We start from the raw sequence: 56,797 nt of genomic DNA on the forward strand, positions 1-56,797 counted from the left end.
TCCGTCGGCCGCGCTGCGCGCGGGGTCGTGGATCGCGGCTGATCGGTTCGTGTGGTCGCGGCTCGCGACCGCGCGGCTCGTGTGGTGGCGGTGCCGGTGCGCTTGGCTCGTGTGGTCATGGCTCCACGGTCCCGTGAGGACGGACGCGGCGCCTCCCCCGTGAAGGTGAACCGTCTCCCCCGCGCGGGGGAGACCCCCCGCCTCACATCCGGCGCGTCACGACCGTCAGCCGGTCGCGGGCCTCGAACAGGGCCGCCTTGATGGCCTGTTCGCGCCCCGGCGTCAGCCGTGCCACCGGAACCGAGCAGCTCACCGCGTCCCGCGCCGGGGTCCGGTACGGTACCGCCACCCCGAAGCAGCGCAGCCCGAGGGTGTTCTCCTCCCGGTCCACCGCGTACCCCTGCTCGCGCACCAGCGCCAGCTCCTCGATCAGCCGCTCGCGGTCGGTGATCGTGTGCTGGGTGACCGGCTCCAGCCGCGCCGGCAGCAGTCGCCGCACCTCCCCGTCGGTGTGCGTGGCCAGCAGCGCCTTGCCGAGCGCGGTCGAGTGCACCGGGAGCCGCCGCCCGACCCGGGTGAAGGGGCGGAGGTAGTGCTGGGACTGGCGCGTGGCGAGGTACACCACGCTCGTGCCGTCCAGCCGGGCCAGGTGGATGGTCTCGGTCGTCCCCTCGGAGAGCCGGTCCAGGGTGGGCCTGGCGGCCGCGACCACCTCGTCCCCGTCGATGTACGAACTCCCGACGAGCAGCGCCCGTACGCCGATCCCGTACCGCGTCCCCGAGGCGTCCGTCTCCACCCAGCCCAGGCCCACCAGCGTGCGCAGCAGCATGTACAGGCTGGATTTGGGCAGTCCGAGGTCGTGCTGGATGTCCGCCAGGCTGTGCGGACCGGGGCGCGCCGCGAAATGCTCCAGCAACCGCACCGTCCGCTCCGCGGACTTCACCGGCGCACCGGCCGCCGCCCCCGCCGGACCACCCGCCGCACTCTCCGTACTCTCCGCGCCCGTCGGACCCGTCGGACCCGTCGGACCCGCCAACGCCGTACCCCCCGATTCGGCTGTCGCCATGCGCGTTCTCGCCCCTTTGTCTTGTCAACCCCGAAGACACGGAAATAGAGTCCACAGCGGATGTGATCATTCATCCACCGGAACGGCGTTCAGAGTACTGAACGACTGGACGATCCACAGCCAGACCTCAGGAGGCAGTGCGCCATGGCAGGAACCCCAGTCTGGAGTGTGGACCCCCGTACCGGGAAGGAACGCGAACAGGTCGCGGTCGAGGCCACGCCCCACGAGGTGGACCAGGCCGTACGGGCCGCCCACGCCGCCCGCGGCGCGCTCGCCGACCGCGCCGCCCGGATCGGATTCCTGCGCGCCGCGGCCGATCTGCTCGACGCCTCGGCCGCCCACGTCGTCGAGGCGGCCGACGCCGAGACGGCGCTCGGCCCCGGCCGCCTCACCGGCGAGCTGGCCCGCACCACCTACCAGTTGCGCGCGGTCGCCGACGCCGTCGAGGACGGCTCGTACCTCGACGTCCGGATCGACCGCGCCGACCCCTCGCTGAGCCCGCCCCGCCCGGAGCTGCGCCGCTTCAAGGTGCCGCTCGGCGTGGTCGCGGTCTATGCCGCCTCCAACTTCCCGCTCGCCTTCTCGGTTCCCGGCGGCGACACCGCCAGCGCGCTCGGCGCGGGCTGCCCGGTCGTCGTCAAGGCGCACCCCGACCACCCCGCCACGTCCGAACTGTGCGCCTCGCTGCTGCGCCGCGCCGCCGAGTCCGTCGGGCTGCCGCCGGAACTCGTCGCCGTCGTGCACGGGTTCGACGCGGGCCTGGAGCTGATCCGTCACCCGCTCGTCACCGCCGCCGGGTTCACCGGGTCCATCCGGGGCGGCCGGGCCCTGTTCGACGCGGCCGCCGCCCGGCCGGTCCCCATTCCCTTCCACGGCGAACTCGGCTCCCTGAACCCCGTCGTGGTCACCCCCGCGGCCGCCGCCGAGCGCGCCGAGGAGATCGGGGCCGGGCTGGCGGGCTCGGTCACGCTCGGCGTCGGCCAGTTCTGCGTCAAGCCCGGGCTGGCCCTCGTACCCGCGGGAGCGGACGGCGACCGGCTCACGGACGCGCTCACCAAGGCGCTCGGCGAGACCGAGCCGGGGGTGCTGCTCGACCACCGGATGCGGGAGAACTTCGTCGCCGGGGTCCAGGAGCGGGCCGCGCTGCCCGGGGTCGACGCCCCGGTCACACCCGGCTCCGGCGGCGCGCACACGGTCGGCGCGGGCTACCTGGCCGTCGCGGCGCACCGGCTGCTGGCCGACCCGGCCGCGTACGAGCCGCTGTTCGAGGAGTGCTTCGGGCCCGTCACGGTCGTCGTGCGGTACGACGGCCAGCGCGAGGCGGCCTCGGTCCTGGACCGGCTCCCCGGCAACCTCACCGCCACCCTCCAGCTGTCGGCGGCCGAGACCGAGGGCGCTCCGGGCCCCGCGACGGAACTGATCGGGCAGGTCACGGGCCTGGCCGGGCGGGTCGTGGTGAACGGCTGGCCGACCGGTGTCGCGGTCGCTCCGGCCCAGCACCACGGCGGCCCGTACCCGGCGGCGACCTCGCATTCGACCTCGGTGGGCGGGACCGCGATCGAGCGGTGGCTGCGGCCGGTCGCGTACCAGTCGGTGCCGGACCCGCTGCTGCCGCCGGAGCTGCGCGAGGCCAACCCGCTGGGGCTGCCGCGCCTGGTGACGGGCGGCCCGGCGGGCGCGTAGGGCGCGTAGGGCGCGTCGCAGTCCCGTCCGGCCGGACCCCGCCGCGGCGCCCCGCCGCCCACCGGCGCCTCCGGCCGCGCGCCAAACCCCATTGCCCGCCCTGCCCCGCGCGGGGCAGGCTGCGGGCATGCCGAGACCTCATGGATTCACGTACGAACAGCGCGGCGACGGCAGTGTCGTCATCACCCATCAGGGCCGCGGGGCGAGCACCCTGCGCGGCGCCCGGGCGGTGAAGTTCCTGGGCGAGGCCGGGTCGGGTGACGCGCAGTTGGTCATGGCCCGCTGGACGGGCGCGTACAAGTTCGGCAACGAGCGGACGGCGCGCAGCCACCCGCGCAACCAGCGGTAGCGGGGGGGCTCGGGTGCCCGGCGGGGCCGCGCCGCCGAAGCCCGGGCCGCCGCGGGACGCGCCGCCACGGGTCGCACCACCAAAGGACGCGGGTAAGGGAACGGCAAAGGGCCTTCGGTCGTTGTCGGGGCATGACCGCTATGACCCCTGGTTCGAACCTGCCGCTCAATGCCGTCCGCGTGACGGTGGACGTGGCTGCTCCGGTACGGCTGGATGTATCCGGGCTGCTGCTCGCCGCGGACGGCAAAGTGCGCTCGGACGCCGACTTCATCTTCTACAACCAGCCCTCCGGCCCCGGCGTCAGCTACCGCTCGGGCGGCGGCACGGCGCCGGACTCGATCACCGTGGACACCTCCGCGGTGCCGCCCGGCATCGAGCGGATCGTGGTCACGGCCAGCCCCGACGCCGCCGGGCAGAGCTTCCAGGGCGTGGAGCCCACCGCCACCGTGCGCGACGCCGACGGCGGCGCCGTGATCGCCAGCTTCACCCCGCCGCGCCTGGGCACCGAGACCGCGCTCGTCGTGGTCGAGGTGTACGTGCGCGGCGGCGTGTGGAAGGTCCGCGCCGTGGGCCAGGGGTACGCCAACGGCCTCGCCGGGATCGCGACCGACTTCGGGGTCTCCGTGGACGAGGAGCCCGCCGCCCAGGCCCCGGTCGCCGCCCCGACGCCGGCCGCCCCGGCCCCGGTGACCGCCCCGGCCCCGGTGGCCTCGCCCGTCGCGGCCGCCCTGTTCCCGTCCTCCACCCCGCCCGCACCGCCCGCCCCGCCGGTGGCCGCCGCCCCCGCTCCCGGCTCCGGCAAGGTCAACCTCGACAAGGGCCGGGTCAGCCTCCAGAAGAACCAGACCGTGTCCCTCGTCAAGGGCGGCCGCCCGCTGCTGTCCCAGGTCAAGATGGGGCTCGGCTGGGAGCCCGCGTACGGCGGCCGGGACATCGACCTCGACGCCTCGGTGATCGCGTACGGCCCGCAGCGCAACCACATCGACAGCTGCTACTTCGGCAAGCTCTCGATCCTCGGCGGTGCCATCAAGCACTCCGGTGACAACCTGACCGGCGAGGGTGCCGGGGACGACGAGGTCATCGTCGTGGACCTGGGCCGGATCCCCGCCGAGGCCACCGGCCTGCTCTTCACGGTCAACTCCTTCTCCGGCCAGAAGTTCAGCGAGGTGGCCAAGGCCTACTGCAGGCTCATCGACGCGGCCAGCGGCGAGGAGCTGGTGCGCTTCGACCTCACCGGCGCCGAACCGCAGACCGGCGTGATGATGGCCAAGCTGGTCAAGCAGTTCTCCGGCGAATGGGAGATGACGGCGATCGGGGACTTTGTGAAGTCCCGCACAGTGCGGGGCATGGTCAAACCCGGCGCACAGGCACTCTGACGCAGGTGGGCGGGGGCTGAGCGCCTCCTGCCGGGATCCCGGGGTGATCGATGCCACCCTTTAACCGGAGGAGGCTGTCAGTGCCCGCCCGTAGCCTTGACCTCATGTACGAGAGACTCCCGACTTCGGGTCCCGCCCGCCCGTCCGCCTCCGAGGCGAACGAGGCGATTCGGCACCTCGTCGAGATCGGTGTGGCCGACGACTGGCCCTCCGAGGCGTACGAGTTCCTGCTCGGCGAATGGGCCGCGGGCAGCCGCGAGGAAGTCGGCTCCGCGGTCCCGTAGCCCGCCGCCGTCGTCACCACCCCGCCACCACCACCCGGGCCCGCGCCGCGCCGACCCGGCCCGGCCCGGCCCGCGGCAACCGTCCCCGGTCACCGCATCCACCGCATCCCGGACCCCCGTACGAGCGCGTGCGGGCCAGGGCTCCCGGCCCGTACGCCTCCTCGCCGGGAGCCGGACCGCGTCAGTGCTTGCGCCGCCACGGACCGGTGATCGCCAGCATGATCCCCGGCTCCTGGATGTTGGCGAAGAGGGTCCGCCCGTCGGGCGAGAAGCACACCCCGGTGAACTCCGAGTACTCGGGCTCCGCAGCCGTCCCGATGTTCAGCTCGTTGCGCGCCAGCGGGTAGGTGCGCCCCTCCTCCGTGGCTCCGAAGAGGTGCTGGAGACCGGAGCCGTCCTCCGCGATGATCAGGCCGCCGTACGGCGAGACCGTGATGTTGTCGGGGCCGTCGAGGGCTCCGTCCGCCGAGGGCGTGGCGTTCACCCCGAGGATCACCATCAGCCGCATCGTGCGCCGCTTGGCGTCGTAGAACCACACCTGGCCGTCGTGCGCCACGCCCGGGCTCTCCGCACGGGCGTACGAGGAGACGAAGTACGTGCCCCCGTCCGCCCACCACATGCCCTCCAGCTTGCGGGCCCGGGTCACCGCGCCCGTCCCGAACTGCTTGCGGACCGACATCGTCCGCGCGTCGCGGTCGGTGACCTCCACCCAGTCCACCCCGTACACGGTGCCCACCTTGGTGGCGCGCGAGAGGTCGTCCACGAACTGCCCGGCCTTGTCGAAGCACTTCGCGGCGGCCAGCACGCCCGCGTCGGGGGCGAGGGTGCGCAGCTTGCCCCGGCCGTGCCGGAAGCCCTGCGGCGGGGTCCAGCGGTAGAGCAGCCCGTTGGGGCCGGACGCGTCCTCGGTCAGGTAGGCGTGGCCGCTCCGCGGGTCGATCACCACGGCCTCGTGGGCGTACCGCCCGAAGGCCTTGACGGGCTTCGGGTCTCGGTTGGCGCGCCGGTCGTGGGGGTCGACCTCGAAGACGTAGCCGTGGTCCTTGGTCATCCCGTTCTTGCCCGCGAGGTCCTCGGTCTCCTCGCAGGTCAGCCAGGTGTCCCAGGGGGTGGCCCCGCCCGCGCAGTTGGTCGACGTACCGGCGACGCCGACCCATTCGGCGACCTCGCCGCCGCGCCGCACCTCGACGACCGTGCAGCCGCCCGCCGCGGCCGGGTCGTAGACGAGGCCCTCGGTCAGCGGGACGGGGTGGGCCCAGTCGGCGCGCTTGCCCTTGAGTTCGTGGTTGTTGACCAGGAGGGTGACCCCCCGGTGGCCCTCGAAGGCGGCCGTGCCGTCGTGGTTGGAGGGGGTGCTCTCGCCCGAGTCCAGCCGGGTGACCCCGCTGTGGGTGACGACGCGGTACGAGAACCCCGCGGGCAGGGCCAGCATCCCGGCCGGGTCCGGGACGAGCGGGCCGTACCCGGGCTGCCCGGGGCGGCCCTGCGGGTCGTGGCGGGCGGTGTCGTCGGCGGCGAGGGCTCCCGGGGCGGTGGCCAGCGCCCCGACCGTACCGGTGAGGGCGACGCCCGCTCCGGCGAGGACGGTACGGGCGGTGAAGTCTCTGCGGCTGAGCGGCATCAATGCTCCTGAGCGGGGAGGGGTGCGGATCGTACGGTCGGCGGGGCCAGACTCCCGCCCGCACGTGAACGGCGGCTGACTTCCCCGCCAAGAGGAATGGTCCCCTTGTCCCCGGCCGTTTGGCCGACTCACGCCCAGGAACGGCGCGTTACGCCGCCCTTTACGCCGTACGGCGCACCCTCTCCCTCCACCGCCCTCCCGCCCTGCGCCCCCGCGCCCCCGCCCCGGGGCCTACCTACGCGCCCGAGGACTGCCGTGAGCGCGCCTTGAACGCGGCCTTGCGGGCCTCCTTCGCGGACTTGCGGTCCGGGTGCAGGCGCCCCATCGCCTCCAGCACCTGGGCCGTCGCCGGGTGCTCCACCCGCCACGCCGTGGCGAAGAAACCGGTGTGATGAGCGGTCAGGCTCTCCATCAGCGCGGGCAGTTCGTCGGACTCGCCGTCGTCGGCGAGCTGCGCGGCGATGGTGTCCACGGTCAGCCAGAACACCATGGCCTCGGAGGGCGCGGGGACGTCGCCCGTGCCGCGTTCGGCGAGCCAGACGCGGGCGAGTCCGCCGAGTTCGGGGTCGTCCAGGACCGCGCGGACCACCGGTTCCGCGGCCGGTCCGGCGGTGGCGAGCGCCTGCTGGCAGCGCAGTCGGCGCAGCGGGCCGCCCGCGTCCGCGCCGCGCGCGGCGGCGAGGAGGTCGGCGACGGCGGCGGGGAGTTCGCGGCCTTCGAACCACTGCTCGATCTCGGCCTGGGCGGCGTCCTCGGGGTAGCCCGCGACCGTGTCGAGCAGGGCGTCGGCGCCCTTGTCGGCGAGGTCACCGATGGCGGGGGCCTCGACCCCGGCCTCCAGCATGCGCGCGCGGATGCCGTAGAGGCCGAGGGGGGTCAGGCGGACCATTCCGTACCGGGAGACGTCCTCGTCGTCGGGCTCCGGGAGGAGCTCCTCGTCGTCGGCCTCGGCCATCAGCTCCTCGTCGACGGGCTTGAACTCGACCAGTCCGATGGGCTCCAGCTGCCGGAACTGGTCGTCCAGGCGCATCATCGCGTCCGAGACCTGCTCCAGGACCTCGTTGCTGGGCTCGGCCATGCCGTCGGGTACGACCATCGACGCGGCCAGCACGGGCAGCGGCACCGGACCCGCTCCGGCGCCGCCCTCGGCGACGGTGAGCAGGTACAGGTTGGCGAGGACCCCGTCGAGGAAGTCCGCCTCGCGCTGCGGGTTCCAGTCGAGCCGGGTGAAGTCGATCTCGCCGCCCGCGTCCAGGGCTTCGACGAGGTCGTCCAGGTCGGGTACGGCGGCGTCCGCGAGGACCGCGTCCAGGGCGGCGAGCCACAGGTCCAGTACGTCGCCGGGCGCGCCGCCGGTCACCAGGGCGAGGTCGTCGCCCGGTCCGGCGACCCCGAAGGCCTCCGGCAGGCCGTCGTCCGCGACGACTTCCGCTCCCGGGTCCCCCGCTTCGATGTCCTCGGCGTCGGTGACCTCGATGAGGCCGGTGTCGACGGCCACCCGCCAGGCCTCGCCCGCGTACGCCGTCCCGTCCGCGTCGTCGGCGAGTCCGAGCAGCCGCGCCGCCTCGGGCAGCCGGTCGGCCAGGAGTTCCCCGCCGGGGCCGACCGGGGTTCCGGGGGTGGCCCAGCGGGCCAGCCGTACGGCGCGGGCGAACAGCGGTGCGACGAGGGCGTCGCGCGCCAGTTCCGCCTCGGAGTGCAGCCGGACCGGCGGCAACGTGGGATGCGCGTCAGCGGACATGGGGGTGGTTCTCCTCGCGTGAACTGTGTGAGAGCGCCCACCAGCGTAGACGTATCGGGGCGGCTCCCCCGGCTCCTCCGGGGTTCACCGGGGCCCGGCGCCTTTGGTTCATCCCACAGTCAGCCGCCGTATCCCCTGGAGGCCTTGACAACTTCGCTGGCCACCAACGAAATTGACGCGCGTAGATCTGTTCGGAATCCCACCCGGATCCCGAACGGATCGCGCTGCCACTCCGCTTCGCCCACCCACACACCGGAGTTCCCGCCCATGCGCTCTACGCATCCCCGTTCCGCCGCCGTCGCGGCCCTCGTGGCCACCGCTCTGGCCACCGGCCTGCTCGCCGGCTCAGCCGATGCCGCCGAAGGCGCCGCGGCCGCCGACCCGGTACGCATCCACGACATCCAGGGCACCACCCGCATATCCCCTCTGAACGGCAAGCCGGTCGCCGATGTCGCGGGCATCGTGACGGGCGTGCGCACCTACGGTTCGCGCGGCTTCTGGATCCAGGACCCCGACGCGGACGACGACGCCGCCACCAGCGAGGGCGTCTTCGTCTTCACCAGCTCGGCGCCGACCGTCGCCGTCGGCGACGCGGTGAAGGTCTCGGGCACGGTCGGCGAGTACGTCCCCGGCGGCGCGGCCTCCGGCAACCAGTCGGTGACGCAGATCGCCAAGCCGGTCGTGACCGTGGTCTCCTCGGGCAACTCGCTGCCCGAGGCGGCCGTCCTCAACGAGTACTCGGTCCCGGCGGAGTACGCCCCGGCGGGCGACCCGGCCGCGGCGGGCAGCGTCAACGGCCTGACCCTGGACCCCTCGCGCTACGCCCTGGACTTCTACGAGTCGCTCGAGGGCATGAACGTGAAGATCGGCACCTCGCGCGTGGTCGGCGCCACCGACCCGCACTCGGAGCTGTGGGTCACCGTGAAGGGCTGGGAGAACACCCTCAAGCGCGGTGGCACGCTCTACGGTTCGTACGAGTCCCAGAACACCGGCCGGATCCAGGTCCAGCAGCTCGCCCCGGTCGCCACGCAGCCCTTCCCCGTGGCGAACGTCGGCGACAAGCTGACCGGGACCACCGAAGGTCCGCTGGACTTCAACCAGTTCGGCGGCTACACGCTGGCGGCCCGCACCCTCGGCACGGTCAAGGCGGGCACCCTCGCCCCCGAGAAGACCAAGGCCCAGGCCGCCGACGAGCTGGCGGTGGCGACGTACAACGTCGAGAACCTCGACCCGACCGACCCGCAGACGAAGTTCGACAACCTGGCGAAGGCCGTCGTCGAGAACCTCGCCTCCCCCGACGTCGTGGCCCTGGAAGAGATCCAGGACAACAACGGGGCGAAGAACGACGGCACGGTCGACGCCGACCAGACGATCGCGAAGTTCACGGCGGCCATCTCCGCCGCGGGCGGCCCGGCCTACCAATGGCGCTCGATCAGCCCGGAGAACAACAAGGACGGCGGCGAGCCCGGCGGCAACATCCGCCAGGTCTTCCTCTTCAACCCGCTGCGCGTCTCCTTCACCGACCGCGCCGCGGGCGACGCGTTCACCGCGACCGGCGTGACCGCGGGCGAGAACGGCCAGGCGGCCCTGACCCACTCCCCCGGCCGGATCGACCCGGCGAACCCGGCCTGGGTGGACAGCCGCAAGCCGCTGGCCGGGGAGTTCGTCTTCCACGGCAAGACGGTCTTCGTGATCGCCAACCATTTCGCCTCGAAGGGCGGCGACGAGGGCCTGACCTCGTCGCACCAGCCCCCGGTGCGCTCCTCGGAGGCCAAGCGGCTGCTCCAGGCGCAGTCCGTGAACGCCTTCGTCAAGAGCCTGCTGGCCACGCAGAAGGACGCGAAGGTGCTGGCCGTCGGTGACATCAACGACTTCGACTTCTCGGCGACCACGACCGCGCTGACGGACGGCGGGGCGCTGTACCCGGCGATCCAGTCGCTGCCGAAGGCGGAGCGCTACTCGTACGTGTACCAGGGCAACGCCCAGGTGCTGGACCAGATCCTGACCAGCCCGGCGATCAAGGCCTTCACCTACGACAGCGTGCACATCAACGCCGAGTTCGCCGCGCAGAACAGCGACCACGACCCGCAGGTGCTGCGCTTCCGCCCGTAATCCGGCGCGCGGCCCGTGCGCGGGCGGTGCGGGGGGGCACGGGGGGCACGGGGGGGGCCTTCCTCCCCGAGATCGGGACTTTCGGCCCTGGCGTGATCCTGGACACACCTCTACTCAATCCGCGATGTGTGGTGTTGAGTATCTCCACGCCCGATCTTGTACCCCCCTTCGCTGGAGGACCGCGTGTTCCCCTCCATTTCCGTCGCCCAGGAAATCGGCGTCGCCGTCCTGCTCGTGGCCGCCTTCGTCTGGATGCTCGGTCTGGGCCACATGCTGTGGGACAGCCGCTTCCACGACGCCCAGCCAGGGGCCTTCGAAGGCCTGTCGGTCATCCCGGCCCAGCGGGGCTCCAGCGCGCACCCGCTGGAGAGCGTCGAACTGACCGAGGCGGAGCAGCAGGCCTTCGCGGGTCTGGTCCGCACGATCCCGCTGCACTGACACCGCTGACGCCGCGGACTCACGCCGGCACACGCTGATACGACGAAGCCCGTCGGCCGCATTCCGGCCGACGGGCTTCGTCGTCCGCGGGTCTCGCTCGAAGCCGCTCCACCGCCAAGAGCTACTGTGCCTGTGCCCGAGAGGGATCGATCGACGCAGGGGTGGGCATGGCCAGTCGCAGGAATCAGCGATCACGAGCGCTCGGCACGCGGACTGCCCTGACATGCTCAGCCCTTTTCCTCGCGGCGGCTTGCGGTGTCCCCGAAGTCGACATCTCGACTGACGCGCTCGCGGGGAACTGGTCCAGCTCGGGCGGGGCTTCTGTTCAGTTCGAACCGGACGGGACCTTCACGGCCAGCGGACTCGACAGGACCGACATCACGTCGCATTGCACTCAGCTCGGCGAGAGCGCCCGCGGCACCTGGGCCTTCGCCGACGACAGCAGCTCGACATCTGAGGTCAGGGCAGACCACGGCTGGCACGCCGACGCCACCTTCGAGGGCGTCCCCTGCGCACTGGACGTCGTCGTCTACGGCGATCCGGCAAGCCCCGTCGTCTGCTTCACCATGGACGTCTTTTCCGAATGCGATGTCCAGGACCATTTCCGTCACGCCCCTGAATGAGAAGCGGGACGCGTCCCCGAGGGCTGCTCCTGACCGATCCGGCGGGAGCTGCGGACCAGGTGTCGGGGCGGCAGGACGGGCGGTGGACCTCACGATCGCGCCACCACGAAGCGAGCGCCCTCCCGGGCCGTGGTGGGGCCGTGGGAGAGCGCTCGATGGTGACCAGCGTTGACAACTGGCGCCCGCTCAGCCGCAGGTCAGGACTGCTGGGCTTCAGTTGTGGCTGTGCAGGACCTCGTTGAGGCCGCCCCAGACCGCGTTGTTCGGGCGGGCCTCGACGGCGCCGGTCACCGAGTTGCGGCGGAAGAGGATGTTGCTGGCGCCGGAAAGCTCCAGGGCCTTGACGATCTGGCCGTCCGGGAGGGTGACGCGGGTGCCCGCGGTCACGTAGAGGCCCGCCTCGACGACGCACTCGTCGCCCAACGCGATGCCGACGCCCGCCTCGGCGCCGACCAGGGAGCGCTCGCCGATCGAGATGATCTGCTTGCCGCCACCGGACAGGGTGCCCATGGTGGAGGCACCGCCGCCGATGTCGGAGCCGTCGCCGACGACGACGCCCGCGGAGATCCGGCCCTCGACCATGGAGGTGCCGAGGGTGCCCGCGTTGAAGTTGACGAAGCCCTCGTGCATGACGGTGGTGCCCTCGGCGAGGTGCGCGCCGAGGCGGACGCGGTCGGCGTCGGCGATGCGTACGCCCTTGGGGGCGACGTAGTCGGTCATGCGCGGGAACTTGTCGATCGAGGTGACCTGGAGGTGCAGGCCCTCGGCGCGCGCGTTGAGGCGGACGGTCTCGACCTGGTCGACGGCGACCGGGCCGAGCGAGGTCCAGGCGACGTTGGCGAGGAGGCCGAAGACGCCGTCCAGGTTCTGGCCGTGCGGCTTGACCAGACGGTGGCTGAGCAGGTGCAGGCGCAGGTACGCGTCGTGCGCGTCCAGCGGCTTGTCGTCCAGGGACGAGATCACGGTGCGGACCGCTACGACCTCGACACCGCGGACCGCGTCCTTGCGGATCGCCTTCGGCGCGGCGGCGCCGAGCAGCTCGACGGCCTGCTCGGCGGTCAGGCGCTCGGTCCCGGCCGGGCCGGGGTCGGCGACCAGCTGGGGGGCGGGGAACCAGGTGTCGAGGACGGTGCCGTCGGCGGTGAGAGTGGCAAGTCCGGCGGCGACGGCGCCGGTGGTACGCGTAGCAGTCATGCCCGAAACCTAACCGGCGACCGCCCGCGGGAGCGAACCGGTCTCATGTGCCGGTCGCGGCGCGCGCCACGGAGCCGGCCGGGCACGGCGGCGTGCCGAGGCCAGCCCCGCCGACGCCCGACGCCCCCACCGGGGCCCGCCCCCGCCCTCGCCGGCGCCCGACGCCCCCACCGGGGGCTCTCAGCCTCGCCGGCGTTTGAGGCGCCCCCGGAGGGCATGCGGGCCGCACCCGCCCGGCCTGAGGAGCACACCCCGCGCGCCGCCGCGGGCCTCCGGCGGGCCCTCAAACGCCCGGGCAGGCTGAAATTGCCCCAGCCTGGGCAGGCGGAAGGCGCCCCCGGGTGGAGCCCGGGCGGGCGGGCTACGGCGCCCCGCTGAGGATTCGCGTCAGGACGGTCCGGGCGTAGGCCTCGTCGTAGGCGGCGCCCGTCAGCAGGACCTGGAGGCCGATCCCGTCCAGCACCGCCACCAGCGCCCGCGCGGTCACCGCGTCGGTGCGTTCCGTCAGGGCCGCCGCCAGCGCCTCGCACCACTGCGCGGCCACCGGCCGCAGCGCGGGCCGGCGCACGGCGGCCAGGTACAGCTCGTACTCCAGCTCCACCCGCCCCCGGTCCCCCGCCAGCGCCTCCCCCAGCACCCGGGCCAGCCCGGCCGCCAGGTCGCCCTCGGGGTCCGCCAGGGCGGGGCTGTCCGCGATGGCCCGGGCGAAGCCCTCGTTGGTCTGGCGCAGGGCCGCCACCAGCAGCTCGTCCAGGGTCTTGAAGTGGTAGGTGGTCGAGCCGAGCGGTACGTCCGCCGCCGCGGCCACGCTGCGGTGCGTCAGCCCCGCGATGCCCTTCTCGCCCACCACCCGGATCGCCGCGTCGATGATCCGCTGCCGCCGCTCGGGATCGTAACGGCGTACGCCCCCCGCGCCCGCGGGCATCAGTGCGCCCCGCCCATGTTCAGCAGGACCACCCCGCCGATGACCAGCGCGATCCCGGCGGTCTTGGCCGCGGTGGCGGGTTCGCCCAGAAAGACCATGCCGATCGCGGCGATGGCCGCGGTGCCCACCCCGGCCCAGATCGCGTACGCCGTGCCGACCGACATCGACTTGAGCGTCTGCGCGAGCAGGGTGAAGGCGATGGCGTACCCGAGGAGGGTCCCCAGCGAGGGCCACAGTGTGGTGAACCCGTCGCTGTACTTCATGGCGGTGGTGCCGGCCACCTCGGCGGCGATGGCGGCGGCGAGCAGCACGCAGGGCATGGGGACCGGCATGTGTACGAGGGTACACATCGTTGCGTACCCGCGTACACATCACCGGAACTCGATCGCTAGCCGACCGTGAACCAGCCCGAGCGCGACTTCTTCCACTCCGCGTGGGTCAGGTCCTTGGCCTCGGTCCCGTCCCCGTACAGGTCCGCCGAACCGCAGTCGGTGATCAGCTGCACCCGTGCCCCGGGCACGTTCAGCTCGGGGACGTCGACGATGGCCTCCCAGCCGCCCGCGTCGCTGGTCGGCAGGTCGGTCCGCTTGACCGGGGCGTGCCCGGCCACCCCGTCCCAGGAGTAGAGGGCGTAGGGGTCGGTGTTGTCGTCGGCGGCCCAGGAACCGGCCAGGATCAGGTACTGGTTCGCCGCGTTCTTGCGGATGTCGCGGATCGCGAGCCCGCCGAGGTCCAGCTCGATGCCCGCGCCGAAGGTGGCCTTGGAGCCACTGGAGAGGACCTTGTCGAAGTTGGTCACCGGCACGATCAGCGCCTTGCCGCCGGGCACCGCGGGCGCCAGCGGCGCACGGAAGCCCACATAGGCCGTCGTCGTGGAGCCGGGCGCGAACTCCAGCCCCTCCACGTTGAACCCGTCGATCTGCTTGGGCGCCTCGCCGGCCGCGGTGCCCGCCGCGAAGCCGTAGCGGTTGCCGTTGGCCTTGTCCCAGGCCACCAGGTCGTCGCGGAGCTTCTTGTACGAACGCCCGTAGCCGAGCTGGGTCGTGGCGCCGGACCCGCTCACCGTCGTGGTGAAGACCGTGTTCCGGGGAGCCTTGTACTCGCCGTCCTTGTTGTTGCCGAGCGAGCCGGTCCAGTAGATGGTGTCGCCGACGCGGGTGGCGCCTTCGATGTCCACCTCCTTGGTGACCCCGAGCTGCGAGCTGAAGTCCCACGTCCTGACGGGGGCCCCGGACACGGAACGGTCGTACAGACGAAGCACGTTGGACTCGTCGTCGGCGACGACGGTGTAGCCGCCGCCGACGTCCACGGCGGCCGAGGAGTCGGAGGAGCCGGTGAGGTAGCGGGCGTCGGCCGGGTTCCGTACGGCCGCGGAGGCGGCGTAGGACAGGGTCTTGGTGGCGCTCTTGCCGCCCAGCCCGGCCACCTTGAGGGTGAGGGTGGTGTAGCCGCGGCCACGGGCGGTCACGGCGAGCTCGCGGACCGCTCCGGCCCCGGTGACGGTCACGTCCCCGGTTCCGGCGACCGAGGACTTGCTGGACGCCGTCGCGCTGACGGTGAGCGCCGACACGTCGGCCCCGCTCTGCGCGACCGTCACGTCGACCAGCGGGTCGCCGACCCCGCCGACGGCTCCGGACAGGTATCCGGCGGACAGGCTGATGGTCGGCGTACCGTAACTCACGGCCTGCGCGGGCAGGTTCGTCAGGCCGGCCAGCATCAGGGCGGCGATCGCGGCGGTGCTGAGCTGCTTCTTCATCGGTGTCCCCCACGGACGGAGTCGAGCGTGAACCAAGCGGACCGGGACTTCTTCCACTCGGGATGGCCGAGGTCCTTGGCCTCGGCGCCGTCGCCGTACAGGTCGGCGGAGCCGCTGTCGGTGATCAGCTGGACGCGGGCGCCGGGCACCCGCAGGTCGGGTACGGCGACCACCGCTTCCCAGCCGCCGGGGTCGGCGGTGGGCAGGTCCGCGCGCTTCTTCGGCGCGTGGCCGGGGACCCCGTCCCAGGAGTAGAGGGCGTAAGGGTCGCTCTTGTCGTCGGCGGCCCAGGAACCCGCCAGGATCAGGTACTGGTCCGCCGCGTTCCCGTCGATCCGCTTGGGGACCTGTCCGGCGGCGGTGCCCGCGGCGAAACCGTAGCGGTGCGCGTGGGCGGTGTCCCAGGCGATCAGGTCCTCGCGCAGGCCCTTGTAGGCGGCGGTGAAGGTGACCTCGGTGGCGGCGCCGGAGCCGGTGATCTTCGTGGTGAAGACGGTGTTCCGCTCGGCCTTGTACGTGCCGTCCTTCTTGTTGCCGAGCGAGCCCGTCCAGTAGACGGTGTCGCCGACCCGGGCGGCGGCCTCGATGTCGACTTCCTTCTTCACGCCGAGGGCGGGGCCGAGGTCCCAGGTCCTGACCGGCGCGCCGGACCGGGAACGGTCGTACAGGCGCAGCACGTTGGACTCGTCGTCGGCCACCAGCGCGTACCCGCCGCCCGCGTCCACGGCCGCCGAGGCGTCCGAGGAGCCGGTGAGGTAGCGCGTGCCCGCGGCGCCGGTGCTCACGCGCGCCGAAGCGGCGTAGCCGAGGGTGGCGGCGGCGCTCTTCCCGCCGCGCCCGGTGACCGTGACCGTCAGCTCGGTGTGGCCCCGCCCGCGCGGGTGCACGGTCAGCCGGCGCCCGTCCCGGGTCCGGTCGACCCGTACGTCGCCGACGCGGGCGACCGCCGGGTCGCTGGAGGCGGTGACGGTGACCTTGAGGGAGGCCGCCGGGGCCCCGGCCTGCGCGACGTCCACGCCGACGCCCGGGTCGCCGATCGCGCCGACGGCGCCCGAGAGGTACCCGGCGGAGAGCGCGATGGCCGGTGCGGGCGGCTGCGCCGCGAAGGCGGGCCCGGTGAGCCCCGCGACGAGCAGGGCCGCGGCCCCGGCAGCCCCCACGGCACCCATGCGGCGTACCGGTGAAGGACGAACGGTCACGGATGGTCCTCTCGACTGCTGCGCCACGATGTGACGGCCGTCGAGAAGATTCGGCCACCCTGGCCAACTCCCGGTGCACGGAACTCATCCGTACGGAGAACTCGGAGAACAGAGAGGGCCCCCGGCACGATGTGCCGGGGGCCTGCCCGTACGTCTTGCGGCCGAACCGGATCAGAATCCGGATCAGCCTCGTCCCAACAGCGGATCAGACGTTGAAGCCGAGCGCGCGCAGCTGCTCGCGGCCGTCGTCCGTGATCTTGTCCGGGCCCCACGGCGGCATCCACACCCAGTTGATGCGCAGCTCGTTGACGATGCCCTCCGTCGCGGACTTCGCCTGGTCCTCGATGACGTCGGTCAACGGGCAGGCCGCGGACGTCAGCGTCATGTCGAGGGTGGCGATGTTCGCGTCGTCGACATGGATCCCGTAGATCAGGCCCAGGTTGACGACGTCGATGCCCAGCTCGGGGTCGACCACGTCGTAGAGGGCCTCGCGGACCTCTTCCTCGCTGGCCGGCTTGATCGACGCCTCGGGCGTCGCGTTCTCGGTCATGCCGTCTTCCTCTCCGCGTCGCCCAGAGCTTGGGCGGTCGCGTCCTTCCACGCCATCCAGCTCAGCAGAGCACACTTGACCCGGGCGGGAAACTTGGCGACACCGGCGAACGCCACGGCGTCCTCCAGTACCTCTTCCATGGCCTCGTCGGGCTCGACCTTGCCCTTCGACTGCATCAGCTCCAGGAAGGCCTCCTGGATCCGGCGCGCGTCGGCGAGGTCCTTGCCGACCAGCAGCTCGTTCAGTACGGACGCGCTGGCCTGGCTGATGGAGCAGCCCTGGCCCTCGTACGAGACATCGGTCAGCGTCTCGCCGTCGTACTTCACGCGCAGCGTGATCTCGTCACCGCACGTCGGATTGACGTGGTGCACCTCGGCGTCGCCGTCGCGCAGGCCACGCCCGTGCGGGTGCTTGTAGTGGTCCAGGATCAATTCCTGGTACATCGAATCCAGCTTCACTGCGTCCTCGTCGCCTTCGTCGCTATCCGAAGAAGTTCCGTACGTGCTCCAGCCCGTCGATCAGTGCGTCGACCTCCGCCGGAGAGGAGTACAGGTAGAACGACGCTCGCGTCGTCGCGGGAATTCCGTAACGCAGGCAGACGGGGCGCGCGCAGTGGTGTCCCACGCGGACCGCGATGCCCTGCTCGTCCAGGACCTGGCCGACGTCGTGCGGGTGGATGTCTCCCAGGGTGAAGGAGATGGCCGCGCCGCGGTCCTCGGCCGTGGTGGGGCCGATGATCCGCAGGTCGGGGACTTCGAGCAGGCGCTTGACCGCGTACTCGGTGATCACGTGCTCGTGCGCGGCGATCTTGTCCATGCCGATCGCGGTCAGGTAGTCCACGGCCGCGCCGAGGCCGACGGCCTGGGCGATCGGGGGGGTACCCGCCTCGAACTTGTGCGGGGCCGGGGCGTAGGTCGAGGCGTGCATCGACACGGTCTCGATCATCTCGCCGCCGCCGAGGAACGGGGGCAGGTCCTCCAGCAGCTCCTGGCGTCCCCACAGGACGCCGATGCCGGTCGGGCCGCACATCTTGTGGCCGGTGAAGGCCACGAAGTCGGCGCCGAGCGCCTGTACGTCGAGCGGCATGTGCGGAGCGGCCTGCGAGGCGTCGATCAGCACCAGCGCGCCGACCTCCTGCGCGCGCCGGACGATCTGGTCGACGGGGTTGACCGTGCCCATGATGTTGGAGACCAGCGTGAAGGAGACGATCTTCGTCTTCTCCGTGATGACCTCTTCGATGTTGGACAGGTCGAGGCGGCCGTCGTCGGTGAGGCCGAACCACTTCAGCTTCGCGCCGGTGCGCTGCGAGAGCAGCTGCCACGGCACGATGTTGGAGTGGTGCTCCATCTCCGTGATGGCGATCTCGGTCTCGCGGTCGACCCGGTAGGGCTCGTCCGCCCAGCCGAGCATGTTCGCGACCAGGTTGAGCGACTCCGAGGCGTTCTTGGTGAAGATCACCTCGTTGCGGCTCGGCGCGTTGATGAAGGCGGCGACCTTGTCACGGGCGCCCTCATACAGCGCCGTGGCCTCCTCGGCGAGCACGTGCACGCCGCGGTGGACGTTGGCGTTGTGCTGCTCGTAGTACTCGTTCAGCGCGTCGAGCACCTGGCGCGGCTTCTGCGAAGTCGCCGCGTTGTCCAGATAAACGATCTTCTTCCCGTCGTGGACCACACGATCCAGCAGGGGGAAGTCCTTGCGGATCGCCTCGGTGTCGAGGAGGCCAGGCAACTGCGTCACGCGGTAGCGCCACCCTTCACGTACTTGTCGTAACCCTCGGCCTCCAGCTGGTCGGCCAGCTCGGCGCCACCGGACTCGGCGATGCGGCCGTTGGCGAACACGTGCACGAAATCGGGCTTGATGTAGCGCAGGATGCGCGTGTAGTGCGTGATCAGCAGGGTGCCGACCTCGCCGCCCTCGCGGACGCGGTTGACGCCCTCCGAGACGACACGCAGGGCGTCGACGTCGAGGCCGGAGTCGGTCTCGTCGAGGATCGCGATCTTCGGCTTGAGGAGCTCCAGCTGGAGGATCTCGTGGCGCTTCTTCTCGCCGCCGGAGAAGCCCTCGTTGACGTTGCGCTCGGCGAAGGCGGTGTCCATCTGGAGCTGCTCCATCGCGGACTTGACCTCCTTCACCCAGGTGCGCAGCTTGGGGGCCTCGCCGCGGATCGCCGTGGCCGACGTACGCAGGAAGTTGGACACCGAGACGCCGGGGACCTCGACCGGGTACTGCATGGCGAGGAAGACACCGGCGCGGGCGCGCTCGTCGACGGACATCTCCAGGACGTCTTCGCCGTCGAGGGTGACGGTGCCACCGGTGATGGTGTACTTCGGGTGCCCGGCGAGCGAGTACGCGAGGGTGGACTTGCCGGAGCCGTTCGGACCCATGATGGCGTGCGTCTCACCCTGCTTGACGGTGAGGTCGACGCCCTTGAGGATCTCGCGGGCGCCGTTTTCGGCCTCGACGGAGACGTGCAGGTCGTGGATTTCAAGCGTTGCCATGGATACCTCAGGACTCCTGGGTGAGGGAGACGAGCACGTCGTCCCCTTCGATCTTTACGGGGTATACGGGTACGGGGCGCGTCGCCGGAAGGCCGGACGGCTTGCCGGTCCGCAGGTCGAACGACGAGCCGTGCAGCCAGCATTCGATCATGCAGTCTTCGACCTCGCCCTCCGAGAGGGAGACGTTCGCGTGCGAGCAGATGTCGTTGATCGCGAACACCTCCCCCTCGGTGAGGACGAGGGACACCGGCGTGCCGTCGAGTTCCACCCGCTTGGGGGTGTCCTTCTCCAGCTCGCTCAGCGCACAGGCCTTGACGTAAGACATCAGACCGAGCCCTGCAGCTCGGTGTCGATCTTCGCCAGCAGGCGCTCCTCGATGTCGTCGACACCGATCTGCTGGACGAGTTCGGCGAAGAAGCCGCGCACCACCAGGCGGCGGGCCTCGTCGGCCGGGATGCCGCGCGACTGGAGGTAGAAGAGCTGCTCGTCGTCGAAGCGGCCGGTCGCGGAGGCGTGACCGGCGCCGACGATCTCGCCGGTCTCGATCTCCAGGTTCGGCACCGAGTCGACCCGCGCGCCGTCCGTGAGGACGAGGTTGCGGTTCATCTCGTAGGTGTCGGTGCCCTCGGCGGTCTTCTCGATGAGGACGTCGCCGATCCAGACCGCGTGCGCGTCCTGGCCCTGCAGCGCGCCCTTGTAGACCACGTGGGACTTGCAGTGCGGGGCGCCGTGGTCGACCAGGAGGCGGTGCTCCTGGTGCTGGCCCTTGTCGGTGAAGTACAGGCCGAGCAGCTCGGCGTCGCCGCCGGGGCCCGCGTAGGTCACCCGGGGGTGCAGCCGGACCAGGTCGCCGCCGAAGGTGATCACGATCGACTTGTAGGTCGCGTCACGGCCGACCAGCGTGTTGTGCTGGGAGCAGTGGACGGCGGTGTCGTCCCAGTCCTGCACGGACACGACGGTGAGCTTGGCGCCGTCGCCGACGAGGAAGTCGACGTTGGCGGCGCGCACGCCGTCACCGGTGTGGTCGATGACGATGACCGCCTCGGCGAAGGCCTGGACGTCGAAGACCGTGTGACCGAAGGTGGTGCCGCCCTCGCCGTGCAGGGAGACGCGGACCGGCTCGGTCAGCACCTGCTCCTTGGGCACGGTGACGACCGTGGCCTTGGCGAAGGACGAGAACGCCTGGGCGGCGACGCGGTCGACGGGCGTACCGGCCTTGCCGACGCGCGCGTCGTCGCGGTCCACCGACTCGATGGTCACGCCCTCGGGCGCGTCGATCTGGGCCTTCATCGTGCCGTTCGCGACCGCGGTGCCGTCGTGGAGACCGCGCAGGCGGGCCAGCGGGGTGAAGCGCCACTCCTCCTCACGGCCGTGCGGCACGGGGAAGTCCGCCACGTCGAAGGACGGGGGCGCGCTCATCCGGGTGGCGACGGTGGACTCGGCGGCCACCGCGATCGCGCCGGCGGTGGTGGAGCCCGCCGCGGGGGTACCGCCCTGAACCGAAAGGTTCTCGGGGGCGTTCTGAGCCTCTGCCATGGCTGTCGTCTTGCTCTCTTCCTGCGTCTTGCGTCAAAGGGATCTGCGCTACGGGACGGGCGGGGCCGGACTAGCCGACCGACCCCTCCATCTGCAGCTCGATCAGCCGGTTCAGCTCCAGCGCGTACTCCATGGGCAGCTCGCGCGCGATCGGCTCCACGAAGCCGCGGACGATCATGGCCATGGCCTCGAACTCCGTCAGGCCGCGGCTCATCAGGTAGAAGAGCTGGTCGTCGGAGACCTTGGAGACGGTCGCCTCGTGACCCATGGACACGTCGTCCTCGCGGACGTCCACGTAGGGGTACGTGTCCGAGCGGGAGATCGTGTCGACGAGCAGGGCGTCGCACAGCACGTTGCTCTTGGAGCCGTGCGCGCCTTCACCGATCTCGACCAGACCGCGGTAGGAGGTGCGGCCACCGCCTCGCGCCACCGACTTGGAGACGATGTTGGAGGAGGTGTTCGGAGCCATGTGGACCATCTTGGAGCCGGCGTCCTGGTGCTGGCCCTCGCCCGCGAAGGCGATGGAGAGGGTCTCGCCCTTGGCGTGCTCGCCCATCAGGTAGACGGCCGGGTACTTCATGGTGACCTTGGAACCGATGTTGCCGTCGATCCACTCCATGGTCGCGCCCTCGTACGCCACGGCGCGCTTGGTGACCAGGTTGTAGACGTTGTTCGACCAGTTCTGGATCGTCGTGTAGCGGCAGCGGCCGCCCTTCTTCACGATGATCTCGACCACGGCGCTGTGCAGCGAGTCCGAGGAGTAGATCGGAGCGGTGCAGCCCTCGACGTAGTGGACGTAGGCGTCCTCGTCGACGATGATCAGCGTCCGCTCGAACTGGCCCATGTTCTCCGTGTTGATACGGAAGTAGGCCTGGAGCGGGATGTCGACCTTGACGCCCTTGGGGACGTAGATGAACGATCCGCCCGACCACACGGCGGTGTTCAGCGAGGCGAACTTGTTGTCACCGACCGGGATGACCGTGCCGAAGTACTCCTGGAAGAGCTCCGGGTACTGCTTGAGCGCGGTGTCCGTGTCGAGGAAGATCACGCCCTGCTCCTCCAGGTCCTCACGGATCTGGTGGTAGACGACCTCGGACTCGTACTGGGCCGCGACACCGGCGACGAGGCGCTGCTTCTCCGCCTCCGGGATGCCGAGCCTGTCGTACGTGTTCTTGATGTCCTCGGGCAGGTCCTCCCAGGAAGCGGCCTGCTTCTCGGTCGAACGCACGAAGTACTTGATGTTGTCGAAGTCGATGCCCGAGAGGTCGGCACCCCAGTTGGGCATGGGCTTCTTGCCGAACAGCTTGAGGCCCTTGAGGCGGAGCTTCAGCATCCACTCGGGCTCGGACTTCTTCCCCGAGATGTCGCGGACGACATCCTCGGACAGACCCCGCTTGGCAGCCGCTCCGGCCGCGTCGGAGTCGGCCCAGCCGTATTCGTAGGTGCCCAGGCCATCCAGCTCAGGGTGAGCGATCTCCGTGGTCATGCGGGGTTCCTCCCGGCGGTGCGTACAGAAGCTGTTACTGATGTGTTGGTCTGTGGGGCGTGTGCGGCGGGCCCGGCGCTTCGTGGAATGAAGGTCGTGCACACCCCGTCGCCGTGGGCGATGGTCGCGAGCCGCTGCACGTGCGTCCCGAGCAGGCGGGAGAAGACCTCGGTCTCCGCCTCGCACAGCTGTGGGAACTGCTCGGCCACGTGGGCGACCGGGCAGTGGTGCTGGCAGAGCTGTTCACCACTCTGCGGCCCCGGGGCGCTCTTCGCCGTAGCAGCGTACCCGTCCACGGTCAACGCCCTGGCCAGGGCCTCGGCGCGGTCCGCGGGGTCCGCCGCTTCGACCGCCTCGCGGTAGCTGACCGCCTGGGTCTCCAGCCTCGCCCGGGCGAAGGCGGCGACCGCCGCCTCACCCTGCTCCCCGCCGCCCGCGGACTGCGCGATCCAGCGCAGGGCCTCGGCGGCTAGGGCGTCGTAGGACTGGTCGAAGGCGTCGCGGCCGCACGCGGTGAGCGCGAAGACCTTCGCGGGGCGGCCCCGGGTCCGGGCGCCGTAGACGCGCTGCTCCCGGGAGGCGATCACGTCGTCGGCGACGAGCGCGTCGAGGTGGCGCCGTACGGCGGCCTGGGTGAGGCCGAGCCGCTGGGCCAGGTCGGCGACGGTCGACGGACCGTGGTCCAGGATCGACCGCGCGACCCGGTCGCGGGTGGACCGCTCTCCGGTCGCGAGTTCCCCCTGGGGGGCCTCGATCTGCCGTTCGCCGTATTTCACAACGCCATTGTTGCGTAATTACCCGGGAGGCGACAAGCCGTGTCGGAGGACACCCGTGGTGGCCTCTATCACTAAGGGTTACCTAATCTATGCACGCAGAGTCACGAGCGGGCCGGGAGCGGAACGGCGGGGATCACGCGGACGCCACGGCGCCGCGATCACGGCGCGCCCCTCCGGCGAACCAGTACACGGCTCCCACCAGCAGGCCCCCGCCCACGATGTTCCCGGGCACGGTGAACATCAGGTTCCGGAAAAGGTCGCCGAACCCGGCCCGCCCGTCCAGGATCGCCAGGCTGAACACCGCCATGTTCGCTACGCAGTGTTCGAAACCGACCGCCACGAAGACGGCGACGGGCAGCCACAGGACGAAAATCTTGGCCGCGTCGCCGCGCGCCCGGGTGAACATCCAGATCGCCAGGCACACCAGCATGTTGCAGAGCACCGCGCGCCAGAACAGCTGACCGCCGCCGAGCGCCGTCTTCCCGTGCACCATCTCGGCGAGCATGGCCCGCGCGGACGGCGAGGAGGTCACTCCCGATGCGTGCACCATGGCGCCGAAACCGAAGGCCCCCACCAGATTGCCGGACAGCGAGAGCCCCCAGGAGGCCAGCAGGTCCTTGATCCCGGTGCGGCCGGACAGGGCGCCGACCAGCATGACCATCACATTGCTGGTGAAGAGCTGGGCCCCGGCGAACATCACGATGGTCAGGGCGATCGGGAAGACCCCGCCCTCCAGCAGCTTCACCGCCGCCGACCCCTTGGCGACGAACGGCGAGACGGCGACGAGCAGCAGGACCTCCCCGATCCCGATGTAGGCACCGGCCAGCATCGCCGAGACGGCATAGCGCGCCGGGTGCCCGAGATCGTGCGCCTTGTGCTCGGCCTGCCCCGAGGTGGCTTCGACGTTTCGCGCGATGCTGTTCACCTTTCGAAGTTAGGCCCTCCCCGTTGGTCCGTTCGGTACGAAAAGGTCATGAATACCCGGACTCGTGACCTTCGGGACCCAGGACTTAGGACCCCCTCGGCGCCTCCGTAGACTCACCCGCATGAGCAACGACCCCGCCGTGGAGATCCGCGGACTGGTGAAGCGGTACGGCACCAGAACCGCGGTGGACGGCCTCGACCTCACCGTCCCGAGGGCCTCGGTGACCGCGGTCCTCGGTCCCAACGGCGCGGGCAAGACGACCACCGTGGAAATCTGCGAGGGCTACCGCCGCCCCGACGCCGGGACCGTCCGCGTCCTGGGCCTGGACCCGGCCGCCGACGCGCAGGCCCTGCGCCCGCGGGTCGGCGTGATGCTCCAGTCCGGCGGGGTCTACTCCGGCGCCCGCGCCGTCGAGATGCTCGAACACATGGCCAAGCTGTACGCCGACCCGCTCGACGTCGGCCTCCTGGTGGAGCGGCTCGGGCTCGGCAGCTGCGGCCGCACCGCCTACCGCCGGCTCTCCGGCGGCCAGCAGCAGCGCCTCGCCCTGGCCATGGCCGTCGTCGGCCGCCCCGAGCTGGTCTTCCTGGACGAGCCGACGGCGGGACTGGACCCGCAGGCCCGCCGGGCCACCTGGGACCTCGTGCGGGAACTGCGCGCCGACGGGGTCGCCGTCGTGCTCACCACCCACCACATGGACGAGGCCGAGCAGCTCGCCGACGAGGTCGCCATCGTCGACGCGGGCCGGATCGTCGCTCACGGCAGCCCCGAGGGGCTGTGCCGCGGCGGCGCCGAGAACACCCTGCGATTCACCGGCCGCCCCGCCCTCGACCTCGCCTCGCTGCTCAAGGCGCTGCCCGACGGCACCCAGGCCGCCGAGACCAGCTCGGGCGTCTACCGCCTGACCGGCGAGATCGACCCGCAGCTGCTCGCCACCGTCGCCTCCTGGTGCGCCCAGCACGGGGTGATGCCGGACAGCCTCACCGTCGAGCGGCACACCCTCGAAGACGTCTTCCTCGAACTCACCGGCAAGGAGCTGCGGTCATGAGCAGCGGTACGTTCACCCCCCGGCCGGGGGCGGCGCCCGTGTCCCGGATGATCCTGGCGCAGACCGCGTTGGAGACCCGGATGCTGCTGCGCAACGGTGAGCAGCTGCTCCTGACCGTGATCATCCCGGCGCTGCTGCTCGTGCTGTTCTCGACCGTGGACATCGTGACCGTGACCGTGCCCGTTCGAGAGGGCGGGGCGGGACGGTCCGTGGACTTCCTCGCCCCCGGCATCCTGGCCCTCGCGGTGATGTCCACCGCCTTCACCGGCCAGGCCATCGCCACCGGGTTCGACCGCCGCTACGGGGTGCTCAAGCGGCTCGGGGCGTCCCCGCTGCCGCGCTGGGCGCTGCTGGCCGCCAAGACCCTGTCGGTGCTGGTCACCGAAGTGCTCCAGGTGGCCCTGCTGTCGGTGATCGCCCTGGGGCTCGGCTGGTCCCCGCGCGGGAACCCCCTCGCCGTGGCCGCGCTGCTGCTGCTCGGCACGGCCGCGTTCTCCGGGCTCGGGCTGCTGCTGGCGGGCACCCTGAAGGCCGAGGTGACGCTGGCCGCCGCGAACCTGGTGTTCCTGCTGCTGCTGGTGGGCGGCGGGGTGATCGTGCCGATGGAGAAGTTCCCGGACGCGGTGCGTTCCGTACTGGAGCTGCTGCCGATCTCGGCCCTGTCCGACGGGCTGCGCGAGGTGCTCCAGCACGGGGCCGCGCTGCCGTGGGGCGACGCGGCCGTGCTGGCGGTGTGGGCGGCGCTGGGCCTGGGCGCGGCGGCGAAGTTCTTCCGCTGGGAGTAGCCGCTCGGGAGTGACCGGTTCCGTATTGCGCCGGGAGAGAAGGCCTTCCCCCCGCGGCGGCCTTCCCACGAGGATGTACGCCTCGTACGACACGGAGCCGGGGGGCTGGGGGCGGGCATGGGGCAGCGAGAGGCCGTACTGCGGCTGGACGAGCAGTGGGCGCGGATCCGGTCGGGCGCCGCGCACGCGGAGCCCGGGGAGCGCGACCGGCTGCTCGGCGAGCTGATCTCCGCGCTGCGGGAACCCGCGCGCGGCGACCCCGAGTGCGCGGCCCGGCTCGGCCTGCGCCTGGGCGACCTCGCGGCCCGCCGGTTCGCCGACGGGGACCGGGCCGGGGCACTGTCCGCCCTGGAGGAGGGCCTGCGGCACGCGCAGCAGGCCGCAGGGCACTCCGCCGAGTACGCCCGCTGGTACGCCCGGGGCCTGATCAACCAGGGGGTCTGGCTGGCCTGGCCGCTGAGCGACGCGGACCGGCTGCCCCGGCACCCGCTGGGCGCGGCGGCCGAGGAGGGCCCGAGCCCGATGGAACGGGCGGCGGGCGAGCGGGCCGTGGACGTGACCCGCACGGCGGTGGACGTCCTGGCGGGGCTGGACCCGCACGATCCGGTCAATCAGCGGGGGCTGGCCCAGGCCAAGGTGTTCCTCGGGGACCGGCTCGCCGAGCTGGGTCTGGCCGAGGACTCGGTGGCGTGGGCGGTGGACGCGGAGCGGGACTTCCGCAGGCTGCTCCAGGTGAGCCCGGGCGCGGAGGAGGCCCAGGAGGCCGAGGACGCGCTGGCGCACATCGGGCGGCAGCTGGAACTGCGGCTGCGCTTCCTCGACTTCGAGTCGCTGGTGGGGCTGCGCGCGGACGGGCTGCTGCCCGAACGGCTGCTGCCGCAAGCGGTGCTGGCCGCCCGGATCCAGGGGGTGGAGGCGGAGCTGATCGCGGCGCGGCTGCGGCTGGACTCCGACCGGGTGGCCGAGACGCTGGCCGCCGTGCCGTGGCTGGCGGTGTGGCGCTTCGACGTCCGCGGCCCTGACGGGCTGTGGAACGTACAGGGACATCCCTGGCACGGCTCAGCAGAGGTGACGAACAGGACAGCTGAGGACGTAGCGGCTGAATTGTTCCGCGGGTTCTCCGAGTCGCCCGACTACCCGGGCCCGGGAGCGCATTGGCGGATCCGGGTGTGGTGGCAGGAGGAAGGCGACCCGGCGGGGGCCCGGTTCCGGCTGATGATCGCCCCCGAGACCTCAAGTGACGCGCCTGACACACCTGACGTCACCCCCTCGTGAAAATTTGCACAAGGCGCCGCCTACGATAGGGGCGTGTTCTCCCCACTCGCTTATATCGCCAGCCGCTGGACCCCGTCACCGCGGATCGTCCAGCGGGCCGCGCTCGCCGCCGTCGTGATGAGCGTGGTCATCGTCGTCACCGGCGGCGCGGTCCGCCTGACCGGCTCCGGCCTGGGCTGCGACACCTGGCCCAAGTGCACCGACGACAGCCTCTTCGCGACGCCCGCCCAGGGCTTCCACGGGGCCATCGAATTCGGCAACCGCATGCTGACGTACGTCCTGTGCGCGGCCGTCGGCTGGGGCATCATCGCGGCCCGCTCGGCCACGCCGTGGCGGCGCTCGCTCACCAAGCTCGGGTGGACCCAGTTCGTCATCGTGATGGGGAACGCCGTACTCGGCGGCATCACCGTGATGACCGGCCTCAACCCCTACAGCGTGGCCGGGCACTTCCTGCTCGCCACCTCGTTGATCACCGTCACCACGATCACCTGGCAGCGCACCCGCGAGGGTGACACCGCCCCCCGGCCGCGGGTGCCGGCGCCGGTGCGCAAGCTGTCGTGGGCACTGCTCGCCTTCGCGCTCCTCCTGATCGCGGCGGGCACGGTGGTCACCGGGTCCGGTCCGCACGCGGGCGACAGCAGCGACATCAAGCGGATGCCGCTGGACTGGGCGACCACCGCCCACGTGCACGCCATCGCCGCCTGGGTGGTCTGCGCGCTCGCCGTCGCGATGTGGCTGGTCCTGCGCGTGGTGGACGCCCCGGACGACACCCGGGCGCGCGCGCGTGACCTGCTGATCGTGCTGCTCGCCCAGGGCGTGGTCGGCTACGTCCAGTTCTTCACCAAGCTGCCCGAGGCGCTGGTGGCCGCCCACATGCTCGGCTCCTGCCTGGTCTGGATCGCCGTCCTGCGGGTGGCGCTGAGCCTGCGCGAACGGCCCGCTGAGCGGGCGGAGATCCCGGCTCAGGCCGACCCGGCGCTGTCCGCCTCGGTCTAACGCCGGTCCAGCCCGTAGACGCGGCGGGCGTTGCCCGCCGCGAGCAGGGCCGCGACGCGTTCGGCGTCCCGCCAGGACCAGGCGCCGTCGGCGACCCAGCCGCCCAGGACCCGGCTCAGCGCGTCCCGGAACACCCGGGCCGCGACCACGTGCAGTTCGGGCAGCTCCCGGCCGCCGCTGGAGAACATCAGCTTGCCGAAGGGCGCCAGCTCCAGCAGTTCCGCCAGCACCTCCCCGGCCCGCGCCCCGGTCCGGGCGAGGGCCGGCCCCAGGTCGGCGTACACGTGCGGGAAGGCGGCCGCCAGGTGCGCGGCCTGCCGGTGGTACGGATAGCCGTGCAGCAGGACCAGGTCGCCCCCCAGGCCCGCCGTCGCCCGTACGAAGTCCGTGAGCAGCGCGGGATCGCCCCGGTCGAGGCGCTCGCGCGGATCCCCGGCGCCCGCGTGCAGCTGGAGGGGCAGGCCGGACTCGACGGCCCGCCACAGCAGATGGCGCAGGAGTACCGGATCCCGCACGGCCCCGCCCTTGACCCGCCGGGCCAGCCAGCGGGCCGCCGCCGCCCGCACCTCGTCGGGACCGGGCGGCCCGGGCGCGAAGGCCAGGGCCGGGACGTGGCCGGACCTCGCGCCCGCGCCGCAGGTGAAGGCCACGGCCCCGGCCGCCGCGTGCTGGAGCGCCTCGGCGAGGTTGACGACGAACCCCTCGGCGGTGCCGGAGGTGTCGGCGACCTGCTCGGCCAGTGACTCCAGCCGGACGCTCTCGTGGGCCTCGGCGTCCCCGGCCAGGGCCAGCTCCTTGGGGCCGGTCAGGTCCCCGGGCGGCCCGGTGTCCACGAGGTAGGCGGCGATCCCGGACCCCCGCAGCAGCCGCCGCGCCGACTCCGCCGGGCCGAGTTCGCGGCGGCGGGCCAGGTAGTGCGCGGGCGGACAGTGGGCGTCCAGCCCGAGCAGCGGCGGGCACCAGCGGCGCACGGCGAAGCCGGCCTGGCTGTCGAAGAAAGTGGTCCCGGCGGCGGCCGGTCCCACCGACCGGCCCAGGAGGGCCTCGAAGCTACCGAGACCGAGGTCCGTGCGGAGCACCCCGTGGCAGTACTGGTCGACCAGGGGCGGCGTTTCGATCATCGGGGCATCCCGTTGCGGACGTGAGGGCGCGCTTCCACCCGTCCTAACGGATGAGCGGGGTGTGAGGTGTTGCTCGCGCTGTTGACCGAGCCCCACCCCCACCCCGCCTCCCTACTTCCCGCCGTCAGCCTCCGGCTCGGCGGCGGCGTCCTTCTCCGCCTCGGCCGGAGCCGCGGACGCGGGAGCGTCAGCCTCCGGCTCGGCGGCGGCCGCGGGCTCCGCGGCAGCGGTCGCGTCCTTCTCGGCGGCGGAAGCCTCACCCTTCGACGCGGCGGCAGCCGCCAATGCCGCGGCGGCGGCAACTTCACCCTCCGACTCCGCCGGACCTGTTGACGCGGCAGCGGCGGGCTTCGGCTCGGCGGTCTTCGGCTCGGCGGCAGCCGCGGGCTCCGCAGGAGCGGCGGTCGGCTTCGGCTCCGCAGGAGCAGCCTCGGCGGCGGGCTTCACCTCGGCGGGAGCCGCGGCGGCAGCGGGCTTCGGCTCCGGGGCGGCGGTCGGCTTCGGCTCCGCAGGAGCAGCCGTTGCGGCGGGCTTCACCTCGGCGGGAGCCGCAGCAGCGGCGGGCTTCACCTCGGCGGCGGCGGTCGGCTTCGGCGCCGCAGGAGCAGCCGTTGCGGCGGGCTTCACCTCGGCGGGAGCCTCGGCGGCAGCGGGCTTCGGCTCCGGGGCGGCAACCGCGGGAGCCGCGGGCTTCGCCTCGGCGGGGGCCGGGGCTACCGGCGCGGGCTCCGGCAGCGCCTCGGCGGCCGTCGGGACGGGCGGGTTCGGGGGGCCGCCCAGTTGGATGCCCGCCATCCGGGTCCACTCGTACGGACCCGTCCGCACCCGCGCCGCCATCTCGCCGTCGAAGGCGTCCCGGAGCGTCAGCCCCGCCTTCGCCGCCGCGAGCTTCGCGATCTCGTGGCCCGGGGCCACCAGGTCGCCCCAGCCCCCGTCGGCGCCGACGAGCACGATCCGGGTGCCCACCTGGCCGATGTACGCGAGCTGACCCTCGGCGCCGCCGTGCTGCTTGGCGAAGGCGTCGATCTGCTTGGCCAGCTTCGCCGCGGTGCGGTCCTGCTTCTTGTCGGGAGTGACTGCTGCGGTTTCTGCCATGGACGGCATGCTACCGGCGAGTAATCACCGGAGGAAGGGATCCACGGCCACCGCCACGAACAGCAGCGACACATAGGTGATCGACCAGTGGAACAGCCGCATCTCCTTGAGCTTGGCGCCCGTCACCCCGGACTTCGCCCGGGCGTGCAGCGCGTGGGCCTCCCACAGCCACCAGCCACCGGCCAGCAGCGCCACCGAGGTGTAGAGCCACCCCGTGTAGCCCAGCGGGGTCAGCAGCAGCGAGACCGCCACCATCACCCAGCTGTAGAGGACGATCTGGCGCGCCACCACCTGGTTGCCCGCGACCACCGGCAGCATCGGCACGCCGACCCGCGCGTAGTCGTCCTTCACCTTCATCGACAGCGGCCAGTAGTGCGGCGGCGTCCAGAAGAAGATGACGAGGAAGAGGATGAGCGCGGCCCAGGAGACCTCGTTCTTCACCGCCGACCAGCCGATGAGCACCGGCATGCAGCCCGCGATGCCGCCCCACACGATGTTCTGCGAGGTGCGGCGCTTCAGCAGCATCGTGTAGACCACGACGTAGAAGAGGAGCGCGCCGAGGGAGAGCGCGGCCGACAGCCAGTTGACGAGCAGGCCGAAGAAGACGGTGGAGATCACCCCGAGGGAGATGCCGAAGACCAGGCATTCACGGGGGCTGACCATGCCGGTCACCAGTGGCCGCTGCGAGGTCCGGTCCATCAGCGCGTCAATGTCGCGGTCGATGTACATGTTCAGCGCGTTCGCGCCGCCCGCGGACAGATAACCGCCGAGGCAGGTCGTGAGGACCAGCCACATCGGCGGAACACCCTGCTCGGCGAGGAACATCACCGGCACGGTCGTGATGAGCAGCAGCTCGATGATCCGCGGCTTCGTCAGCGCCACGAAGGCCATGGCCCGGGCCCCGAACGGCCGGTGACCGGTAGGCCCGAGCACCCCCGCTGGACGGGATTCGACGGCCGTCACGCACACCCCTGACAGAGACTCCCAGCAAGCTCCGTCGCGGGCCCCATGACATGAGGGCCCGGTATGGACTTGCGCGTACCACGCCACTCTAGACGTTGCCCTTACGTCGCCCCGCGCGGGGGTCGCCACGTGTTGGACCGGTCGCGTCGCCCCGGACGGCCCCCGCGCGGACCTGCGGGGCGGTGAACCCGACGTGGCAAGGTGGTGACGGCATGGAGGCACTCGAATAGCTGCACGCCCCGGCGAGGGTAGGCTCGGAATCGCGCCGGTGCACGGTACGTCACCGGGATTCGACATGTGGAGAGGAGCCCTGACCCACGGTGAGCACCAAGCCGACGACCACAGAGCTCGAGTGGACCGAACTGGACCAGCGCGCCGTTGACACGGCCCGCGTTCTCGCCGCGGACGCGGTGCAGAAGGTCGGGAACGGCCACCCCGGTACGGCCATGAGCCTGGCCCCCGCCGCGTACACCCTCTTCCAGAAGGTCATGCGGCACGACCCCGCTGACCCGGAGTGGGTCGGCCGGGACCGTTTCGTGCTCTCCGCGGGGCACTCGTCCCTCACCCTGTACACGCAGCTCTACCTGGCCGGCTTCGGCCTGGAGCTGGACGACCTCAAGGCGTTCCGCACCTGGGGTTCCAAGACCCCCGGTCACCCCGAGTACGGGCACACCACGGGCGTCGAGACCACCACGGGCCCGCTGGGCCAGGGTGTGGCCAACGCCGTGGGCATGGCCATGGCCGCCCGCTACGAGCGCGGCCTGTTCGACCCGGAGGCCGCCCCGGGCACCTCCCCGTTCGACCACATGGTCTACGCGATCGCGGGCGACGGCTGCCTCCAGGAGGGCATCTCCGCCGAGGCGTCCTCGCTGGCCGGTCACCAGAAGCTCGGCAACCTCGTCCTGCTGTGGGACGACAACCACATCTCCATCGAGGGCGACACCGAGACGGCCGTCTCCGAGGACACCCTCAAGCGGTACGAGGCGTACGGCTGGCACGTCCAGCGCGTCGCCCAGCAGGCCGACGGCGACCTCGACCCGAAGGCGCTGTACACCGCCCTCGAAGCCGCCAAGGCCGAGACGGAGCGCCCGTCCTTCATCGCGGCCCGCTCGATCATCGCCTGGCCCGCGCCGCACGCGCAGGGCACCGAGGCCGCCCACGGCTCGGCCCTCGGCAATGACGAGGTCGCCGCCACCAAGGTCATCCTCGGCTTCGACCCGGAGAAGACCTTCGAGGTGTCCGACGCGGTCATCGGGCACACCCGCAAGGCCCTCGACCGGGGCCGCGAGGCCAAGGCCGAGTGGGAGAAGGACTTCTCCGCCTGGCGCACCGCCAACCCGGAGCGCGCCGCCGAGTTCGACCGCATCCAGGCCAACGAGCTGCCCGCGGGCTGGGAGGACGAGCTCCCCGCCTTCGAGACCGGCAAGAGCGTCGCCACCCGCGCGGCCTCGGGCAAGGTGCTCGCCGCTCTCGGCGCGGTCATCCCCGAGCTGTGGGGCGGCTCGGCCGACCTCGCGGGCTCGAACAACACCACCATCGACAAGGACTCCTCGTTCCTGCCGGTGGGCAACCCGCTGCCGGAGGCCGACCCGTACGGCCGCACCATCCACTTCGGCATCCGCGAGCACGCCATGGCCGCGGCCATGAACGGCATCGCGCTGCACGGCCACACCCGTATCTACGGCGGCACCTTCCTGGTGTTCTCCGACTACATGCGCAACGCCGTCCGCCTCTCCGCGCTGATGCACGTGCCGGTCACCTACGTGTGGACGCACGACTCCATCGGTCTCGGCGAGGACGGCCCCACGCACCAGCCGGTCGAGCACGTCGCCTCGCTGCGCGCCATCCCGGGCCTGAACGTGGTCCGTCCGGCCGACGCGAACGAGACCGTCGTCGCCTGGCGCGAGATCCTCAAGCGCCACACGAAGGTGTACGGCAAGGGCGCTCCGCACGGCCTGGCGCTGACCCGTCAGGGCGTTCCGACGTACGACCGCAACGAGAACGCCGCCAAGGGCGGGTACGTGCTCATCGAGGCCGAAGGCGGTGACGCCCAGGTCGTCCTCATCGGCACCGGTTCCGAGGTCCAGCTCGCCGTGGCGGCGCGCGAGGCGCTCCAGGCCGAGGGCGTTCCGGCCCGAGTGGTCTCGATGCCGTCCGTCGAGTGGTTTGAAGAGCAGGACCAGGAGTACAAGGACAGTGTGCTGCCGCCTTCGGTGAAGGCGCGCGTCGCGGTCGAGGCGGGCATCGGCCTGACCTGGCACCGCTACGTCGGCGACGCGGGCCGGATCGTCTCGCTGGAGCACTTCGGTGCCTCGGCCGACGCGAAGGTGCTCTTCCGCGAGTTCGGCTTCACCCCGGAGGCCGTAACCGCGGCGGCCCGGGAATCCTTGGCCGCCGCCGCGCGCTGACGCCCGTACCAAGACAAGTAGGAGATGCAATTCCCATGACAGACGCACTCAAGCGCCTCTCCGACGAGGGCGTGGCGATCTGGCTGGACGACCTGTCCCGCAAGCGCATCACGTCCGGCAACCTGGCAGAGCTGATCGACCAGCAGCACGTGGTCGGTGTCACCACCAACCCGTCGATCTTCCAGAAGGCGATCAGCAGCGGTGACGGCTACGAGCAGCAGCTCGCCGACCTCGCCGCCCGCAAGGTCACCGTCGAAGAGGCCATCCGCATGATCACGACGGCGGACGTCCGTGACGCCGCCGACATCCTGCGTCCGGTCTTCGACGCCACCGAGGGCCAGGACGGCCGGGTCTCCATCGAGGTCGACCCGCGCCTCGCCCACAACACGAAGGCGACCGTCGCCGAGGCCAAGCAGCTGGCCTGGCTGGTGGACCGCCCGAACACGCTCATCAAGATCCCGGCGACCGAGGGCGGCCTGCCCGCGATCACCGAGGTCATCGGCCGGGGCATCAGCGTCAACGTCACGCTGATCTTCTCGCTGGAGCGCTACAGCGCGGTCATGGACGCCTACCTGGCGGGCCTGGAGAAGGCCAAGGCCGCGGGCCTGGACCTCTCCAAGATCCACTCGGTCGCCTCCTTCTTCGTGTCCCGCGTGGACTCGGAGATCGACAAGCGTCTCGACGGCATCGGCACCGACGAGGCCAAGGCCCTCAAGGGCAAGGCGGCGCTCGCGAACGCCCGTCTGGCCTACGAGGCCTACGAAAAGGTCTTCAGCGGCGAGCGCTGGGCGGCCCTGGACAAGGCGCAGGCCAACAAGCAGCGTCCGCTGTGGGCCTCGACCGGCGTCAAGGACCCGGCGTACAAGGACACCCTGTACGTGGTGGACCTGGTCGCTCCCGGCACGGTGAACACCATGCCGGAGGCCACCCTGGATGCCACCGCCGACCACGGCGAGGTCACCGGTGACACCATTCGCGGCACCTACGAGCAGGCCCGTGCCGAGCTCGACGCGGTCGCGAAGCTGGGCATCTCGTACGACGATGTGGTGCAGCTGCTCGAAGACGAAGGCGTCGAGAAGTTCGAGGCGTCCTGGATTGACCTGCTGAAGTCGACCGAGGCGGAGCTTGCGCGCCTCGCCCCCACGGAGGCCTGAACACCTTGTCTGTAAACGGAGCGAACCCGCTTCGTGACGCACAGGACCGGCGGCTCCCGCGCATCGCGGGGCCGTCCGGCCTGGTCATTTTCGGCGTTACGGGTGACCTGTCGCGCAAGAAGCTGATGCCTGCCGTCTACGACCTCGCCAACCGCGGCCTACTGCCTCCGGGCTTCTCGCTGATCGGTTTCGCCCGGCGTGAATGGCAGGACGAGGATTTCGCCCAGGAGGTGCACGACGCGGTCAAGCAGCACGCCCGCACGCCCTTCCGCGAGGAGGTCTGGCAGCAGCTCGTACAGGGCTGCCGGTTCGTCCAGGGCGACTTCGACGACGACGAGGCGTTCGAGACGCTGAAGTCGACGATCGAGGAACTGGACAAGGCCCAGGGCACGGGGGGCAACTTCGCCTTCTACCTGTCCGTCCCGCCGAAGTTCTTCCCCAAGGTCGTCGCCCAGCTCAAGAAGCACGGGCTGGCGGACCAGAAGGAAGGCTCCTGGCGGCGCGCGGTCATCGAGAAGCCGTTCGGTCACGACCTGACCAGTGCCCAGGAGCTCAACCAGCTGGTGCACGACGTGTTCCCGCCCAACGAGGTCTTCCGGATCGACCACTACCTCGGCAAGGAGACCGTCCAGAACATCCTGGCGCTCCGCTTCGCGAACACGATGTTCGAGCCGATCTGGAACCGGTCGTACGTCGACCACGTGCAGATCACCATGGCCGAGGACATCGGCATCGGCGGCCGGGCCGGGTACTACGACGGCATCGGCGCCGCCCGTGACGTCATCCAGAACCACCTGCTCCAGCTGCTCGCGCTGACCGCGATGGAGGAGCCCGGCTCCTTCCACCCCAAGGCGCTGGTGGCGGAGAAGCTGAAGGTCCTGACGGCGGTCGAGCTGCCGGAGGACCTGGGCAAGCACACCGTGCGCGGCCAGTACTCGGCCGCGTGGCAGGGTGGCGAGAAGGTCGTCGGCTACCTCGAAGAGGACGGCATCGACCCCAAGTCGAAGACCGACACCTACGCCGCGATCCGCCTGGAGATCAACAACCGCCGCTGGGCGGGCGTGCCGTTCTACCTGCGGACGGGCAAGCGCCTGGGCCGCCGGGTGACGGAGATCGCGGTGGTCTTCAAGCGGGCGCCGTACCTGCCGTTCGAGTCGGGCGCGACCGAGGAGCTGGGGCAGAACGCCCTGGTCATCCGGGTCCAGCCGGACGAGGGCGTCACGGTGCGCTTCGGCTCCAAGGTTCCGGGCACCTCCATGGAGGTCCGGGACGTCACGATGGACTTCGCCTACGGCGAGTCCTTCACGGAGTCGAGCCCGGAGGCGTACGAACGGCTGATCCTGGACGTCCTCCTGGGTGACGCGAACCTCTTCCCGCGCCACCAGGAGGTCGAGCTGTCCTGGAACATCCTCGACCCGATCGAGGAGTACTGGGACACGCACGGCAAGCCCGCGCAGTACCCCTCGGGTACCTGGGGCCCGGTCGAGGCGGACGAGATGCTCGCACGAGACGGACGGAGCTGGCGCCGGCCATGAAGATCGACCTCACGGATACCACCTCGAGCAAGATCAACGCCGCGCTGGTGCAGGCGCGCCGCGACATCGGCACGCCTGCCATCGGCATGGTCCTGACGCTGGTGATCGTGACCGACGAGGAGAACGCGTACGACGCGCTCAAGTCGGCGGGCGACGCCTCCCACGAGCACCCCTCGCGGATCGTCGTCGTGATCAAGCGGGTCACCCGTTCGGCGCGCGGCCGCCGTGATGCCCGGCTCGACGCGGAGATCCGCGTCGGGGCGGACTCCGGCAGCGGCGAGACCGTGGTGCTGCGGATGCACGGCGAACTGGTCGACCACGCCCAGTCGGTGGTCCTCCCGCTGCTGCTGCCCGACGCCCCCGTGGTCGTCTGGTGGCCGGTCGGCTCGCCGTCGGACCTGGCGGGCGACCCGCTGGGCGCCCTGGGGCAACGCCGGATCACGGACACGTACGCGTCCGAGGAGCCCATCGCGGCCCTCGGCGCCCGGGCGGCGGCCTACGCCCCCGGCGACACGGACCTGTCCTGGACTCGGATCACCCCGTGGCGCTCGATGCTGGCGGCCGCGCTGGACCAGCAGCAGTCCCTGCGGATCGCCTCGGCCACGGTCGAGGGCGAGGACGAGAACCCCAGCTGCGAGCTGCTGGCCATGTGGCTGGCGGACCGCCTCGGGGTGCCCGTCAAGCGCACCCACTCCGACGGCCCGGGCCTGACGGCCGTACGCCTGGAGACCAAGGACGGCGCGATCGTCCTGGACCGGGCGGACGGGGCGCTGGCCACCCTGTGCATGCCGGGGCAGCCCGACCGCGCGGTGGCGCTCAAGCGCCGCGATACGGCCGAGCTGCTGGCGGAGGAACTCCGCCGGCTGGACCCGGACAACACCTACGAGGCCTCGCTGAAGTTCGGCGTGGGCGGCCTGGCCACGGTGTCCGCGCACACGACCGCCGAGGCCCCCGCGGCCGCGGCGGACGCGCAGGCGGCGGCTGCGGCCGGAGCTCCCGGGGCGAAGGCTCCGGCGGCGAAGGCCCCTGCTGCCAAGCCGGCGACGGCCAAGCCCGCGGCGGCGAAGAAGGCCGCGGCCAAGAAGTGAGCACGGTGTGCCGCCGTACGCACCCCCTTCACCGGGGGCGCGTACGGCGGCACACGCGCTTTCCCAGACACCCGAACCCCACCAAGAAGGCGGCATCACCATGGGCATGACGACTCCTCAGGTCGTCGTCCACCGGGACAAGGAACTGATGGCGCGGGCCGCCGCGGCACGGCTGATCACGAAGATCGTCGACGCCCAGGCCGCCCGCGGCAGCGCCTCCGTCGTCCTCACCGGCGGACGCAACGGCAACGGCCTGCTGGCCGCCCTCGCCGACGCGCCCGCCCGGGACGCCATCGACTGGGCCCGCCTGGACCTGTGGTGGGGCGACGAGCGCTACCTGCCCGCCGATGATCCCGAGCGCAACCACACCCAGGCCCGTGCGGCCCTGCTGGACTCGGTCCCCGTCGATCCGGCGCGCGTGCACGTCATGCCCGCCTCCGACGGCCCGTACGGCTCGGACGTGGACGCGGCCGCCGCGGCCTACGCCGAGGAGCTGCGCCGGGCCTCGACGCCCGAGGACCACGGTCCGGTGCCCCGGTTCGACGTCCTGATGCTCGGCGTGGGTCCGGACACCCACGTGGCGTCCCTGTTCCCCGAGCACCCCGCCGCCCGGGAGACCGAGCGCACGGTGGTAGGCGTGCACGGCGCGCCCAAGCCGCCGCCGACCCGGATCTCGCTGACCCTCCCGGCCCTGCGCGCGGCGCGCGAGGTGTGGCTGCTGGCGGCGGGCGAGGACAAGGCGGGCGCGGTCGCCCTCGCGCTCGGCGGGGCGGGCGAGGTGCAGGCCCCGGCCGCCGACGTGTACGGGCGCTCGCGCACCCTGTGGCTGCTGGACCGGGCGGCCGCCGCGAAGCTGCCGCCCGCGCTCTACCCCCCGGCGTCGGCCTGAGCCTCCCGGTACGCCGGAGCGCCCCGCACCGTGGACGGTGCGGGGCGCTCCGGCGTCCGTACGGCCGGGGAAACCCTCAGCGGCCGCGCAGCTCGCGGTAGGTGGCCACCAGGGCCCGGGTGGAGGCGTCCAGGCCCGGGACGTCCGCGCCCTCCGAGAGCGCGGGCTCGATCCGCTTGGCGAGGACCTTGCCCAGCTCGACGCCCCACTGGTCGAAGGAGTCGATGTTCCACACCGCGCCCTGGACGAACACCTTGTGCTCATAGAGGGCGATCAGCTGGCCCAGGACCGACGGGGTCAGGTCCTTCGCCAGGATCGTGGTCGTCGGGTGGTTGCCCAGGAAGGTCTTGTGCGGGACGAGTTCCTCCGCCACGCCCTCCGCACGGACCTCGTCGGGCGTCTTGCCGAAGGCCAGCGCCTGCGTCTGCGCGAAGAAGTTCGCCATCAGCAGGTCGTGCTGCGCCGCGAGGGCCGGGGAGAGCGCCGCGACGGGACGGGCGAAACCGATGAAGTCCGCCGGGATCAGCTTCGTGCCCTGGTGGAGCAGCTGGTAGTAGGCGTGCTGCCCGTTTGTGCCGGGCGTGCCCCACACGACGGGGCCGGTCTGCCAGTCCACCGGATTGCCCTCGCGGTCCACGGACTTGCCGTTGGACTCCATGTCCAGCTGCTGCAAGTAGGCCGTGAAGCGGGAGAGGTAGTGGCTGTACGGGAGGACCGCGTGCGCCTGCGCGTCATGGAAGCCGCCGTACCAGATCCCCAACAAGCCCATCAGGAGCGGCGCGTTGGACTCCGGCGGGGCGGTTCGGAAGTGCTGGTCCATCTCCCGGAAGCCCTGGAGCATCTCGTGGAAGGCGGCCGGCCCGATCGCGATCATCAGAGAGAGCCCGATGGCCGAGTCGAAGGAGTAACGACCGCCGACCCAGTCCCAGAACTCGAACATGTTGGCCGGGTCGATGCCGAAGTCGGTGACCTTCTCGGCGTTCGTCGACAGGGCGACGAAGTGCCGTGCCACGGCCGCCTTGTCCCCGCCGAGGCCCGCGAGCAGCCATTCCCGCGCCGAGGTGGCGTTGGTGATCGTCTCGATGGTGGTGAAGGTCTTCGAGGCGATGATGAAGAGGGTCTCGGCCGGGTCCAGACCCAGCACCGCCTCGTGCAGGTCGGCGCCGTCCACGTTGGAGACGAAGCGCAGGCTCAGCTCCCGGTCGGTGAACGCCCGCAGTGCCTCGTACGCCATCGCCGGACCGAGGTCGGAACCGCCGATGCCGATGTTGACGACGTTCTTGATCCGCTGCCCGGTGAAGCCGCGCCACTCCCCCGACCGGATCCGGTCGGCGAAGGCGCCCATCGAGTCGAGGACCTCGTGCACCGCGGGGACGACGTTCTCCCCGTCGACCTCGACGACCTCGTCGCGGGCCGCGCGCAGCGCGGTGTGCAGGACCGCCCGGTCCTCGGTGGTGTTGATCTTCTCGCCGCGGAACATGGCCTCGCGCAGCTCCGCCACCCCGGTCGCCGCCGCCAGTTCGCGCAGCAGGGTCAGCGTCTCGTCGGTCACGAGGTGCTTCGAGTAGTCGATGTGCAGGTCGCCCGCCCGCAGGGTGTAGCCGGAGCCGCGGCCCGGGTCGGCTTCGAACAGTTCCCGCAGATGCGTCTGCCCCAGCTCGTCCCGGTGCTTGCCGAGTGCCAGCCACTGCGGCGTCCGGTTGAGCCTCGTACGTCCGTCTGCGTTCATCTCGGACATCAACCCACTTCTTCCGTCCTGTTGTGCCCCGCCGGACTCCAACCTAAGGGATCGGAAGCCGGACAACACACACAAAGAGACCCGGCCCGCGGAAGAAGGTCTTCCGCGGGCCGGGCCCGAAGTCAAAGATCACTCGCTCAGATCTCGCCGCGCAGCTTGGCGAGGGCTTCGGCGAGGATGGCCTCGCCGTCCGCGTCCGTGCGCCGCTCCCGTACGTACGCCAAGTGCGTCTTGTACGGCTCGGTGCGCGGGGGTGCCGGCGGGCTGTCCCGGTCCTGACCGGCCGGGAACCCGCAGCGCGGGCAGTCCCAGGTGTCCGGCACCTGCGCGTCGCTGGCGAAGCTGGGCTGCGTCTCGTGCCCGTTCGAGCACCAGAAGGAGATGCGCAGGCGGGGCGCGGACTCGCCGCGCTCGGCCTCGCCCATCGGCCCCGCTCCGACCCGGCTACCACGGATCGCGTTGCCACTTGCCACAGTCGTAACTCCCTGCGTGATGGTGCCGCGAAGCGCGAGTGGATTTCCGCCGCGGGCGCCCCAGTCTACGTAAGGCCCAACGCGCGTCCAGTGACCGGAGTTACGACTTCCGGGGCATGGACGCGGACCTCATGATAGATCGGACGGGGCGTCCCGGACCGGCGGAACGGCCGGATCGCTCAGTTGCCGCCCTACTTCGTGAGCAGGCTGAGCGCGATGATGCTGGCGAACCAGAGCAGACCGATCACCATCGTGATGCGGTCGAGGTTGCGCTCGGCGACCGAGGAGCCGCCGACGGAGGACTGCATGCCGCCACCGAACATGTCGGAGAGACCGCCGCCCTTGCCCTTGTGCATCAGCACCAGGAGCATCAGCAGCAGGCTGAAGACGACCAGGGCGATCGAGAACCCCATAATCACGGCTGATTCCTACTTTCTGACATTCCCTGGTGTGCTGTGAACCCCGACGGGGGCCAGTGGCTGTTGTTCAGCCTGCTGGCCCCCGCAAGGGTACGACGGATCCGTCCTACCGCATACTCACTGCGACGATCAAGCCGCTCACTGGTCGCGGAAGCGGACGATCTTGACGAACTCCTCGGCGTCGAGCGCCGCGCCGCCGACGAGGGCGCCGTCGACGTCGGGCTGCGCCATGATCGCGGCGATGTTGCCCGACTTGACCGAGCCGCCGTACTGGATGCGGACCGTGTCGGCCAGCTCCCGCGAGTACAGCTCCGCGAGGCGGGTGCGGATCGCCCCGCAGACCTCCTGCGCGTCGTCGGGGGTGGCGACCTCGCCGGTGCCGATGGCCCAGACGGGCTCGTACGCGATCACGATGGACTCGGCCTGGTCGGCCGGGATGTCCTTGAGCCCGCCGTCGAGCTGCGCCAGCGTGTACGCGACCTGGTCACCGGCCTTGCGGACGTCCAGGCCCTCGCCGACGCACAGGATCGGGGTGATCCCGTTCTGGTAGGCGGCCTTGACCTTGGCGTTGCAGATCTCGTCGGACTCGCCGTGGTACTGGCGGCGCTCGCTGTGGCCGACGGCCACGAACGTGCACTTCAGCTTGGACAGCATCGCGCCGGAGATCTCACCGGTGTAGGCGCCGGACTCGTGCGCCGAGATGTCCTGGGCGCCGTACTTGATCTTCAGCTTGTCACCGTCGACCAGGGTCTGCACCGAGCGCAGGTCGACGAAGGGCGGCAGGACCGCGACCTCGACGGCGTCGTAGTCCTTGTCGGCGAGCGCGAAGGCGAGCTTCTGGGTGTGGGCGATGGCCTCGAGGTGGTTGAGGTTCATCTTCCAGTTGCCCGCCATGAGCGGGGTGCGCGTGGTCATACGGGGTCAGACCTCCAGAGCGGCGATGCCGGGGAGCGTCTTGCCCTCGAGGTATTCGAGGGAGGCGCCGCCACCGGTCGAGATGTGGCCGAACTTCGTCTCGTCGAAGCCCAGGTTGCGGACGGCGGCGGCGGAGTCGCCACCACCGACCACGGTGAAGCCCTTGCTGTTGAGCAGGGCCTGCGCGACGGCGGTGGTACCGCCCGCGTAGTCCGGGTGCTCGGCGACGCCGACCGGCCCGTTCCAGAAGACGGTCTCGGCGTCCACGATCTTCGACGCGAACAGCTCGCGGCTCTTGGGGCCGATGTCCAGGCCCTCCTGGTCCGCGGGGATCTTGTCGGCGTCGACGACCTCGAAGTCGGCCGGGGCCTTGGTCTTCAGGTCGGGGAAGTCCTTGGAGACGAGCACGTCCACGGGCAGGACCAGCTCGACGCCGTTCTTCTTCGCGCGCTCCATGTATTCGAGCACCACCGGGATCTGGTCCTCCTGGAGGAGGGAGATGCCGACCTCGTGGCCCTGGGCCTTGAGGAAGGTGTAGGCCATGCCGCCGCCGATCAGCAGGCGGTCGGCCTTGCCGAGCAGCTCGTCGATGACGGCGAGCTTGTCGGAGACCTTGGCGCCGCCGAGGATGACCGTGTACGGGCGCTTGACGTCCGAGGTCAGCTTCTTCAGGACGGCGACCTCGGTGGCGATCAGGTAGCCGGCCGCGTGCGGGAGGCGCGCGGGCAGGTCGAAGACCGAGGCGTGCTTGCGGTGGACGGCGCCGAAGCCGTCGCCGACGTAGATGTCGGCCAGTTCGGCGAGCTGGTCCGCGAAGGCGCCGCGCTCGGCGTCGTCCTTGGCGGTCTCACCGGCGTTGAAGCGCAGGTTCTCGATGACGGCGACCTGGCCGTCGGCGAGGGCGGCGACCGTCTTTTTGGCGGAGGAGCCGACGGTGTCGGTCGCGAAGGCCACGTCCTGGCCGAGCAGCTCGCCGAGGCGGGCGGCGGCGGGGGCCAGCGAGAAGGCGGGGTCCGGGGCGCCCTTGGGGCGGCCCAGGTGGGACGCGACGATGACGCGGGCGCCGGCGGCGGCGAGCTTCGCGATCGTCGGCTGGACGGCGCGGATGCGGCCGTCGTCCGTGATGGTGGTGCCCGAGAGCGGCACGTTGAGGTCGGCGCGGACGAACACCCGCTTGCCGGAGACGCCCTCGGCGAGAAGTTCGTCGATCGTCTTCATGTAATTCTGCTCCTTATCCCCGTACACGGCGTTTCGCCTGTGCGGAGCGAGAGTACGAGGCAAGCAACAGGGCCCGTACAGCGCTTCATCGCGCTGCCCGAGCCCTGGTGCTTCACATCGTGGTGCCTTGCCCCAAAAACCTGACGACCTTAGAGCTGGCCGCCGACGAAGACGGTGAGGTCGACGAGACGGTTCGAGTAACCCCACTCGTTGTCGTACCAGCCGATGACCTTGACGCTCTTGCCCTGGACCATGGTCAGGGAGGAGTCGAAGGTGCAGGAGAACGGCCAGTTCACGATGTCGGAGGAGACGATCGCGTCCTCGGTGTAGTCGAGGATGCCCTTCAGCTGGCCCTGGGAGGCCTTCAGGAAGGCGGCGTTGACCTCTTCCTTCGTGGTCTCGCGCTCCAGCTCGATGACGAGGTCGGTCACGGAACCGGTCGGGACCGGGACGCGCATCGCGATGCCGTCGAGCTTGCCCGCCAGCTCCGGGATGACCAGCGCGGTGGCCTTGGCGGCACCCGTGGTGGTCGGGATGATGTTCTCGGCGGCGGCGCGGGCGCGGCGCAGGTCCGAGTGCGGGAAGTCCAGGATCCGCTGGTCGTTCGTGTACGCGTGGACCGTGGTCATCATGCCCTTGACGATGCCGAAGCTCTCCAGGAGAACCTTGGCCATCGGCGCCACGCAGTTGGTGGTGCAGGAGGCGTTGGAGATGACGTGGTGGTTGGCCGCGTCGTACTTCTCCTGGTTGACGCCCATCACGATCGTGATGTCCTCGTCCTTGGCCGGAGCCGAGATGAGGACCTTCTTCGCGCCCGCGGCGATGTGCTTCGCGGCGTCGGCCTTCTTGGTGAAGATGCCGGTCGACTCGATGACGATGTCGGCGCCCAGTTCGCCCCAGGGGAGGTTCGCGGGGTCGCGCTCGGCGAACGTCTTGAAGGTGTTCCCGCCGACCGTGATGGTGTCGGCCGTGTGGGAGACCTCGTGCTTGAGGCGGCCCAGGATGGTGTCGTACTTGAGCAGGTGCACCAGGGTCGCGTTGTCAGTCAGGTCGTTGACACCGACGATCTCGATGTCCGCTCCCTGCTCCAGGAGCGCCCGGAAGTAGTTACGGCCAATTCGGCCAAAACCATTGATGCCTACGCGGATCGTCACGAACCGATCTCCTCGTTGGTGCGCCGACCTGTCCGTCGGCGAGCTGTATGGGATGTCCCCGACCGCTTATGACCCTACCTCTCCGTGAGCTTCGAGGTGACATCGACAGGGGCCTGACACGCCCCGACGGCCTGTACCAACCGCTCCGGTACGGGCCGACGGGGACTTTGTCCCCCCTCACTCAACGTGATCGGCGGGGGGCCCGCAGGTCAGTGCTTCAGCGAGCGGAGCGCCTTACCGACGAGTACCGCTCGGTCCGCCGCGACGGGCAGGTGCTCCAGGCCGAAGCCGAGGAGAACGGTGTTACGCGTAGTCACCGCCGCATAGGACTTGAAGAGCTCCCCGGACCGGGACCAATCTCCCGGAACATCGGGACTTCCGGCAGGTGCGCCCTGGGCGCTCCAGGCTCCGAGCGAGGTCTCGAAGCCCTCGGCCGCCTGGTCGGCGCCGCCCGTGGACAGGCGCGCCTCGTCCGCGAAGACCCCGCGGCCGCCGGTGCCCGGGTCGGTGATGGAGGACAGCGATACCTCGACGGTCTTGCCCGCGTAGGCGCTCAGGTCGAAGGAGACCTGCTTCCAGCCGCCGGAGGATCCGGTGAAGCTGTTCCAGGCGCCGCTGGTGCCCTGGGCGGTGCAGCCGCCGGAGCCGAGGGTGAGGTAGTGCTTGAGGAAGGGGTGGCCGTTGATGAGGAAGCCGCCCTCGCACTCGGTGGGCACGGCGCCGCTGCTCTGACCGCCCGCCTCGGGCAGGGTGGTCCAGTCCTCGGCGCCCGTGGTGTGGGCCTCCAGGACGGCGTGGTCGTAGCCCGGCTCGGTGTCCCAGTTCAGGGCCATCTTGAGCTGCGGCTTGTCGGCCGCGGTGACCCCGGTCAGGTCGACCGTACGGACCAGGCGCTTCCAGTCGTTGTCGTTGTGCACGGCCGAGGCCATCCAGGACCCGGCGTAGGGGGCGTACGGGTTCACGATGCCGTCGTAGAGACCCGCCTGGGCGCTCTTGAACTGCGGGAATTTCGCGGCGGGCAGGGTGTCCGAGGTGACGCTGTAGGCGCCCGGGCGGTCCAGCGGGTTGCCGGGGGTGCCGGGGGCGTCGCCGAGCGCGCCCTTGGCGCCGCCGAGCGCGCCCGCGCCGGTGAAGCCGGTGGCGCCGGTCCCGGTGCTGCGGTCGTAGGCGCCGAGGTAGTACTGGCTGAAGTCGTCGGTCACGGCGCGGCCGACCTTGGCGTCGCCGCCCGCCAGTTCACCGGCCTCGATCAGCTTGCCGCCCTCGTTGAGGAAGTCGCGCACGGCGATCTGGGTGGCCCCGCCGGGCGCCTGGGCGCCCGTGTAGTGGACGGCCGTACCGAAGTGCGAGAGCACGCCGAGGTGGTGCGGGACGCCCTGGGCGGCGACGTCCCAGACGGCGGCGGAGCGTCCGTTGGCGCGCAGGGCGTCCACGTACTTCTGGGCCTGCTGGGCCTTGGCGCCCTCTTCCGCGATCACCAGGACGTCGGCGCGCGGCCGCTCGGCCACGGTGTAGGTGAAGTGCTCGCTGGAGACCTGCCGGGAGCCGTCGCGACCGGTGAACCAGACCTCGACCTTGTCGCCGGGCCGGGTGCCCCCGACGGAGGCGCGGTACTCGTCGAACCAGTTGTTGTCGTCGCCGCCGTACGTCTCACCGCCCTTCCACGCCTTGAGGTCCTCGTCGTGGACGCGGCCCCCGTTGATCTTGTAGTTGAGTTCCTTGTCCTTCAGCGCCTTGCGGGCGGTGACGGACACCTTCTGGTCCTCGCCGCGGGCGGCGTAGGAGGTGGTGAAGGGGTCGGTGGTGAAGTCGGCGGAGCTGAGGCCCACCGAGGAGACCGGCTTGTCCGGGTGCGCCGCGGACTGGGCGACCGAGAGGGCGAAGGGGACGTTCTTCTGGAACTCCGCCTGGATGAGCTTCTCGTCGTCCGGGAAGTTGAAGCCGGAGGCGCAGTCCTCGGACTTCCACCGGTCGTTCGGGTCGCTGTCGGAGGCGGTCTGGCAGGTGGTCATCTCAGGCGTGAACATCATGACGCCGTTGACGTTGGCCGCGTGGCCGTCGGCCTCGCCGTTGGTGGTGTAGAGCTCCGAGGAGACCTGCGGGTAGTAGCCGGGGATCGCCGAGTGCTCCGGGGTGCCCGCGAGGGCCTTGTAGGCCACGTCGTCGGGGGTCGGGGTGGCGACCTGCCAGCCCACGCCGTAGAGCAGCAGCTCGGCGGCGGAGTGGTAGTTGACGGCGTAGTGGAAGCCGATGCGCTTCTCGAACGTGTCGAGGGCGACGGTCTCGGGCTCGGACTCCGCCGTGGGTCCGCGGTAGGTCTCGCTCGACAGGTCGGCCGAGGAGCCCTCGTTGTCGTAGCCCCACTTGTAGGGGAAGTTGCGGTTGAGGTCGACGCCGTCGACGGCGGTGTGCTTGCCGTCGCCGTTGTTGTCCCGCATGTTCTTGCGCCACAGCCGGTCGCCGTCGGGGGCGTGGGTGAAGTCGTACCCGTCGGGGTTGGCGGAGAGGACGAACCACATCTCGGTGGAGTCGACCAGCTGCGTGATCTTCTGGTCCTTGCCGTAGTTGTCGAGGTAGTAGTGCATCAGCCGCCGGGTCATCTCCGGGGTGATCCACTCACGCGCGTGCTGGTTGGACATGTACAGGACCGAGGGCTTGGAGCCGTCCTTGGCCTGCCGGGCATTCTTGGTGATCTTGAGGGCGAGGATGTCCTTGCCCTCGACCGTCTTGCCGATGGAGACGACTTTACTGAGGCCGGGGTTGGTCTGGCCGGTCTTGACGATCTCCTCCTGGAGGCCGCCCTTGCCGCTGTAGGGGCGGAACACCCCGTCGCCCGCCGCCTCGGCGCGCGCGGTGGCCTTGGCCGGGACCTTGCGCTCGGCGAGCTTGACGCCCTGGGCGCCGAGCTTCTTGGCCTGGGCGGTGGTGAGGAACAGCTCCACCTTGGCGGTGCCGTGCTCGGGAGCCTGCTCGTTCAGCTCGTGGGCGTCCTGGCCCGCGGCGAGGACCAGCGGTACCTGTTCCCTGGTGATGTCGGCGTCGTAGACCCGTACCTCGTCGGCGGCCGGTCCGGCCGCCGAACCGTTCTGGGCCTGCGCGGCCACCGGTACGGCGGCGAGTGAACCGAAGACGAGTGCGCTTGCGGCGAGGATCGATCTCGCGCGGTGCCTCATGTGCCCCCCTGGGCGTCGTCTGCCACGAAAGAGTTCGCACGACAGGCTCACGACCCCCACATGCCCATGTCAATGGAAAACGCCGAAAGGGGCCCGCACGAGATCACGTGCGGGCCCCTTCCGGAGGAACGCGGCGCGTTCGCCGGTTCAGCCGACCAGGTTGTCGGCCATCTCGTCGGCCTCGGAGAGGTTCGACTCGGTGCCGGGGATGCCCAGGTCCTGGGCGCGCTTGTCGGCCATGGCCAGCAGGCGGCGGATCCGGCCCGCGACCGCGTCCTTGGTCAACGGCGGGTCGGCCAGGGCGCCCAGCTCCTCCAGGGAGGCCTGCTTGTGCTCCATGCGCAGCCGTCCGGCGGCCGCCAGGTGCTCGGGGACCTCGTCCGCGAGGATCTCCAGGGCACGCTGCACCCGGGCTCCGGCCGCGACAGCGGCGCGGGCCGAACGGCGCAGGTTGGCGTCGTCGAAATTGGCGAGGCGGTTCGCGGTGGCGCGTACCTCGCGCCGCATCCGGCGCTCCTCCCAGGCCAGCACCGAGTCGTGCGCGCCGAGCCGGGTGAGCAGGGCGCCGATCGCGTCGCCGTCACGCACCACGACCCGGTCCACGCCGCGGACCTCGCGCGCCTTGGCGGCGATGGAGAGCCTGCGGGCGGCGCCGACCAGGGCGAGCGCGGCCTCCGGACCGGGGCAGGTGACCTCCAGGGAGGAGGACCGGCCGGGCTCGGTGAGCGAGCCGTGTGCCAGGAAGGCTCCGCGCCAGGCCGCCTCGGCGTCGCAGGTGGCCCCGGAGACCACCTGCGGCGGGAGGCCCCGGATCGGACGGCCGCGGCCGTCCACGAGCCCGGTCTGGCGGGCCAGCTGGTCGCCGCCCGCGACGACCCGGACGACGTACCGGTTGCCGCGGCGCAGTCCGCCGGGCGCCATGATCACGAGGTCCGAGGAGTGCCCGAAGATCTCCAGGATGTCCTTGCGGAGCCGCCGGGCGGCGATGCCCGCGTCCAGCTCCGCCTCGATGACAATGCGGCCGCTCACCAGGTGCAACCCGCCCGCGAACCGCAGGATCGCCGAGACCTCTGCCTTCCGGCAGCAGGTGCGGGTGACGGGCAGCCGGGCGATCTCATCCTTCACCGCGGGCGTCATCGCCATGGGCCGATCCTTCCATGCATCCGAAAAATACGGTCGTACGCGGCGGCCAGCAGCTCCGGATCATGCTTCGGAGCACCGTCCGGCCTGGCCACCGGCGCCAGCACGACCGCGGCACCGAACCGTTTCGCGGCATCGGCGAGGGACTCGCGGTCGGGCACGGCGGCCTCGTCGGCCAGCACCACGTCCAGGGCGAGTTTAGGGGCGTGTCGGGCCAAAACCTCCAAATGACGCTGCGGAGAGAAGCCCTCTGTTTCACCGGGTTGTGGCGCGAGGTTCAGCGAGAGGACCCGCCGGGCCTTCGTCTGGACCAGCGCGTCGAGCAGTTCCGGCACCAGAAGGTGCGGAATCACCGAGGAGAACCAGGACCCCGGACCGAGCACCACCCAGTCCGCGTCGAGCACCGCGGCGACCGCCTCCGGCACGGCGGGCGGGTCGTTCGGCACCAGCTGTACGGACTGCACCTCGCCGGGGGTCAGCGCCACCGTGGCCTGCCCGCGGACCGTGTCCACGTCGTCCGGGCGCGCCGGGTCGTGCCCGCGCACCAGGGCCTGGAGCTCCAGGGGCACCGCGGACATGGGCAGCACCCGGCCGTGCGCGCCGAGCAGCTTGCCGACCAGGTCCAGGGCCTGCACCGGGTCGCCGAGCTTCTCCCACAGGGCGACGATCAGCAGGTTGCCGACCGCGTGCCCGTGCAGGTCGCCGCGGGACTCGAAGCGGTGCTGGATCACCCGGGACCAGGTCTGGCCCCACTCGTCGTCCCCGCACAGCGCGGCCAGCGCCTTGCGCAGGTCGCCGGGCGGCAGGACGCCCAGCTCCTCGCGCAGACGGCCGCTGGAGCCGCCGTCGTCGGCGACGGTGACCACGGCCGTGAGGTCGCCGGTGATCCGGCGCAGCGCGGCGAGGGAGGCGGACAGGCCCATGCCGCCGCCGAGGGCGACGACCTTGGGCGTGACCGCCTCGGGCGCGGCGCCGCGCCGCGGCTCACCGCCGGGGGCGGCCTTGTCGCCGCGTCCGGCGGTCAGCCGGCGCAGGCGCCGCAGCCGCAGGCTACGTCCGGTCACTCGCGCCCCATGTCCCGGTGGACGACGACGGTCTCGACTCCCTCGGAGGCGAGGCGGGCGGCGAGCTTCTCGGACATGGCCACGCTGCGGTGCTTGCCGCCGGTGCAGCCGACCGCGATGGTCACGTACCGCTTGCCCTCGCGGCGGTAGCCGGTGGCGATGAGCTGGAGCAGCTCGGTGTACCGGTCGAGGAACTCCTTGGCGCCGGGCTGGCTGAAGACGTAGCCCGAGACCTCCTCGTTGAGCCCGGTGAAGGGGCGCAGCTCCGGGACCCAGTGCGGGTTGGGGATGAAACGGCAGTCGACGACGAGGTCGGCGTCGACGGGCAGGCCGTACTTGTAGCCGAAGGACATGACGGTGGCCCGCAGCTCGGGCTCCTCGTCGCCCGCGAACTGGGCGTCCATCTTGGCGCGCAGTTCGTGCACGTTCAGGCTGGAGGTGTCGATGACGAGGTCGGCGTCACCGCGCAGCTCGCGCAGCAGGTCGCGCTCGGCGGCGATGCCGTCGACGATCCGGCCGTCGCCCTGGAGGGGGTGGGGGCGGCGGACCGACTCGAAGCGGCGCACGAGCGCGTCGTCGGAGGACTCCAGGAACACGATGCGCCGGGTCACCCCGCGGGCTTCGAGGTCCGAGAGGGACTCGCGCAGCGCGTCGAAGAACTGGCGGCCGCGGACGTCGACGACGACGGCGATGCGCGCCACGTTGCCCTGGGAGCGGGCACCCAGTTCCACCATGGTGGGGATCAGCGCCGGGGGCAGGTTGTCGACGACGAACCAGCCCAGGTCCTCCAGGCACTTGGCCGCGGTACTGCGGCCCGCTCCGGACATACCGGAAATGATCACCAGCTCGGGGATGGCCGCCTCGGCGGTATCGCCGGGCTCCACTGTCGTGCCCGTACTCACCTGTGCTCCGTCTCGGTCGCGCTCTGCTGCGTGCTCGGTCATTGCTCGCTCCCCCGTTCGGACGACGCTCCCGCGGACGCGGGGGCCTCGTCCTCAATGATCTCTCCTGTTGCCGTGTTGACCGCAGGAGCGGCGGGAGCCGCCTGGGCGAGGGCCACGGCCACGGTCTCGGCCGTCTTGCGGCCTATGCCCGGGACCTCGCAGATCTGGTCGATTGTCGCCTGTCTCAGCTTTTTCACCGAACCGAAGTGTTTGATCAGCGCCAGTCTGCGGCTCTCGCCGAGACCGGGTACGTCGTCCAGCGGGCCCGCCTTCAGGCGCTTGGCCCGCTTGCTCCGCTGGTACTGGATGGCGAAGCGGTGGGCTTCGTCACGCACCCGCTGGAGCAGGTAGAGACCTTCGCTGGTGCGGGGCAGCACCACCGGGTCGCTCTCGCCGGGCAGCCAGACCTCCTCCAGCCGCTTGGCGAGACCACACACGGCCACGTCGTCGATGCCCAGCTCGGCCAGGGCCCGCTGGGCGGCGGCGACCTGGGGCTGACCGCCGTCGACCACAACGAGCTGGGGCGGGTAGGCGAAACGCCTGGGACGGCCGTCATCCGCCTCCGCGGCCACCTCGCCACCCACTTGGCCGTCGGCCTGGCCGCCGTCGGCGCCCGTGGCGGCATCGGCGCCCGCAGCGGCCTCGGCGGCATCGGCCGGGGACCACTCGCCCGTCCTGAGCTTCTCGCGCAGGTAGCGGCGGAAGCGGCGGGAGATCACCTCGTGCATGGAGCGGACGTCGTCCTGCCCCTCGAAGCCCTTGATCTCGAAGCGGCGGTACTCGCTCTTGCGGGGCAGGCCGTCCTCGAAGACCACCATCGACGCCACCACGTCGTCGCCCTGGAGGTGCGAGATGTCGAAGCACTCGATGCGCAGCGGGGCTCCGTCCAGCTCCAGCGCCCCGGCGATCTCCTCCAGGGCCCGGGAGCGGGTGGTCAGGTCGCCCGCCCGCTTGGTCTTGTGCAGGGCCAGGGACTGCAGGGCATTGCGGTGGACGGTCTCCATGAGGGCCTTCTTGTCCCCGCGCTGCGGGATGCGCAGGCTGACCAGGGAGCCGCGGCGGGCGCCGAGCCACTCGGCGACGGCGGGCGCGTCCTCGGGCAGGGCCGGGACCAGCACCTCCTTGGGCACGGCCTCGCCCTGCTCCTCCCCGTACAGCTGCTGGAGGGCGTGCTCGACCAGGCCCGCCGTGTCGACGGCCTCGACCTTGTCGGTGACCCAGCCGCGCTGGCCGCGGACCCGGCCGCCGCGGACGTGGAAGATCTGGACGGCCGCCTCCAGCTCGTCCTCGGCGACCGCGATGAGGTCGGCGTCGGTGGCGTCGGCGAGGACCACCGCGCTCTTCTCCATGGCGCGGCGCAGCGCCCCGATGTCGTCGCGGAGCCGGGCGGCCTTCTCGTACTCCATCTCCTCGGCGGCCTCGCCCATCTCCGCTTCGAGGCGGCTGAGGTAGGTGCCGGTGCGGCCCGCCATGAAGTCGCAGAAGTCCTCGGCCAGTTCGCGGTGCTCCTCGGGGGTGACCCGGCCCACGCAGGGCGCGGAGCACTTGCCGATGTAGCCGAGCAGGCAGGGGCGGCCGATCTGGGCGGAGCGCTTGAACACCCCGGCGGAGCAGGTGCGGACGGGGAAGACCCGCAGCATCAGGTCGACGGTCTCGCGGATGGCCCAGGCGTGGCCGTACGGACCGAAGTAGCGCACGCCCTTCTTCTTCGGGCCGCGCATGACCTGAACCCTGGGGTACTGCTCGTTGAGGGTGACGGCGAGCGAGGGATAGCTCTTGTCGTCCCGGTACTTGACGTTGAACCGGGGGTCGTACTCCTTGATCCAGGAGTACTCCAGCTGGAGCGCCTCGACCTCGGTGGCGACCACCGTCCACTCGACGGAGGCCGCGGTGGTCACCATCGTGGCGGTACGCGGGTGCAGCCCGGCCACGTCCTGGAAGTAGCTGGCCAGGCGCTGGCGCAGGCTCTTGGCCTTCCCGACGTAGATCACCCGGTGGTGCTCGTCGCGGAATTTGTAGACCCCCGGGGAGTCGGGGATCTGTCCCGGTCTGGGGCGGTAGCTGGAAGGGTCGGCCATGGCATCAGCCTACTTGCGGCCTCTGACAACCGAGCCCGCGCCCGACCCCCCGACCCCGATCCGGCCCCGTCGGCGTTCGAGGCGCGGGGTCCGGGGCGGAGCCCCGGCGGCGGCGCCGCGCCGGGACGGGGTCCGGCCGTCTGGCCGACGGCCGGACCCCCCGCCCGGCGGCTACACCCGCACCCCCCGGCGGCGTACGCGACGCACGCCCAGCGCGCCGACGGCCCCGAGGGCGAGCGCCCCGGCCACGGCCCCGCCCGCCAGCGGCAGGCCGCCCGGCCCGGCGCCCGGCCCGGCATCCGGCACGGCAGCGGCGGCGGCTTCCGTGGGGGCGAAGCCGCCTGCCTTGCCGCCCTTGGCATAGGCGGAGCCGGGCAGTTTGTCCCCGTACGCCGTGACGACCCGGGCGCGGTACGCGGCGAGCGTGGTGCCCCCCGCGCCCACGGCCCGGACGGCGTCCTCGTCCAGCGGCAGCACGCTGCCCCCCTGGGCGACGTACCAGGCATCGATCTGCGGCTCGCGGAAGACCGTTCCGCCGGGAAGTTTCGCGGCGCCCAATTGCGCGTAGCGGAACTCGTCGTCGCCGGTGGCGATGTTCACCACCTGCCACCCCGCCGCGGTCTTGGCGGTCCACAGCGCGGCCTGCTGGCCGTCGGAGGCCACCGCCCTGCTGGCGAGGAACTCCAGCCGGGCGACGGGCGCGCCCGCCTTGCCCGCGACGAAGTCCGGGGAGAGGTAGCTGACGGGGATCGCGTCGCCCTCGATGCGCGGCTGGGCGGCGGTCAGCGAGACCTTGCCCTCCCGGGAGAAGAACCGGGAGAGGGTGGCCAGGCTGTCGGGTGCGGCGGCCGCCTGGTGGGCGGCGGCCCTGGTCTCGGCGGTGGCGGACTGGGGTTGCGGGACGGGTGCGGCCGAGGCCTGCGGGGCCAGGCCCAGGAGGGTGGCCGCGAAGGTGGCGGTGACCAGGGCGGACGCGCGTCGGTTCATGGTGCTCACGCCCCGATCCGGTAGAGCGAGTGGGTCCAGGAGAAGGTGCTGTTGTCGACGTACCAGTCGTGGGAGGCCCAGTTGTAGCGGTCGCTGGAGGGCCAGGGGTCGCCCCAGTAGACCCAGTTGCTGGCCGTGTCGTAGCCGTAGATGACGTGCATGTGGCCGCCGCCGTTGGCCCACTGGATGCGGGTCTCGACGGGCCGGTTGGCGTTGATCTCGCTCTGCACGGTGGTGTAGCGCAGCCAGCCGGTGACGTAGGAACCGGAGCTGATGCCCGCCCAGTTCAGGGCGGTCTGGACGTTGTCGAGGCTGGCCTGACTGTTGGGGCAGTCGTAGCCCTGCTGGCGGTTGAAGGCGGCGTTGCAGAACTGGTTCTGGCTGTAGTTGCGGCCGAACCAGGTGGCGATGGTGTTGCCGCTGGCGGCCCAGCACCAGTTGGTTTTCTGCTGCGCCTGCATGGTGATGTTCAGGCGCTTGGCGGCGAGTGTCGCGCCGTCCGCCCCGGCATCGGCGGCGGCCGCCGTGCCGGTGGGCAGCGCGAACAGGAGAGCGGTGAGGAAGGCGGCCAGGGAAAGCCGCCGGTTTCGGTTGCGCATCGCGTTCCTCCCGAGGTGGGGAGTGGGGGTGGAGGAGCGCGTCCGGACGCTGTGGAGGAGCATCGGGGAGTTGTCGCGAGCAGGTCAACACGCTTCAATTCGCGGTGACATCGCCATGTGAATGGGGAAGCCGTGATGTGAACGGCGCCCACCCCGTCACCTGGGCCCCGGACGCCACCGGTGCGGTCTCCCGCCCCACGGCGCGTGAACGTTCACAAAGGAGTCGCCATGCTGCCGACCGCGGAGAGCGGCCGGGCCGGGGACCCCACCGGAGCCGGCGCCGGAGCCGAGGACGCGCCCGGGGTGGCGACCGGGCCCGGCGAGGGGGCGGAGGAGCTGCCGCGGCTGCTGCGGACGGGCCCCTTCCACCTCGCCCTGCGCGCCGCGCTCGCCGCCCGCGGCCTGCCCCTGCACCGGGTCCAGCACCGCCTCGCCGCCCGCGGCATCAAGGTCGGCGTGACGAGCCTGAGCTACTGGCAGCAGGGCGCCCGGCGGCCCCGGCGCGCCGAATCCCTGCGGGCCGTACGGGCTTTGGAGCAGATCCTGGAACTGCCCGCCGGGACCCTCGTACGGCTGCTGAGCGCGCCCGCGGGCACGGGCACCGACACCCCCCGCCCGGCGGCCCGGCCCTACCGGGCGCTGATCGGCGTCGGGACGGCCGTCGAGGAGGTACTGGCGGACATGGAGCTCCCTGCGGACGGCGGCCTGCACACCGTCGGCCACCACGAGCGGGTCCGGATCGGAGCCCGCCGCGAACTGCTCGGCCGCGATTCGCAGCACGTCGTACGGGCCCACCGCGACGGCATCGACCGCTACCTCGCCATCCACCACGGCGACCCCGGCTGCGATCCGGCCGGGGTGAGGGTGCTGGCCCACGAGAACTGCCGGACCGGGCGGATCCGGCGGCATCCGGAGGCGGGCGTGGTGGTGGCCGAGCTGCTCTTCGACGCGCGGCTGCGCCGGGGGGACACCTACGTCTTCGGCTACGGCTTCGAGGACGGCACCGGCGGCCGCAGCAGCGAGTACATCCGGGGCTTCGGCTACGCGGGCGGCCAGTACGTGCTCCAGGTCCGCTTCGACGCGGGCGCCCTGCCCGTGAGCTGCCGGCGCTTCCGGCAGCTGGGGCCGACGGCCCCGCGCAGCGAGCTGTCCCAGCTGACGCCGAGCGGCGGGCACCGCGCGGTCCACCTGGTGGAACAGGGGGTCCGGCGCGGCATCCTCGGCATCGGCTGGGAGTGGGAATGAGCGCGGCCGCGCGCCGCGGGGCCCCGGGGCGCGGCGCACCCAGGGGACTGCTCCGTGGAGCGCGGCGCGCCCCGGGGGACTCCTGCGCGGGCTCAGCCCGCGATGAGCTTGCCGCCCTCGGCGCGGACCGGGACGGACGGCAGCGGGTCGGTCGCGGGGCCCTGCACCACCTTGCCGGTGGCCGCCTCGAACCGGCTTCCGTGGCACGGGCAGTTGCCGTGCCCCGCGACGATCTTGTCCAGGACGCAGCCCGCGTGGGTGCACTGGGCGCTGAACGCCGTGTACTGGCCCTCGGCCGGGCAGTGGACGATGAGCTTCTCGTTCCGGTACAGCTTGGAGCCGCCCACCGGAACCTCGGCCGCCGCACCCAGGTTCACGGGTGCGGCGGGGGTCGCGGAGGTGCTCCCCCCGCTGCTGGTGCCCGGCGAGCAGGCCGCGAGGGTCGCCGCGGCCCCGGCGGCGCCGGCGAGCGCGGCGGCGCCCTTGAGCACGGTTCGGCGGGCGGCGGCTGACTGCGGCGCGGACATGGGGCTCTCCTGGTGCGGGACGGTACGAACGGGGGCGGGCGGTACGGCCCGGGCGCCCGGGGCGCGCGGCCCACCCGACGATACCGCCGCCGGATGGGGTACCTTCCCCCGCGTGATCGTCGTCGGTGGAGAAGCCCTGATCGACCTGGTGCCCGCGGCAGGGCCGCCGGGCGCGCTGGTGCCCCGGCCGGGCGGGGGACCGTACAACACCGCGCTGGCCCTGGGCAGGCTGGGCGCCGAGGTCGCCTTCTGCTCGCGGGTGTCGGCCGACGGGTTCGGCGAGAGCCTGCTCGCGGGGCTGCGGGCGGCCGGGGTGGACCTGTCGCTGGTCCAGCGCGGGCCGGAGCCGACGACCCTGGCCGTGCCCTCGCTGGCCCCGGACGGCTCCGCGGCGTACGGCTTCTACGTCGAGGGCACCGCTGACCGGCTGTTCACCCTGCCCGGTGCGTTGCCGAGCGGGGCGCGCGCGCTGGCGCTGGGCACCTGTTCGCTGGTCCTGGAGCCGGGGGCGAGCGCGTACGAGGCCCTGCTGCGGCGGGAGTCGGCGCGCGGGCTGCTGACCCTGCTCGACCCCAACATCCGCCCGGCGCTGATCGCGGATCCGGCGGCGTACCGGGCCCGGTTCCTG

Annotated in this window: 51 protein-coding genes and 1 pseudogene (1 of these 52 cut by a window edge); 18 read left to right on the forward strand and 34 right to left on the reverse strand. The window is 71.6% G+C overall.

The genetic code is table 11. From position 1 onward, the window contains the following. Positions 1–202: 202 nt before the first annotated feature. Entirely contained in the window at positions 203–943 is a 741-nt protein-coding gene (locus QMF80_RS10825) for an IclR family transcriptional regulator (protein ID WP_283452029.1), read from the reverse strand. Positions 944–1,210: 267 nt separating this feature from the next. Here QMF80_RS10825 and QMF80_RS10830 point away from each other — a divergent pair, with 267 nt between their 5' ends. From QMF80_RS10830 to QMF80_RS10845, 4 genes are all read left to right on the forward strand, one after another. Next, positions 1,211–2,749, forward strand: coding sequence for an aldehyde dehydrogenase (NADP(+)) (locus QMF80_RS10830; RefSeq protein ID WP_283452030.1), 1,539 nt, complete (start codon positions 1,211–1,213; stop codon positions 2,747–2,749). A gap of 127 nt (positions 2,750–2,876) precedes the next feature. Beyond that, positions 2,877–3,098 (forward strand): hypothetical protein, encoded by a 222-nt coding sequence (locus QMF80_RS10835; RefSeq protein ID WP_283452031.1) that lies wholly within the window; start codon positions 2,877–2,879, stop codon positions 3,096–3,098. 131 nt (positions 3,099–3,229) lie between these two features. Further along, positions 3,230–4,474, forward strand: a complete 1,245-nt coding sequence (locus QMF80_RS10840) for a TerD family protein (protein ID WP_283452032.1) — start codon at positions 3,230–3,232, stop codon at positions 4,472–4,474. A 104-nt stretch (positions 4,475–4,578) separates the two neighbouring features. Beyond that, a complete protein-coding gene (locus tag QMF80_RS10845) occupies positions 4,579–4,758 on the forward strand; it encodes a hypothetical protein (RefSeq protein ID WP_283452033.1) in 180 nt (59 codons plus the stop codon). A 181-nt stretch (positions 4,759–4,939) separates the two neighbouring features. On the opposite strand, the gene QMF80_RS10850 is transcribed toward QMF80_RS10845, so the two are convergent. Both QMF80_RS10850 and QMF80_RS10855 read right to left on the reverse strand, forming a co-directional pair. Then, positions 4,940–6,379 carry an alkaline phosphatase PhoX gene (locus QMF80_RS10850; RefSeq protein ID WP_283452034.1) on the reverse strand — a complete coding sequence of 480 codons (1,440 nt, stop codon included), beginning with the start codon at positions 6,377–6,379 and terminating at the stop codon, positions 4,940–4,942. 235 nt (positions 6,380–6,614) lie between these two features. Next, the gene (locus QMF80_RS10855) at positions 6,615–8,120 is read right to left on the reverse strand and encodes a hypothetical protein (RefSeq protein ID WP_283452035.1); all 1,506 of its coding nucleotides are present in this window, start codon (positions 8,118–8,120) and stop codon (positions 6,615–6,617) included. Positions 8,121–8,387: 267 nt separating this feature from the next. On the opposite strand from QMF80_RS10855, the gene QMF80_RS10860 reads away from it, so the two are divergent. The 3 genes from QMF80_RS10860 to QMF80_RS10870 all read left to right on the forward strand — a co-directional run bounded on the left by QMF80_RS10860 (position 8,388) and on the right by QMF80_RS10870 (position 11,293). Then, the gene (locus tag QMF80_RS10860) at positions 8,388–10,232 is read left to right on the forward strand and encodes a DUF8508 domain-containing protein (RefSeq protein WP_283452036.1); all 1,845 of its coding nucleotides are present in this window, start codon (positions 8,388–8,390) and stop codon (positions 10,230–10,232) included. Positions 10,233–10,415: 183 nt separating this feature from the next. Beyond that, positions 10,416–10,670: a hypothetical protein gene (locus QMF80_RS10865; protein WP_283452037.1), complete on the forward strand. Its 255-nt coding sequence runs from the start codon at positions 10,416–10,418 to the stop codon at positions 10,668–10,670. Positions 10,671–10,837: 167 nt separating this feature from the next. Continuing rightward, positions 10,838–11,293, forward strand: coding sequence for a hypothetical protein (locus QMF80_RS10870; protein ID WP_283452038.1), 456 nt, complete (start codon positions 10,838–10,840; stop codon positions 11,291–11,293). Between the two features lie 213 nt (positions 11,294–11,506). On the opposite strand, the gene dapD is transcribed toward QMF80_RS10870, so the two are convergent. The 14 genes from dapD to QMF80_RS10940 all read right to left on the reverse strand — a co-directional run bounded on the left by dapD (position 11,507) and on the right by QMF80_RS10940 (position 24,138). Continuing rightward, on the reverse strand, positions 11,507–12,487 hold the full coding sequence (gene dapD, locus QMF80_RS10875; protein WP_283452039.1) for a 2,3,4,5-tetrahydropyridine-2,6-dicarboxylate N-succinyltransferase: 981 nt from the start codon (positions 12,485–12,487) through the stop codon (positions 11,507–11,509). A 361-nt stretch (positions 12,488–12,848) separates the two neighbouring features. After that, positions 12,849–13,412, reverse strand: a complete 564-nt coding sequence (locus QMF80_RS10880) for a TetR/AcrR family transcriptional regulator (RefSeq protein WP_283452040.1) — start codon at positions 13,410–13,412, stop codon at positions 12,849–12,851. Next, on the reverse strand, positions 13,412–13,732 hold the full coding sequence (locus QMF80_RS10885) for a DMT family transporter (RefSeq protein ID WP_283452150.1): 321 nt from the start codon (positions 13,730–13,732) through the stop codon (positions 13,412–13,414). Before QMF80_RS10885 ends, QMF80_RS10880 begins: the two co-directional genes overlap by 1 nt. A gap of 68 nt (positions 13,733–13,800) precedes the next feature. After that, a complete protein-coding gene (locus QMF80_RS10890) occupies positions 13,801–15,168 on the reverse strand; it encodes a hypothetical protein (protein WP_283452041.1) in 1,368 nt (455 codons plus the stop codon). After that, the gene (locus tag QMF80_RS10895; RefSeq protein WP_283452042.1) at positions 15,165–16,367 is read right to left on the reverse strand and encodes a hypothetical protein; all 1,203 of its coding nucleotides are present in this window, start codon (positions 16,365–16,367) and stop codon (positions 15,165–15,167) included. Before QMF80_RS10895 ends, QMF80_RS10890 begins: the two co-directional genes overlap by 4 nt. A gap of 205 nt (positions 16,368–16,572) precedes the next feature. Further along, positions 16,573–16,917: a metal-sulfur cluster assembly factor gene (locus QMF80_RS10900; RefSeq protein WP_053681645.1), complete on the reverse strand. Its 345-nt coding sequence runs from the start codon at positions 16,915–16,917 to the stop codon at positions 16,573–16,575. Then, positions 16,914–17,375, reverse strand: coding sequence for a Fe-S cluster assembly sulfur transfer protein SufU (gene sufU / locus QMF80_RS10905; RefSeq protein ID WP_283452046.1), 462 nt, complete (start codon positions 17,373–17,375; stop codon positions 16,914–16,916). The genes QMF80_RS10900 and sufU overlap by 4 nt, the downstream gene beginning before the upstream one ends. A 22-nt stretch (positions 17,376–17,397) precedes the next feature. Then, entirely contained in the window at positions 17,398–18,654 is a 1,257-nt protein-coding gene (locus QMF80_RS10910) for a cysteine desulfurase (RefSeq protein WP_283452048.1), read from the reverse strand. After that, on the reverse strand, positions 18,651–19,415 hold the full coding sequence (gene sufC / locus QMF80_RS10915; protein WP_283452050.1) for a Fe-S cluster assembly ATPase SufC: 765 nt from the start codon (positions 19,413–19,415) through the stop codon (positions 18,651–18,653). The genes QMF80_RS10910 and sufC overlap by 4 nt, the downstream gene beginning before the upstream one ends. A 7-nt stretch (positions 19,416–19,422) precedes the next feature. Then, a complete protein-coding gene (locus tag QMF80_RS10920; protein WP_283452052.1) occupies positions 19,423–19,740 on the reverse strand; it encodes a bifunctional 3-phenylpropionate/cinnamic acid dioxygenase ferredoxin subunit in 318 nt (105 codons plus the stop codon). Further along, positions 19,740–20,951 carry a Fe-S cluster assembly protein SufD gene (gene sufD / locus QMF80_RS10925; protein WP_283452054.1) on the reverse strand — a complete coding sequence of 404 codons (1,212 nt, stop codon included), beginning with the start codon at positions 20,949–20,951 and terminating at the stop codon, positions 19,740–19,742. The genes QMF80_RS10920 and sufD overlap by 1 nt, the downstream gene beginning before the upstream one ends. Before the next feature lie 70 nt (positions 20,952–21,021). Next, positions 21,022–22,437, reverse strand: coding sequence for a Fe-S cluster assembly protein SufB (sufB, locus tag QMF80_RS10930; RefSeq protein ID WP_283452056.1), 1,416 nt, complete (start codon positions 22,435–22,437; stop codon positions 21,022–21,024). Then, positions 22,434–23,213, reverse strand: coding sequence for a helix-turn-helix transcriptional regulator (locus QMF80_RS10935; RefSeq protein ID WP_283452058.1), 780 nt, complete (start codon positions 23,211–23,213; stop codon positions 22,434–22,436). The genes sufB and QMF80_RS10935 overlap by 4 nt, the downstream gene beginning before the upstream one ends. A gap of 133 nt (positions 23,214–23,346) precedes the next feature. Then, positions 23,347–24,138 carry a formate/nitrite transporter family protein gene (locus tag QMF80_RS10940; protein WP_283452060.1) on the reverse strand — a complete coding sequence of 264 codons (792 nt, stop codon included), beginning with the start codon at positions 24,136–24,138 and terminating at the stop codon, positions 23,347–23,349. Between the two features lie 121 nt (positions 24,139–24,259). On the opposite strand from QMF80_RS10940, the gene QMF80_RS10945 reads away from it, so the two are divergent. The 4 genes from QMF80_RS10945 (at position 24,260) to QMF80_RS10960 (ending at position 28,242) form a co-directional block, all read left to right on the forward strand. After that, the gene (locus QMF80_RS10945) at positions 24,260–25,186 is read left to right on the forward strand and encodes an ABC transporter ATP-binding protein (protein ID WP_283452062.1); all 927 of its coding nucleotides are present in this window, start codon (positions 24,260–24,262) and stop codon (positions 25,184–25,186) included. Further along, positions 25,183–25,971 (forward strand): ABC transporter permease, encoded by a 789-nt coding sequence (locus tag QMF80_RS10950; protein ID WP_283452064.1) that lies wholly within the window; start codon positions 25,183–25,185, stop codon positions 25,969–25,971. Before QMF80_RS10945 ends, QMF80_RS10950 begins: the two co-directional genes overlap by 4 nt. Positions 25,972–26,088: 117 nt before the next feature. Continuing rightward, positions 26,089–27,246 carry a hypothetical protein gene (locus QMF80_RS10955; RefSeq protein ID WP_283452066.1) on the forward strand — a complete coding sequence of 386 codons (1,158 nt, stop codon included), beginning with the start codon at positions 26,089–26,091 and terminating at the stop codon, positions 27,244–27,246. Positions 27,247–27,279: 33 nt separating this feature from the next. Next, positions 27,280–28,242, forward strand: coding sequence for a COX15/CtaA family protein (locus QMF80_RS10960; RefSeq protein WP_283452068.1), 963 nt, complete (start codon positions 27,280–27,282; stop codon positions 28,240–28,242). Here the strand turns inward: QMF80_RS10960 and QMF80_RS10965 are convergent. The 3 genes and pseudogenes from QMF80_RS10965 to QMF80_RS10975 all read right to left on the reverse strand — a co-directional run bounded on the left by QMF80_RS10965 (position 28,239) and on the right by QMF80_RS10975 (position 31,421). After that, positions 28,239–29,363 carry an amidohydrolase family protein gene (locus QMF80_RS10965; protein ID WP_283452070.1) on the reverse strand — a complete coding sequence of 375 codons (1,125 nt, stop codon included), beginning with the start codon at positions 29,361–29,363 and terminating at the stop codon, positions 28,239–28,241. The genes QMF80_RS10960 and QMF80_RS10965 overlap by 4 nt on opposite strands. Positions 29,364–30,125: 762 nt before the next feature. Beyond that, positions 30,126–30,467 (reverse strand): annotated as a pseudogene (locus QMF80_RS10970) (hypothetical protein); the annotation flags it as partial. A gap of 15 nt (positions 30,468–30,482) precedes the next feature. Further along, positions 30,483–31,421, reverse strand: a complete 939-nt coding sequence (locus QMF80_RS10975; protein WP_283452072.1) for a heme o synthase — start codon at positions 31,419–31,421, stop codon at positions 30,483–30,485. 320 nt (positions 31,422–31,741) lie between these two features. Here QMF80_RS10975 and tkt point away from each other — a divergent pair, with 320 nt between their 5' ends. The 5 genes from tkt to pgl all read left to right on the forward strand — a co-directional run bounded on the left by tkt (position 31,742) and on the right by pgl (position 38,495). Further along, positions 31,742–33,829 (forward strand): transketolase, encoded by a 2,088-nt coding sequence (gene tkt, locus QMF80_RS10980; protein WP_283452073.1) that lies wholly within the window; start codon positions 31,742–31,744, stop codon positions 33,827–33,829. A gap of 35 nt (positions 33,830–33,864) precedes the next feature. Continuing rightward, positions 33,865–34,983, forward strand: coding sequence for a transaldolase (tal, locus tag QMF80_RS10985; RefSeq protein WP_283452074.1), 1,119 nt, complete (start codon positions 33,865–33,867; stop codon positions 34,981–34,983). Between the two features lie 5 nt (positions 34,984–34,988). Further along, positions 34,989–36,518: a glucose-6-phosphate dehydrogenase gene (gene zwf / locus QMF80_RS10990; RefSeq protein WP_283452075.1), complete on the forward strand. Its 1,530-nt coding sequence runs from the start codon at positions 34,989–34,991 to the stop codon at positions 36,516–36,518. Continuing rightward, the gene (gene opcA / locus QMF80_RS10995; RefSeq protein WP_283452076.1) at positions 36,515–37,606 is read left to right on the forward strand and encodes a glucose-6-phosphate dehydrogenase assembly protein OpcA; all 1,092 of its coding nucleotides are present in this window, start codon (positions 36,515–36,517) and stop codon (positions 37,604–37,606) included. Before zwf ends, opcA begins: the two co-directional genes overlap by 4 nt. A gap of 106 nt (positions 37,607–37,712) precedes the next feature. After that, on the forward strand, positions 37,713–38,495 hold the full coding sequence (gene pgl / locus QMF80_RS11000) for a 6-phosphogluconolactonase (protein ID WP_283452077.1): 783 nt from the start codon (positions 37,713–37,715) through the stop codon (positions 38,493–38,495). 76 nt (positions 38,496–38,571) lie between these two features. On the opposite strand, the gene pgi is transcribed toward pgl, so the two are convergent. From pgi to QMF80_RS11065, 13 genes are all read right to left on the reverse strand, one after another. Continuing rightward, the gene (pgi, locus tag QMF80_RS11005; protein WP_283452151.1) at positions 38,572–40,224 is read right to left on the reverse strand and encodes a glucose-6-phosphate isomerase; all 1,653 of its coding nucleotides are present in this window, start codon (positions 40,222–40,224) and stop codon (positions 38,572–38,574) included. Between the two features lie 146 nt (positions 40,225–40,370). Beyond that, positions 40,371–40,706 carry an RNA polymerase-binding protein RbpA gene (locus QMF80_RS11010; protein WP_008741068.1) on the reverse strand — a complete coding sequence of 112 codons (336 nt, stop codon included), beginning with the start codon at positions 40,704–40,706 and terminating at the stop codon, positions 40,371–40,373. 191 nt (positions 40,707–40,897) lie between these two features. Next, entirely contained in the window at positions 40,898–41,125 is a 228-nt protein-coding gene (gene secG / locus QMF80_RS11015) for a preprotein translocase subunit SecG (RefSeq protein ID WP_283452078.1), read from the reverse strand. Positions 41,126–41,263: 138 nt separating this feature from the next. Further along, positions 41,264–42,040 carry a triose-phosphate isomerase gene (gene tpiA / locus QMF80_RS11020; RefSeq protein WP_283452079.1) on the reverse strand — a complete coding sequence of 259 codons (777 nt, stop codon included), beginning with the start codon at positions 42,038–42,040 and terminating at the stop codon, positions 41,264–41,266. 6 nt (positions 42,041–42,046) lie between these two features. Then, positions 42,047–43,258, reverse strand: coding sequence for a phosphoglycerate kinase (locus QMF80_RS11025; RefSeq protein WP_283452080.1), 1,212 nt, complete (start codon positions 43,256–43,258; stop codon positions 42,047–42,049). 149 nt (positions 43,259–43,407) lie between these two features. Then, positions 43,408–44,412, reverse strand: a complete 1,005-nt coding sequence (gap, locus tag QMF80_RS11030; RefSeq protein ID WP_283452081.1) for a type I glyceraldehyde-3-phosphate dehydrogenase — start codon at positions 44,410–44,412, stop codon at positions 43,408–43,410. A 209-nt stretch (positions 44,413–44,621) separates the two neighbouring features. Next, positions 44,622–47,585 (reverse strand): M14 family metallopeptidase, encoded by a 2,964-nt coding sequence (locus QMF80_RS11035; protein ID WP_283452082.1) that lies wholly within the window; start codon positions 47,583–47,585, stop codon positions 44,622–44,624. A gap of 147 nt (positions 47,586–47,732) precedes the next feature. Continuing rightward, a complete protein-coding gene (gene whiA / locus QMF80_RS11040; protein ID WP_283452083.1) occupies positions 47,733–48,728 on the reverse strand; it encodes a DNA-binding protein WhiA in 996 nt (331 codons plus the stop codon). Beyond that, entirely contained in the window at positions 48,719–49,789 is a 1,071-nt protein-coding gene (locus tag QMF80_RS11045) for a gluconeogenesis factor YvcK family protein (protein WP_283452084.1), read from the reverse strand. Before QMF80_RS11045 ends, whiA begins: the two co-directional genes overlap by 10 nt. Further along, entirely contained in the window at positions 49,786–50,733 is a 948-nt protein-coding gene (rapZ, locus tag QMF80_RS11050) for an RNase adapter RapZ (RefSeq protein WP_283452085.1), read from the reverse strand. The genes QMF80_RS11045 and rapZ overlap by 4 nt, the downstream gene beginning before the upstream one ends. Further along, positions 50,730–52,811, reverse strand: a complete 2,082-nt coding sequence (uvrC, locus tag QMF80_RS11055) for an excinuclease ABC subunit UvrC (RefSeq protein ID WP_283452087.1) — start codon at positions 52,809–52,811, stop codon at positions 50,730–50,732. Before uvrC ends, rapZ begins: the two co-directional genes overlap by 4 nt. Positions 52,812–52,982: 171 nt before the next feature. Continuing rightward, positions 52,983–53,798 (reverse strand): hypothetical protein, encoded by an 816-nt coding sequence (locus QMF80_RS11060; RefSeq protein ID WP_283452153.1) that lies wholly within the window; start codon positions 53,796–53,798, stop codon positions 52,983–52,985. 5 nt (positions 53,799–53,803) lie between these two features. Then, on the reverse strand, positions 53,804–54,397 hold the full coding sequence (locus tag QMF80_RS11065) for a papain-like cysteine protease family protein (protein ID WP_283452089.1): 594 nt from the start codon (positions 54,395–54,397) through the stop codon (positions 53,804–53,806). A gap of 228 nt (positions 54,398–54,625) precedes the next feature. Here QMF80_RS11065 and QMF80_RS11070 point away from each other — a divergent pair, with 228 nt between their 5' ends. Further along, positions 54,626–55,642, forward strand: coding sequence for a hypothetical protein (locus QMF80_RS11070; RefSeq protein ID WP_283452092.1), 1,017 nt, complete (start codon positions 54,626–54,628; stop codon positions 55,640–55,642). 92 nt (positions 55,643–55,734) lie between these two features. Here the strand turns inward: QMF80_RS11070 and QMF80_RS11075 are convergent, their stop codons facing one another. Beyond that, a complete protein-coding gene (locus QMF80_RS11075; RefSeq protein ID WP_283452094.1) occupies positions 55,735–56,169 on the reverse strand; it encodes a Rieske (2Fe-2S) protein in 435 nt (144 codons plus the stop codon). 112 nt (positions 56,170–56,281) lie between these two features. Here QMF80_RS11075 and QMF80_RS11080 point away from each other — a divergent pair, with 112 nt between their 5' ends. Further along, positions 56,282–56,797 carry the 5' portion of a carbohydrate kinase family protein gene (locus tag QMF80_RS11080; protein WP_283452096.1) on the forward strand. It continues 363 nt past the right edge of the window, so the window shows 516 of its 879 coding nt (coding positions 1–516); it begins with the start codon at positions 56,282–56,284; its stop codon lies off the right edge, out of view.

Origin of the sequence: Streptomyces sp. G-G2 (assembly GCF_030063135.1) — a bacterium.
Taxonomy (GTDB): Bacteria; Actinomycetota; Actinomycetes; order Streptomycetales; family Streptomycetaceae; genus Streptomyces.

Coding starts and splice junctions, on each gene's coding strand:
- QMF80_RS10830 (WP_283452030.1), top strand. CDS start 1,211: ATGGCAGGAACCCCAGTCTGGAGTGTGGACCCCCGTACCGGGAAGGAA.
- QMF80_RS10835 (WP_283452031.1), top strand. CDS start 2,877: ATGCCGAGACCTCATGGATTCACGTACGAACAGCGCGGCGACGGCAGT.
- QMF80_RS10840 (WP_283452032.1), top strand. CDS start 3,230: ATGACCGCTATGACCCCTGGTTCGAACCTGCCGCTCAATGCCGTCCGC.
- QMF80_RS10845 (WP_283452033.1), top strand. CDS start 4,579: ATGTACGAGAGACTCCCGACTTCGGGTCCCGCCCGCCCGTCCGCCTCC.
- QMF80_RS10850 (WP_283452034.1), bottom strand. CDS start 6,379: ATGCCGCTCAGCCGCAGAGACTTCACCGCCCGTACCGTCCTCGCCGGA.
- QMF80_RS10855 (WP_283452035.1), bottom strand. CDS start 8,120: ATGTCCGCTGACGCGCATCCCACGTTGCCGCCGGTCCGGCTGCACTCC.
- QMF80_RS10860 (WP_283452036.1), top strand. CDS start 8,388: ATGCGCTCTACGCATCCCCGTTCCGCCGCCGTCGCGGCCCTCGTGGCC.
- QMF80_RS10870 (WP_283452038.1), top strand. CDS start 10,838: ATGGCCAGTCGCAGGAATCAGCGATCACGAGCGCTCGGCACGCGGACT.
- dapD (WP_283452039.1), bottom strand. CDS start 12,487: ATGACTGCTACGCGTACCACCGGCGCCGTCGCCGCCGGACTTGCCACT.
- QMF80_RS10880 (WP_283452040.1), bottom strand. CDS start 13,412: ATGCCCGCGGGCGCGGGGGGCGTACGCCGTTACGATCCCGAGCGGCGG.
- QMF80_RS10885 (WP_283452150.1), bottom strand. CDS start 13,732: ATGCCCTGCGTGCTGCTCGCCGCCGCCATCGCCGCCGAGGTGGCCGGC.
- QMF80_RS10890 (WP_283452041.1), bottom strand. CDS start 15,168: ATGAAGAAGCAGCTCAGCACCGCCGCGATCGCCGCCCTGATGCTGGCC.
- QMF80_RS10900 (WP_053681645.1), bottom strand. CDS start 16,917: ATGACCGAGAACGCGACGCCCGAGGCGTCGATCAAGCCGGCCAGCGAG.
- sufC (WP_283452050.1), bottom strand. CDS start 19,415: ATGGCAACGCTTGAAATCCACGACCTGCACGTCTCCGTCGAGGCCGAA.
- QMF80_RS10920 (WP_283452052.1), bottom strand. CDS start 19,740: ATGTCTTACGTCAAGGCCTGTGCGCTGAGCGAGCTGGAGAAGGACACC.
- sufD (WP_283452054.1), bottom strand. CDS start 20,951: ATGGCAGAGGCTCAGAACGCCCCCGAGAACCTTTCGGTTCAGGGCGGT.
- sufB (WP_283452056.1), bottom strand. CDS start 22,437: ATGACCACGGAGATCGCTCACCCTGAGCTGGATGGCCTGGGCACCTAC.
- QMF80_RS10945 (WP_283452062.1), top strand. CDS start 24,260: ATGAGCAACGACCCCGCCGTGGAGATCCGCGGACTGGTGAAGCGGTAC.
- QMF80_RS10950 (WP_283452064.1), top strand. CDS start 25,183: ATGAGCAGCGGTACGTTCACCCCCCGGCCGGGGGCGGCGCCCGTGTCC.
- QMF80_RS10955 (WP_283452066.1), top strand. CDS start 26,089: ATGGGGCAGCGAGAGGCCGTACTGCGGCTGGACGAGCAGTGGGCGCGG.
- QMF80_RS10965 (WP_283452070.1), bottom strand. CDS start 29,363: ATGATCGAAACGCCGCCCCTGGTCGACCAGTACTGCCACGGGGTGCTC.
- tal (WP_283452074.1), top strand. CDS start 33,865: ATGACAGACGCACTCAAGCGCCTCTCCGACGAGGGCGTGGCGATCTGG.
- opcA (WP_283452076.1), top strand. CDS start 36,515: ATGAAGATCGACCTCACGGATACCACCTCGAGCAAGATCAACGCCGCG.
- pgl (WP_283452077.1), top strand. CDS start 37,713: ATGACGACTCCTCAGGTCGTCGTCCACCGGGACAAGGAACTGATGGCG.
- pgi (WP_283452151.1), bottom strand. CDS start 40,224: ATGAACGCAGACGGACGTACGAGGCTCAACCGGACGCCGCAGTGGCTG.
- tpiA (WP_283452079.1), bottom strand. CDS start 42,040: ATGACCACGCGCACCCCGCTCATGGCGGGCAACTGGAAGATGAACCTC.
- QMF80_RS11025 (WP_283452080.1), bottom strand. CDS start 43,258: ATGAAGACGATCGACGAACTTCTCGCCGAGGGCGTCTCCGGCAAGCGG.
- QMF80_RS11035 (WP_283452082.1), bottom strand. CDS start 47,585: ATGAGGCACCGCGCGAGATCGATCCTCGCCGCAAGCGCACTCGTCTTC.
- whiA (WP_283452083.1), bottom strand. CDS start 48,728: ATGGCGATGACGCCCGCGGTGAAGGATGAGATCGCCCGGCTGCCCGTC.
- rapZ (WP_283452085.1), bottom strand. CDS start 50,733: ATGACCGAGCACGCAGCAGAGCGCGACCGAGACGGAGCACAGGTGAGT.
- uvrC (WP_283452087.1), bottom strand. CDS start 52,811: ATGGCCGACCCTTCCAGCTACCGCCCCAGACCGGGACAGATCCCCGAC.
- QMF80_RS11060 (WP_283452153.1), bottom strand. CDS start 53,798: ATGAACCGACGCGCGTCCGCCCTGGTCACCGCCACCTTCGCGGCCACC.
- QMF80_RS11065 (WP_283452089.1), bottom strand. CDS start 54,397: ATGCGCAACCGAAACCGGCGGCTTTCCCTGGCCGCCTTCCTCACCGCT.
- QMF80_RS11070 (WP_283452092.1), top strand. CDS start 54,626: ATGCTGCCGACCGCGGAGAGCGGCCGGGCCGGGGACCCCACCGGAGCC.
- QMF80_RS11075 (WP_283452094.1), bottom strand. CDS start 56,169: ATGTCCGCGCCGCAGTCAGCCGCCGCCCGCCGAACCGTGCTCAAGGGC.